The organism is Streptomyces sp. NPDC001922 (assembly GCF_042891165.1).
GTDB lineage: Bacteria > Actinomycetota > Actinomycetes > Streptomycetales > Streptomycetaceae > Streptomyces.
Window position 1 is genome coordinate 167,328 of the sequence record NZ_JBIASV010000004.1, and the last position, 56,898, is coordinate 224,225.

Consider the following 56,898-nt stretch of genomic DNA (forward strand, 5'->3'; position numbering starts at 1 on the left):
CCGCGGGCCGAAGGCCGCCGCGGCCGTGCCCTCGGCCGCGTACGGCCGGGGCAGGAGATCGGAGCGCCGGCCGAGCCCCTCGGCGGTGAAGCGCCGGGCCGCGGCCCGCATGCCGTCCGGGTCCGCCTTGGTGAACAACAGGCCGACGGTCGTCACGGTGCTGGTGGTCGCGTCGGTGTAGGTGGCGCGCAGCAGCCGGGTGCAGCCGACCGGGGAGAGCGCCTTGGCGAGCAGCCGGTCGAAGGCGTTCGCGCAGCCGCTGTCCGGGGCGACCGCGATCCGGATCCACTCGCGGTCGGCGCCGCCGGGGCCCGCCGCCTTGCCGTGCAGGGTGCGGGGGAAGAGCTCGTCGACGGGACGGTTGTGCCAGAGGCCGCGGGCCCGGTGAAAGGCCTCGCCGGTCGCGGCGGGGACCTCGGATTCGCCGGTGAGCCAGCTCCCGGCGGCGGCTCCGCCGAGGAGCCCGAGGCCGAGGACGAGACAGGCGGCGACGGCCGCCATGCGCACCGGCGGGGGTATCCGTCGGGGCTCGGGGGCCTCCGGGACGCCCCAGAGCTGCTGCCCCGGCTGCCCAGCGGCGTCCGGGCCGGGGCCGTGCCAGGTCCCGGACGGTGCGGCGGGCGGGGGGAAGTCCGGGGCCGGGGCGGAGGGTGCCGAGGTGGTGGGGGCCGACGTGGTGGGGGCCGACGAGGTCGCGCGGGCGGAGGCCGCCGGAGCAGTGGTGCCCGCTGTGGTGCGGGGAGCGGCGGCAGGACGGGCAGGGACGGGCCCGGCGGGGACTCCGGTGCGGGGCGCCGTGCTCGGCGGGGCGCCGGGGCCGGCGGTGGGTGTGCCCGGGGTTCCGGCGGCGGGCGCCTCCCCGGTGCGCGGGCGTGGGCCGGTTCCCCCGGCGCGGGGCTGCGGGGCAGGGGCAGGGGCGGGGGCGGGTCCCGGTACGTCCGCGGGAGCGGGTCCCGGCAGGCGGTCCCCCGGAGCCGGCGGGAGCAGCCCGCGCGCCTCCCGGTCCGGTGCGGGACGGGAGGCGGGACGGTTCTGCACGGGACGGTTCCGGGCGGGGCGGTGCTGGGAGGGCTGGTCCTGGGCGGACCCGTCCTGGGCAGGCCTTTGCGCGGGGCGGTCCTGGACGGGCCAGTCCTGAGCTGAGCCGTCCTGGGCAGGCCGCTGCGCGGGGCGGTCCTGGGCGGACCGGTCCTGAGCAGGCCTCTTCACCAGCCGGTCCTGGGCGAGTGGAGTTGCCGCGGCACCCGGGGTGCGCTGCGTCCCGGGAACCGCGGTACCCGCCGAGGGGCGGGGCGCGCCGTCCGCCGAAGGGCGCGACGCGGTTCCCGCCGAGGGGCGTGCGGCCTCCGGACGGCTGTCGGCCGCTCCTTCGCGCTGGGGCCTCGCGACGTCGCCCGAAGCCGTGCCGGCGCGGAGGGTGGTGTCGTTCGGCAGCGCCTCGTCGCCGGTCCGGGCGGGGCGTCGGTGCATGGTGTCGGTGGAGCCCGCTCCGCGGTCCGTTCCGCCCCCGGGGCCGGTGGCCGGCGGGGCCGCAGGACGGGGCGGGACCCGGTGAGCGGAGGGCCGGGGCGGGGCCGCCGCGTCGTTCCGTGGCTGCGGGGCGGCCGGTTCACGGACCGGACGGGGCGGATGCGGCGGCCGCGGTGGTACCGGCCGGGCCGGCGGCCCGCCCGCCGGCGGGTGCTGCGGGGCGGAACCGGACGGGGCGGTGGCGCCGCGCTGCTGGGGCACGTCGGAGGAGCGGGGCGAGGCCGCGCGCGGCGCTTCAGCGCTCATGGGCCCCCCTCATGTCGTGCTCTTTCACGGCCGACCGGCATGCGCGGCGGGCCAGTTCGCCGATGGGAACCGTCCGGCGACAGCCGACGGCCCACGGCGTGCGCGTCACTTTACGTGCTGCCGAGGGCGGAGCGGCAACTGGATCGGACACATGACCGGGTTTGCCCGAACCACCCCACTACCCAGCGGTAACGGCGTTCTGGCAAGGTGGATCCATGGCCGACCCCGCTGCCGACCGGGCCCGCTACGACCGGGCCACCGCGCACCTCGACGCGCCGCTCGCGGTCGTGGACCTCGACGCGTTCGACGCCAACGCCGACGACCTCGTCCGGCGGGCGCGGGGCAAGCCGGTCCGGGTGGCGAGCAAGTCGGTGCGCTGCCGGGCGCTGCTGGAGCGGGTGCTGGCGCGGGAGGGCTTCGCGGGCATCATGGCGTTCACCCTCGCGGAGTCGCTCTGGCTGGCGCGTTCCGGATTCGACGACGTCCTGCTCGCCTACCCCTCCGCCGACCGGGACCGCTTCGCCGAGCTGACAGGGGATCCGAAGCTCGCCGCCGCGGTGACGGTGATGGTGGACGATCCCGCGCAGCTCGAGCTGATCGACGCCTCGCGCGGCGGGACGGAGGAGGTCCGCGTCTGCCTCGAGCTGGACACCTCGCTGTGGCTGCTGGGCGGCCGGGTGCGGGTGGGCGCGCGGCGTTCGCCGCTGCGCTCGCCGGAGCAACTCGCGGAGCTGGCCCGGTCGGTGGCGCGCCGCCCCGGCTTCCGCCTGGTGGGTGTGATGGCCTACGAGGGGCACGTCGCGGGCGTCGGTGACGCGGTCGCCGGGCGCCCGCTGCGGTCGTACGCGATCCGGCTGATGCAGTCGGCGGCCAAGCGGGAGCTGGTGGTGCGGCGGGCGGAGGCGGTGCGCCGTGTCCGGGACGTGGCGCCGGACCTGGAGTTCGTCAACGGCGGCGGCACGGGCAGTGTGCAGCACACGGCGGCCGAGGACGCGGTCACCGAAATCGCGGCGGGGTCGGGGCTGTTCGTACCGCGGCTGTTCGACCACTACACGGCATTCCGGGGCCGGCCGGCCGCGCTGTTCGCGCAGCCCGTCGTGCGGCGCCCCGGCGTCGGTGTGGTCACCGTGCTCGGCGGCGGCTATCCCGCGTCGGGCGCACCGGGGGCGGACCGGCTGCCGCAGCCGTACCTCCCCGAGGGGCTGCGCTACGACCCGCAGGAGGGGCCCGGCGAGGTGCAGACGCCGCTGCTGGGCGGGCCGGCGGACGATCTGCTGATCGGCGACAAGGTCTGGTTCCGGCACGCCAAGGCCGGTGAGATGTGCGAACGCTTCGACACCCTGCACCTGGTCCGGGGCGACCGGGTGACCGGCGCGGTGCCGACGTACCGGGGCGAGGGCCGCACCTTTCTCTGATGCCGTGGCGCGTCTCCGATGCCGTGGCGCGAGGGGCCCGGAGCCCGTCTCTCCGCGACCGTGGCGCGAGGGGCACCCGGAGCCTGCCGGACGGGGCTGCCGGAAGGGACCGGTCCGGACGGCCCGCCCCGGACACCGAGTTCCGGACCGCGAGTTCCGGACCGCGAGTTCCGGACCGCGAGTTCCGGACCGGGCCCCTCCCGGGCGGCAGATCCCGTCCGTCCCCTCAGATGCTTCCGCCCGTGCCGCCGGCTCCCAGCGGGGCGATGCCCTCGGCGATGGCGTCCATGTCGGTGAGCGGCGGTGCCTCGCCTCCGGCGTCGAAGCCGAAGCGGACCAGGACCAGGGCCTTCCCGCCGTCGGGGGCGGGGAAGGCGAGGGACTGGACGACGCCGCCGTCGCCCTTCTTCGTCGTCACCTTCCAGCGCACCAGGTAGCCCTGCTGTCCGGCGACGGTCACGGCCTCGGCCCTGACCTGGCGGTGCGAGACCACCCCGCCGTACATCTGCTTGCCGGTGCGCGGGTCCTTGCCGTAGGAGCTCTCGGTGTTCTTGGCGATGTCCTCCTTGGCCACGCCCTCGGCGGTCGTCGCCTCGTAGCCGTTGGCCTCGCGGGTGAACACGCCGCCGCGCGCACAGGTGGTGTCCGGCTGGCCGGGACACGGGTACGGGCCGATGGTCAGCCCCGCGCCGCCGGTGCTGCTGCGGCTCTTGTCCCAGCCCTGGGGGACGGGCACGGAGATGCCGTTGGTGGCGTCCTGCACGGTGTCCGCCGGAGCGCTCGGAGCGCCGCTCGGCGCCCCGCCGTCGCCGGGCCCACCGGGCGTGGGCTGCTGCGGGCCGGTGCTCGGCCGCGCGTCGGCGGTGTCGGAGCTGTCCCCGCCACTGGTCAGCAGGACGACACCGCCGACGATGGCGGCGACGAGGACGACCGCGGCACCGGCGATCGCCATGGTCCTGCCGCGGGATTCGCTGTCGGCCGGCCGCAGCCCGTAGGACGGCGGCGGGGAGAGCGGGGTGTCCAGGAAGCCGGAGTGCTGCGGCGGGCCGAATCCCGCCTGTTGCGCCGGAATCTCCGATACGGCGGTGCCCTGCGGCTCGCGGGTGTAGTCGGTCCAGGTGGAGCCGTCCCACCAGCGTTCGAGGGCGGGGCCGTGGCCTGTCTGCCCGGGGTCTGGGTACCAGCCGGGCGGGGTCGTCATGCTCACGCGGGTCACCTTATGGCCTCGAGCCGTCATATGCCGACGCGAGACCGGATTCAGCGGTGGTCCCCCGGTGCCCTGGAACGGCACGGCGGCCGGACGCCGGGAGCGCCGGCCGCCGTGCCGTCACCGAGGGTCCGGTGGGGCCTACAGCGGGGTGACGTACGCGCCCGCGATGCCGCCGTCGACGAGGAAGTCCGCCGCGTTGACGAACGAGGAGTCGTCGCTGGCGAGGAAGGCGACCGCGGCGGCCATCTCCTCGGGCTCGGCGAAGCGGCCCGCCGGGACGTGGACGAGGCGGCGCGCGGCGCGCTCCGGGTCCTTGGCGAACAGCTCCTTGAGCAGCGGGGTGTTGACCGGCCCCGGGCACAGCGCGTTGACCCGGATGCCCTCGCGGGCGAACTGGACGCCCAGCTCGCGGGACATGGCGAGCACGCCGCCCTTGGACGCGGTGTAGCTGATCTGCGAGGTCGCCGCGCCCATCCGCGCCACGAACGAGGCGGTGTTGATGATGGAGCCCTTGCCCTGGCGCTGCATGTAGGGGATGGCGTGCTTGCAGCAGAGGTAGACGGAGGTGAGGTTGACCTCCTGGACCCGCTTCCAGGCCTCCAGCCCGGTCGTGAGGATCGAGTCGTCGTCGGGCGGGGAGATCCCGGCGTTGTTGAAGGCGATGTCGACCGAACCGTAGGTCTCGAAGGCCGTCCGGAAGAGGGCCTCGACCTGGTCGGAGTCGGTGACGTCGACCTGGACGAAGAGCCCGCCGACCTCGGCGGCGGCGGCCTTGCCGGCGGTGTCGTCGATGTCCGCGCACACGACGTTCGCACCTTCGGAGGCCAGGCGGCGGGCTGTCGCCAGCCCGATGCCGCTGCCCGCGCCGGTGATGACGGCGGTACGTCCGACGAGTCGGCGGCACACAGGGGTCTGCTCGGTCACTTGCTCTCCTCGGTGCTGATGAACACGTTCTTGGTCTCGGTGAAGGCGGTGAGGGCGCCGGGGCCCAGCTCCCGGCCGAGTCCGGACTCGCCGAAGCCCCCGAAGGGTGTCCAGTAGCGGACGGCGCTGTGCGAGTTGACGGACAGGTTCCCGGCGGCGACGGCGCGGGAGACGCGCAGCGCGCGGCCGACGTCGCGGGTCCAGAGGGATCCGGCCAGGCCGTAGCGGGTGGCGTTGGCCAGCCGGACGGCGTCGGCCTCGTCCTCGAAGGGGAGGACGACGGCGACCGGTCCGAAGATCTCGTCGACGGCCGCGGGGTCGTCGGGCGAGTCCGGGGTGAGGACGGTCGCCGGGTACCAGAAGCCCTTGCCCGCGGGGGCGTCGCCGCGGATCGCCGCGGGCGCGTCCTCGGGGACGAAGGACCGGACGCGCTCCCGCTGGGCGGCGGAGATGAGCGGTCCCATGTCGGTGGCGGGATCGGCCGGGTCGCCGACGGTGACGGCCCGGACGGCCGGTTCGAGCAGTTCCATGAACCGGTCGTAGACGCTGCGCTGGACCAGGATCCGGGTGCGGGCGCAGCAGTCCTGGCCGGTGTTGTCCAGGAACGCGCCGGGGGCCGCTGCCGCCGCCTGCTCGATGTCGGCGTCGGCGAAGACGATGTTGGGGCTCTTGCCGCCGAGTTCGAGGGTCACCCGCTTCACGTCCGCCGCGCACTTGGCCATGATCTGCTTGCCCACGGCCGTCGAGCCGGTGAAGACGACCTTGGCGACGCCGGGGTGCTCGACCAGGGCGTTGCCGGCGACCGGTCCGGCACCGGGCAGGACCTGGAAGAGCCCCTCGGGGAGCCCGGCCTCCAGGGCGAGTTCACCCAGCCGCAGCGCGGTCAGCGGGGTGGTCTCGGCGGGCTTGAGCAGGACGGCGTTGCCCGCGGCGAGGGCGGGCGCGGTGCCCCAGGCGGCGATCGGCATGGGGAAGTTCCACGGGGCGATCACGGCGACGACGCCGAGCGGTTCGTGGAAGGTGACGTCGAGGCCGCCGGGGACGGGGATCTGGCTGCCGTTGAGCCGCTCGGCTCCGCCGGCCGCGTAGTCGAGGAGGTCCCGGACGTTGCCCGCCTCCCAGCGGGCGTTGCCGATGGGGTGCCCGGCCTCGCGGACCTCCAGCCGGGCGAGTTCCTCGATGTGGTCGTCGACCGTGGCGGCGAAGCGGCGCAGCAGCCGGGCCCGCTCGCCGGGGGCGAGGGCGGACCAGCTCCGCTGTGCCGTGGCCGCCCGGCGGACGGCGGCGTCGACATCGGCCGGGGTGGCGTCGGGGACGGTGGCGATGACCTCTTCGGTCGCCGGGTTGAGGACCTGGTGCTCGTGCAACGTGCGTTCTCCTGGTGTTGACGGTGCGCCGGGGAGCGGAGGTCGGTCCGCTCGCGGAGCCCGGGGCGTCACATGCGCTCGAAGGACCGGAAGCGCTCCCAGTCCGTGACGGCGCTGTCGTAGGCGTCCTGCTCGATGCGGGCCATGTTGAGGTAGTGCTCGACCACCTCGTCGCCGAAGGCGGCCCGCGCGATGGGGCTGGCGGCCCACAGTTCGGCGGCGTCGCGGAGCGAGGTGGGGACGTGTTCGGCGTCGCCGTTGTAGGCGTTGCCGGTACACGCCTCCGGGAGTTCCAGCTCCTGCTCGATGCCGTGCAGGCCGGCCGCGATCAGGCCCGCCACAGCGAGGTAGGGGTTGACGTCGCCGCCGGGGAGGCGGTTCTCGAAGCGGTGGGACTGGCCGTGGCCGATGATGCGCAGCGCACAGGTCCGGTTGTCGGGGCCCCACGCGGCGGCGGTCGGGGCGAAGGAGCCGGGCCGGAACCGCTTGTAGGAGTTGATGTTGGGGGCGTAGAGCAGGGTGAAGTCGCGCAGGGCGGCGATCTGTCCGGCGAGGAAGTGCCGCATGATCTTGGACATGCCGTACTCGCCCTGTTCGTCGGCGAGGACCGGCTTGCCGAACTCGTCGCGCAGGGACAGGTGGATGTGGCACGAGTTGCCCTCGCGCTCGTCGTACTTCGCCATGAAGGTGAGCGCCATGCCCTCCTGCGCGGCGATCTCCTTGGCGCCGGTCTTGTAGACGGCGTGCTGGTCGCAGGTGGTGAGCGCGTCGTCGTAGCGGAAGGCGATCTCGTGCTGGCCGAGGTTGCACTCCCCCTTCGCCGACTCCACCGTCATGCCGGCCGCGCCCATCTCGTTGCGGATGCGGCGCAGCAGGGGTTCGACGCGGCTGGTGCCGAGGACGGAGTAGTCGACGTTGTACTGGTTGGCCGGGTTCATATCGCGGTAGCCGCGGGACCAGGCCTCCTCGTAGGTGTCCTTGAAGACCATGAACTCCAGCTCGGTGCCGACATAGGCACTCCAGCCGTACTCGGCCAGCCGGTCGAGCTGGCGGCGCAGGATCTGCCGCGGCGAGGCGACGACCGGGGAGCCGTCGTGCCAGGCCAGGTCGGCGGTGACCAGTGCGGTTCCGGGCTGCCAGGGGGTGCGGCGCAGGGTGCGGAGGTCGGCGTGCATGGCGAAGTCGCCGTAGCCGCGCTCCCAGGACGACATCGCGTACCCGTCGACCGTGTTGAGGTCGACGTCGACGGCGAGGAGGTAGTTGCACCCCTCGGTGCCGTGGTCCAGGACGTCGTCGAGGAAGAACCGGGCGGCGAACCGCTTGCCCTGGAGCCGCCCCTGCATATCGGTGAAGGCGAGCACTACGGTGTCGATCTCGCCTGCGTCGACGAGCCTGCGCAGTTCGTCGACGGAGAGCGGTGCTGTGCGGTCTGCCACGGGAAAAGCCTCCTGTCGGTGCAACCGGAGGCCTTAAGGTAATCGTGCAGACCATTGATTGGGAAGGGGTTCGATGGGCGACTTCCAGGACTCCGCTGACGCGGACCGACTCGCTCCCGTGCTGCGGCCGGTCCGGGCGGGGAACGGCTTCGAGGAGACGCTGGAGCAGATACTCCAGGTGGTCCGGCTCGGACTGGTGCCGCAGGGCGAGCGGCTCCCGGCCGAGCGGGAGCTGGCGGAGCGGCTGGGCGTGAGCCGGGTGACGCTGCGCGAGGTGCTGAAGGTGCTGACCGACCAGGGCCTGGTGGAGAGCCGGCGCGGCCGCTACGGCGGGACGTTCGTCCGGTACCGGCCCGACCCCGGCCACAGCGATTCCGGCGATGAGCTGCGGCGACGCATCGAGAAGGTGGACGTGGAGGACGTCCTGCGGTTCCGCGAGGTGCTGGAGGTGGGGGCGGCCGGGCTCTGCGCGGCCCACGGGCTGTCCGAGGAGCAGGCGGAGCGGCTGCGCGGCGCCCTGGCCGCGACGCACGAGGCCCCGCTGGCGGACTACCGGCGGCAGGACACGATGCTGCATCTGACGCTGGCGGAACTGTGCGGCTCCCCCTCGCTGGCCGCCCAGTACGCTGCCGTACGGGCGACCGTCAACGACCTGCTGGACTGCATTCCGCTGCTGGTCCGCAACCTGGAGCACTCCCAGCAGCAGCACAGCGCGCTGGTCGAGGCGGTGCTGGAGGGCGACGCCGACGCGGCGCGCGAGGTGATGCGGGAGCACTGCGGGGGGACGGCGGCACTGCTGCGGGGCTTCCTGTCCTGAGCGCGGGCCCGTCCGGTCCCGCGCCCCGGAAGGCCGGCCCCGACAGGCCGAGCCGTCCAAAACGGAGTGGGCCGACCCGGGCGCCCCGGGATACGGTCGGCCGCGCGGGACACGCACCGCCGCACGCAGGCCCCGCCGGGCGGCGCGGGATCCGGCCGCGGGCTCCGCGGAGCCGGTTCACAGCGGTGCCGGTTCGCGCGTCCGAGGCGTTTTCGTAACCTCGGATTAACGCAAGACCCTTGCGTTCGGGTGCACCGGGGGACAAAGGTATGGCCCCACACCATTGACCCCTCAGGTCAGGAGCGGCTCATGGCCGACGGCACCGGCGCCCCCATCGCACCCCCCGCCGCAAGCGGCGAAACCTCCCCCGAAGACGCCTATCTGGAGAAGCGCACCCTGCGCAGAGGCAGCGCGGGCTGGCTGCTGCTCACCGGACTCGGCGTCGCGTACGTCGTCTCCGGCGACTTCTCCGGCTGGAACTTCGGTCTCGCGGAGGGCGGGTTCGGCGGTCTCGCCATCGCCGCCGTCCTCATGGGGCTGATGTACACCTGTATGGTCTTCGCCCTCGCCGAGCTGGCGGCGGTGCTGCCGACGGCGGGCGGCGGATACGGCTTCGCGCGGCGTGCGCTGGGCACCTGGGGCGGCTTTCTCACCGGCACCGCCATCCTCATCGAGTACGTCCTGGCACCCGCCGCGATCTCGATCTTCATCGGGGACTACGTCGAGTCGCTGAAGCTGTTCGGCCTGGAGTCCGGCTGGCCCGTCTACCTCGCCTGCTTCGCCATCTTCATCGGCATCCACCTCTGGGGTGTGGGCGAGGCGCTGCGGTTCAGCTTCATCGTGACCGGCATCGCGGTCACCGCACTGCTGATCTTCGCGGTCGGGGCGTTCACGGAGTTCGACGCGAGCGGGCTCAACGACATCGCCGTCGACCACAGCGCCTTCGGCTCCAGCTCCTGGCTGCCGTTCGGAGTGCTGGGCATCTGGGCGGCGTTCCCGTTCGGGATGTGGTTCTTCCTGGGCGTGGAGGGCGTGCCGCTGGCCGCCGAGGAGACCAAGGACCCGGCCCGTTCACTGCCCAAGGCCATGTCGATCTCCATCGGCATCCTGCTGCTGCTCGCCCTGATCACCTTCCTCGCGGCAACCGGCGCCCATGGCTCGGCAGCCGTGCAGGACGCGGGGAATCCGCTGGTGGCGGCCCTGGAAGGGGACGGCAAGCCGACCCTGCTGAGCCGCTTCGTGAACTACGCCGGTCTGGCCGGGCTCGTCGCCTCCTTCTTCTCCCTGATCTACGCCGGGTCGCGCCAGCTGTTCGCCCTCTCCCGGGCCGGCTACCTGCCGCGCTTCCTCTCCCTGACCAGCCGCCGCAAGGCCCCCTACATGGGTCTGCTGGTCCCCGGCGCCATCGGCTTCGCGCTGGCGGCGGCCACCGGCGACGGCGCGCGGATGCTCAACGTCGCCGTCTTCGGCGCGACCATCTCCTACGCCCTGATGTCCCTGTCGCACATCGTGCTGCGGCGCCGGGAGCCCGAACTGCCGCGCCCCTACCGGACGCCCGGCGGGGTGGTGACGTCCTCCGTGGCGCTTCTGCTGGCATGCTCGGCGCTGGTGGCCACCTTCCTGGTGGACAAGGAGGCGGCGTTCATCGCGCTGGGCGTCTATGTCGTCGCCCTGGCCTACTTCGCCTTCTACTCCCGGCACCGCCTGGTGGCGTCCGCCCCCGAGGAGGAGTTCGCCGCGCTGGCGGCCGCCGAAGCCGAACTCGAACGCGACTGACCGCCCGAACGCAGCTCACCGGAGGAAAACCGTGCCCAAGCCGCTCATCGGCATCTCGACCTATCTGGACTCCTCGGTGCGCTGGGGCGTCTGGCACCTGCCCGCGGCCCTGCTGCCGGCCGGTTACCACCGGCTCGTCCAGCGGGCGGGCGGCCTCGCCGCGATGCTGCCGCCGGACGACCCGGCGGAGGCCGAGGCCACCGTCGCGCGGCTGGACGGGGTGGTCATCTCCGGTGGCCCGGATGTCGAACCGGCCCGGTACGGGGCGCAGCCGCACCCCCGCACCGGGCCCCCCGCCCGGGAACGGGACGCCTGGGAACTCGCGCTCATCGAGGCGGCGCTGGCCGCCGGCAAGCCGCTGCTCGGCATCTGCCGCGGCATGCAGCTGCTCAATGTCGCGCTCGGCGGCACCCTGGTGCAGCACCTCCCCGAAGAGGTCGGGCACGACGGCCACTGCACGGAGCCGGGCGTCTTCGCCCGGCACGACGTGAAGCCGGTCCCGGGGACGCTGCTGGACCGGGTGCTGCCGGAGACGGTGGCCGTGCCCACCTATCACCACCAGTCGGTGGACCGCCTCGGCCGCGGCCTGATCGCCTGCGGCTTCGCGGAGGACGGCACGCCGGAGGCGGTCGAACTGCCGGACGCCGACGGCTTCGTCCTCGCGGTCCAGTGGCACCCGGAGGCCGGGGAGGACCTCCGGGTGATGGAGGCGCTGGTGGCGGCGGCCCGGCAGGTCCCGACGGCGGAGGCGCCGTAGGGGACCCGGCCACCGCGCAAGGGCCGTGCCAGGCGCGGCCGCCGCCCGACGGACTGTCCGGGGGCCCGGCCCGGGCCGCGAGACGCACCGCGCGCCGGAGATACCGAGTGCGTCGCGGAACAGCGCATCGACGCCGGGAACCCACCGCAGAGAAAGTGGAACCGCGCCGCCCGGTCCTGGGACCGGGCGGCGCGGTTCCGCTGTGGGTGCCGGAGTCACGGACCCGCGTGGGCGACTACGCCCAGCGCTGGTGCTTCCCCCCGTTGCAGGCGAGGGTGTAGGCCTCGCCACGAGCGTTGCTGTCCAGGCAGCGGCCCGTCTTCTTGTTCTTGAGCTGCCAGCCGGTGGACGTCTTCGTCTCGTACCACTTCTGGTTGTTGTTCCCGCTCTGGCAGGGACGGGTGTAGACGTCACCGTCCCTGTTGCTGTCCAGACACCACGAGTCCATGGTCTTGCTCCGCTGCTGCCAGGTCCCGTCGCTCTGCTTCACATCGCGCCAGTCGGCGTTCGGGGCGTCGCACGACCCCGTGATGACGTTCATGCCCGTGCCCCGGAGGCCCAGCAGGCACCTGCCCGTGGCCTTGTTCTTCCAGCTCACGTTGCCGTCGGCGAACGCGTTCCCCGACCCGCCGATCACGAGCGCCGGAGCCACCGCCACGGCCATCAGGAACTGCGCCACACGCTTGGACTTCATCCGATCCCCCTTGCTGAGTTCGCGGCGCGTTCCGGCTCTGGTCCATGTCCGGATTCGCACCACACACAGCGGGCCTGGCCTGCCCGCCCAGCGAGGACCATACAGTTTTAATCGATCTCACGTCGCACCATTACCGACGTATGATCACTCATCATCAGACGCTGAGTGAGCAGGTGTTGACCAGAAACCGCTCCCGATCTGGCTTCCTTGCTTCTCACCGACCGAGAGGCCGTTGTGCTCCCTTCTTCCTGGACCCGAGTTGCCGTGGCGGTGGTCGCCGGAGGCCTGATCGCCGGCTCGACGGGGACCGCCTCGGCGGATCCCGCACCGGAACGCCCGGCCCCGGGAGCCGCCGGCTGGTCGAGCCGGACGGCGGAGCGGTTCTGGACGCCGGAGCGCATGGCGTCGGCGACCCCGCTGAACGCCCGGACGGGGAAGGCCGCCGCGACGGCCGGAGCGGACGGCACCCGCGGCCCGCGGTCCGGTGAGCTCCGCGCGGCCGGCCAGGCGCAGCACTTCGGGGGAATCCCGTCGGTGGGCGTGCTCTTCACCGTCACCAAGGACATGAAGACCCACTACTGCACGGCCGGCGTGGTGCACAGCGCCCAGCGCAACCTGATTCTCACCGCCGGCCACTGCAACCCCGGCCGGAAGGCCGCCTTCGTCCCGCAGTACAGGGCCGGCGCCGCCCGCCAGCCGCACGGCGTCTGGGCGATCGAGCGCGGCTTCACGGACCCCAGGCGGTCGTCCCGGGGACAGGGGTCCAACTACGACTTCGCCTTCGCCAGGGTCGCCCCCGACAGCCGGGGCCGCTCGCTGGAGCAGGTCACCGGCGGCAACACCCTGACGCGCGGCCCCGGCTACCGGAACCGGGTGACCGTCGTCGGCTACCCGTCGCGCCGGAACGACCCGGCGGACCGGGCCATCCGCTGCGCCGTCACGACCGGGCGGCTGACCGGTTACCGGCAGCTGCGCATGGAGTGCGGCGGCTTCCACGGCGGCACCTCGGGCAGCCCCTGGCTGGCCCACTACGACGCGGCCACACGGACGGGTCAGGTGATCGGCGTCCTCGGCGGCCTGAACGGCGGCGGACCGTCCGGCCCGCACAGCGACCGGGTCTCGTACAGCCCGGTGTTCGACGCCGAGGTGTTCCGGCTGTACGACGACGCGGTCCACAACCGCACCCCGCGCCGCTGACGTCCCCGCCGGCCGCGCCCCGTGGGCCCGGCCGCACCCCGTAGACCCCTTGCCCGTCAGGCGGTGGACCGTGCGTCCGCGCCCGGACGTCCCGTCAACGACAGCAGGTCGCGGGCCGGGCCGGCGGGGCGGCGGCCGGCCGGCCACACCGCGCGCAGCTCGCGGCTCAGACGGATGCCCGCCACGGGAATCTCCACCAGGCGCCGGGCGGTCAGCTCCTCCCCGACCGCGAGCTCGCTCAGCACGGACGGCCCGGCGTCGCTGAGCACCGCCGCCTTGACCGCCGTGGTGGAGGACAGCTCCAGCAGCGGTACGGCCGGGCCGCCGTGGCCGGCGAGCGCGGCGTCGAGCACCTGCCGGGTTCCGGAGCCGCGCTCGCGGAGGACCAGCGGAGTGCCGGCCAGCTCGTCCGCGGTCAGCGGCGCCCGGCGGCGCGCCCAGCGGTGGCCCGGGGCGGTGACCAGGACCAGCCGGTCGTGGCCGATGACGGTGCCGTCGAGGCCCGGCGGCACGGCCAGCCCCTCGACGAAGCCGAGGTCGGCCTCGCCGTCGAGCAGCCGCTCGGCGACGACCGCGGAGTTCCCGGCGTGCAGGGAGACCGCGGTGCCGGGGTGACTGACGCGGAACGCGATCAGCCACCCCGGCAGCAGATACTCCGCGATGGTCATGCTGGCGGCGACGCGCAGCCGGGAGTCCCGGCGGCCGCGCAGCGCCTGCGCCCCCGCGTCGAACGCCTCGGCCGCGTCCACGATCCGCCGGGCCCAGTCGGTGACCAGGGCCCCGGTGTCGGTGAGCCGGGAGCCGCGCGGTGAACGCTCCACCAGGCCGACCCCCAACTGCCGTTCCAGGGAACGGATCCGGCTGCTCGCGGCGGGCTGGGAGATACCGAGCTCGCGGGCCGCCCGGCCCAGGCTGCCGAGCCGGGCGACGGCCAGCAGCAGTTCCAGCGCTCCCAGGTCGGGGACGCGGTGCGCCAGGGGTATCGCGGCCCGTCCGCCGTCACCCGCGCCGCCCCCGAAACCGTCCCCGGCACCGCTTCCCGCGCCGGTCCCGGCCGCGCCGTCTCGCCGTCTGCTCATAAAGCCAGGTTATGCCCTCATAAGAATGTGGTCCCTGGTGGGGGCAGGTGCGCCCCGGCAGCCTGGGCAGCATGTCCAGCGTTGTACAACCGCCCGCCCCTCCCCTGCCCGCATCGTGCCCCGAGCCCCGGGCGCGCGTCTCGCTCCGTTGCCTCGGCCCCAACTGGTACGCCGCGGTGACGGGCACCGCGATCGTCGCCACCGCCGGAGCCGCCCTCCCGCTGCGGCTGCCCGGGTTCCGGGCGGCCCTCGTCGGCGTCTGGGCGCTGTCCGTGATCATGCTGGCGGTGCTGCTCGCGGCACGTGCCCTGCACTGGGCACGCCATCCGGACCGGGCCCGCGCCGACCTCCGCGACCCGTCCGTGGCCCCCTTCCAGGGCTGCCCGCCGATGGCGCTGCTCGCGGTCGGGGCCGCGACGCTCGTCGTGGGACGGGACGTCATCGGGGACGGCGCCGCGGTCGCCGCGGACCTCGTGCTGTTCACCGTGGGCACGGCCGCCGGGCTGGTGACGGCGGTCGCGATCCCGTACCTGATGGTGACCCGGCACCGGATCGAACCGGGCTCCGCCTCGCCCGTGTGGCTGCTGCCGCTGGTCCCGCCGATGGTGTCGGCGGCGGTCGGGCCGCTGCTCGTGCCGCACGTGCCCGCGGGCCAGTGGCGGGAGACGCTGCTGCTGGGCTGCTTCGCGCTCTTCGGAATCAGCCTGCTCGCCACCCTGATCGTGCTGCCGCTGGTATTCGGACGGCTGGTCCACCACGGTCCGCTGCCGCTCGCCGCCACCCCGGCACTGCTCCTCGTCCTGGGGCCGCTGGGCCAGTCGGTGACGGCGGTCGGGCAGCTCGGGGACGCCGCGCCCGGTGCGGTGCGGGCCCCGTACGCCCAGGCGCTGGGCGCGCTGTCGGTGCTGTACGGCGTGCCGGTGCTGGGGTTCGCGCTGCTCTGGCTCGCCCTGGCCGGGGCGATGGTGGTGCGGGCGGCCCGGCGCGGCATGCCGTTCGCGATGACCTGGTGGGCGTTCACCTTCCCGGTCGGCACCTGTGTCACCGGCGCTCAGGCCCTGGCCCGGCACACCGGTCTCGCGGTGTACGGCGCCGCGGCGGTGGGGCTCTACGTGCTGCTGGTCGCGGCCTGGCTGGTGACCGGGGTCCGCACCCTGCGCGGGCTGTTCAGCGGCCGGCTGCTCGCAGCGCCGCCCCGAGCACCGCGGGCGCTCGGGTCAACGACGGTCCGTACCACGTGAGGTGACGGCCGCTGACCAGGGCGGAGGGCAGCCCGGGGAAGGCCTCGGGCCCGTCGTCGGCCGTGAAGCGGTACGGCTCGTCGGGCAGCACGACGAGCTCCGCGCCACCGGCGTTGAGCTCGTCGAGGGGGATCCGCGGATAGCGTTCCGCATGCCCGGCGTAAGCGTTCCGCACCCCCAGCCGGTCCAGCAGATCGCCCGCGAAGGTGTCCCGGCCCAGCACCATCCAGGGCCGCCGCCAGACCGGCACGACCGCGCGCCGCGAATCGGCGGGGACCGGCAGTTCCCGCCAGGCGGCCTCGGCCGCGTCCAGCCAGTCCGGCCGGGTCAGTCCGCAGCCGCCGACGAGGACCCGGTCCAGCTCGCTGAACGCCTGGTCCAGCGTGCGCACTTCGGTGACCAGTACCTCCAGCCCGGCCGAGCGGAGCGCCGCGAGGTCGGGCTCGCGGTTCTCCTCCTCGTTGGCGATGACGAGATCGGGCGCGAGGGCGACGATCGCGGGCACGTCCGGGTTCTTGGTGCCCCGGACCCGTACGACGTCCAGGCCCGCCGGGTGGCTGCACCAGTCGGTGGCACCGGCCAGCAACCCCGGAGCGGTGGCCGCCACGGCCTCGGTCAGCGAGGGGACGAGCGACACCACGCGCGCCGGGGCGCCGTGTCCGGTCCTCAGGTGTGCACGGGAGCCCATGACGGCAGTCTCCCAGAGCACCGGCCGGTCCGTCCGGCTCCGGACCGGACCACGGAGCGGACCCCGGAACGGACCGGGACCGGCCTCCGAGATCCCGACCGCGGTCCCTGCCGGTGAACGCGAGACCCTACTTGTAGGTGTAGAACTTCGTGTGGTCGAGCATGTCCGCCGGCGTGACGTCGTTCCACGGCTTCATCGTGTCGCGCAGGGAGACGACGTTGGTGGTGCGGGTGGTGGGCACGTAGCCGGTGTTCGGGTGCAGCTTCTGCCAGTCGGCCCAGAGCTTGTCGATGAAACAGTGGTGCAGCCAGAAGACCGGGTCGTTCGGCGAGGCGCCGGTGGTCATCTGGCCGCCGATCCAGACGTGCACCCGGTTGTGCAGGTTCGGGCCGCGCCAGCCCTCGACGGCGTTCCGGAAGCCGTCCGAGCCGCTGTTCCAGGGTGCGGCGTCGTACGTGGTCATGGCGAGCACCCGGTCGACCTCGGCCCGGGTCGGCAGCTCCCGGACGCCGGCGCCGAGGGAGCGGCGCAGGAACGTCCGTCCGTCGACGCGTATGTTCATGGGCCAATTGCCGCCGCCGAAGGCGAACGGGCCGGAGGTGACCCGGCCGTCACCGCTGCGGCCGTCGCCGCCGAGGAAGTCGTCCGCCCACAGGGAGCTGCGCGGCGTGCGGTCCACGGTCCAGTCCCAGTAGGGCAGCATGACCGAGGAGTTGACGGACTGCAGCGCCTCCTCGAACTGGAGCAGGAACCTGCGGTGCCAGGGGAGGAACGAGGGCGACCGGTGACCGGTCCGCTCACCGTTGTCGGTGTCCGAGACGATGAAGGCGTTGTGGGTGCTGATGAACTCGTCGTACCGGCCGGAGCGCTTGAGCTCCAGCACCGCGTCGACGAAGTTGCGCTTCTCGGTGGCGGTGAGGTCCGCCTGGTTCTTGCGATCTGCCATGACGAGGTCTCCTGCGTGAGTGGTCGGGACGGGTCCGGAACGGGTCCGGTCAGCCGGTCACGACCGGGACGAGACTCGAACCGTTCAGCTCACGGACGGCGGCTCGCGCCACGGAGCGGGGGGTGGGGTGCGTCTCGTAGTGGTTGACGACGCTGATCCACGTGGTGTCCACGTTCCGCATCACGTGCAGGTCCTCGTTGTCGATGCGGACCACGAAGTCCATGCCCTCGTGGCCGCCCCCGTGGCCACCGTGCCCCCCGTGTCCCCCGCCCTGTGGAGCCGGCCAGCCCTCGATGTGGCGGCCCTCGTAGACCTCGTCGAACGCCTCGGGTATCTCCGGTGTCCCGGCCTTCGCGTGGCCGTGGTGCGGCGCCGCGGCACTGCTCCGTGTCGCCGCGATGGCGGCGGGCGCGGCCAGGGCGGCGCCGGCCAGAGCAACCGCGCTGCCGCGCAGCACATGACGTCGGGTGGGATGCGACATGGTCAAACCCCTCTGTAGCTGTCCAGATGCCTCTGCGGCGGTACCGCAGAAGTCACTGCTCCGTTTCCGCGGGGCGGATGATCCGCTCCGTCGGACGGCACATGCTGACAGGGGGCTGACGGATCAACAGAGCACGCCGACAGATCTTGGGCATGAACAAGACAAGTTTGCGACAGCAGTGCAGATTTCAACGGCGGCGATCTTGTGCGGGCCGCCAACGGGCCGTCCGCTGGAGCGAAATATTCCGCGCCCGAAGCGGGATGGAAGCAAAAATTCTCCCGTTTTGATCGCCTAACCATGACATCTCTCACGGCGCGAACTCGACGGAATCACACGGCCCGTGATCTTTTCGCTACCCGCGATGTGCAACAGCATCGTCGGCACCGGCCATACGCGCACCCGAAATGAGCGGCCGGCACCCCTGATCCGACAGGAACGGGCAGGCCGGAGGCCGACGTTCCGCGACACGGGGACGGACCGCCGCGGGGAGTCCGGCCACCCCACCCGGGTCACCCACCCGGCAGGGCCGGGCCCGGCCCGCCGGCAGGACAACCCCGCCCGGCCGGCACGGCGACAACCGCACGCACTGCATCCGGCATTGCGCAGTTCGCCCCATAAATCCGCGGCGCCGATGCGGCATCATCACGCAGGTGACCCGACGCCTGATGCTCCTCGACACCGCCTCCCTCTACTTCCGCGCCTACTTCGGGGTGCCCGATTCGGTCAGAGCGCCGGACGGCACCCCGGTCAACGCGGTCCGCGGGCTGCTGGACTTCATCGCCCGCCTCGTCCAGGACCACCGCCCCGACGACCTGGTCGCCTGCATGGATGCCGACTGGCGGCCGCACTGGCGGGTCGAGCTGATCCCCACCTACAAGGCCCACCGCGTCGCGGAGGAGATCCCCGAGGGCTCCGACGTGGAGGAGGTCCCCGACACCCTCTCCCCGCAGGTCCCCGTCATCGAGGCCGTCCTGGACGCCCTGGGCATCGCCCGGGTCGGCGTGGACGACTACGAGGCGGACGACGTGATCGGCACCCTCACCGGCCGGGCCACCGGGCCGGTGGACATCGTCACCGGGGACCGCGACCTCTTCCAGCTGGTCGACGACGCGCGCGGGGTGCGCGTGCTGTACCCGGTGAAGGGCGTGGGCACCCACCAGACCGTCGACGAGGCCTGGCTGCGGGGAAAGTACGGCGTGGACGGCCGGGGGTACGCCGACCTGGCGCTGCTCCGCGGGGACCCCAGCGACGGCCTGCCGGGTGTTCCCGGCATCGGCGAGAAGACCGCCGCCAAGCTCCTCGCCGACCACGGCGACCTGGACGGCATCATGGCCGCGGTCGGCAATCCGGCCGCGAAGCTCACACCGTCCCAGCGCAAGCGGCTCCACGAGGCGCGGGACTACATCGCGGTCGCGCCGAAGGTCGTCCGGGTGGCCTCGGACGTACCGCTGCCGGGCTTCACGCCGGAGCTGCCGCACACCCCCCGGGACCCGGCCGCCCTCGACGCGCTCGCCGAACGGTGGGGACTCGGCGGGTCGCTGCAGCGCCTGCTGTCCACGCTGGGCACGTGAGCCCCGACGGGACCTGTTAGGTTAGGTATACCTAACAAGTCGCAGTGAGGCAGGGGAGGCCCCCGTGGCAGACCGTCCGGCGCGCAAGAAGCCCGAAGTCCACCGGGCAGAGGTGGTGCGGACCGAACAGCTCACCCCGCACATGGTCCGCGTGGTGCTGGGCGGTGACGGCCTGTCCGGGTTCGGAGCGGGCGAGTACACCGACCACTACATCAAGCTGCTGTTCCCGCTGGAGGGGGTGGCGTACCCGGAGCCCTTCGACATGGAGGCGATCCGCCGGGACATGCCGCGCGACCAGTGGCCGACGACCCGCACCTACACGGTGCGCCGCTGGGACGCCGCCGCACGGGAGCTGACCGTCGACTTCGTCGTCCACGGCGACGAGGGCATCGCCGGCCCCTGGGCGGCGGCGGTGAAGCCCGGTGAGGAGATCCGGTTCCTGGGGCCGGGCGGTGCCTACGCCCCGGACCCGGCCGCGGGCCGGCACCTGCTCGCGGGGGACGAGAGCGCGCTGCCCGCGATCGCCGCGGCCCTGGAGCGCATCCCCGAGGGCAGCACCGTGCACGCCTTCCTGGAGGTGGCCGGCCCGCAGGAGCAGCAGGAGCTGACGGTGCCGGCGGGCGCGGAGATCGTCTGGCTGTTCCGCGGCGCCGCACTTCCCGGCGAGGCGCTGGTCGCCGCGGTACGGGAACTGCCGTTCCCGGCGGGCGAGGTCCAGGCGTTCGTCCACGGGGAGGCGGGCTTCGTCAAGGAGCTCCGCCGCTACCTGCGGATCGACCGGGAGGTACCGCGCGAGCGGCTCTCGATCTCCGGGTACTGGCGGCTCGGCCACAACGAGGACGGCTGGCAGGCCTCCAAGCGGGAGTGGAACCAGCAGGTGGAGGCGGAGCAGGAAGCTCCCGCCCCCACCGCGTAGCCCCTGCCGGGACCTCAACGGCTCCGCGCCGGCTGCCACGGGGCAGTCGGCGCGGAGCCGTTCGCATACCGGGCACCGGCCCGAGGCGTCAGCCCACCGAGGAGTACGCCACCACGCCCCGCAGCAGCCCGTCGACCGCGCGGCGGGCGGTCCTGCGGACCGGGCTGCCCTCCGGCGCCGCCTCGGCGATCTGCCCGAGCACATCGATGACCTGCTTGTTCCAGCGCACGAAGTCACCGGCGGGCATCTCCGCGTCGCGCAGCACGTCGTCCAGACCGTGCCCGGACGCCCAGCGGTACGCCGTCCACGCGAAGCCCAGGTCGGGCTCGCGCTGGCCGACGCCCTCCGCCTGGTTGATGCGGTGCTCCTCCTCCTTGGCGTCCAGCCGGCCCCAGATGCGGATCATCCGGCCGAGGGCCTCCTTGGCCTCGCCCGTCGGGAGCTTGGGCGGCAGCGCGTCGTCGGCGGACCGCGCCTCGTAGACCAACGCCGAGGCGCACGCCGCCAGTTCCGCGGGCTTCAGGGCGTCCCAGACGCCCTCGCGCAGGCACTCGGACGCCAGCAGGTCCAGCTCGCCGTAGAGCCGGGCCAGTCGCCGCCCGTGCTCGGTGACCTCGTCGCCGTGCAGGTAGCCGAGGTCGGACAGCAGGGCGTAGACCCGGTCGAAGGTGCGGGCGATGGTGTTCGTCCGGCCCTCGATGCGCCGCTCCAGCTGACGGGTGTCGCGCTGCAGCCGCTGGTGCCGCTCGGCCCAGCGGGCGTGATCCTCCCGGTCGGCGCAGCCGTGGCAGGGGTGCGCCCGGATCTCCGTGCGCAGCCGGGCGATCTCCCGGTCGTCGGCCGCCGCGGAGCGCTCCTTGCGGTGGCGCTCGGGAGCGATGTGACCGGCCTTGGTGCGCAGCGTCGAGGCGAGGTCGCGACGGGACTGCGGGCTGCGCGGGTTGAAGGACTTCGGGATCCGCATTCGCTCCAGCGGCTCGACCGGCACCGGGAAGTCCATCCCCGCCAGCCGTTTGACCTGCCGTTCGGCGGTGAGGACGAGCGGCCGCGGGCCGTCGTGGTGGTCGAAGCCGCGGTGCCCGTTGGCCCGGCCGGCCGGTAGCCCCGGGTCGAGCACCACCGCCAGTCCCGCGAACTTGCCCGTCGGGACATGAATGATGTCCCCCGGCTTCAGCTTCTCCAGCGCCACGGCCGCGGCGGCCCGCCGCTGCGCCGCGCCCTGCTTGGCGAGTTCGTTCTCCCGGTCCTTCAACTGGCGCCGCAGCGCCGCGTAGGCGTCGAAGTCGCCGAGGTGGCACTCCATGGAGACGCGGTAGCCCTCCAGCCCCTCCTCGTTCTTCTGGACCTGCCGGGAGATGCCGACCACCGAGCGGTCGGCCTGGAACTGCGCGAAGGACGTCTCCAGCAGCTCACGGGAGCGGTGCCGCCCGAACTGGTGGACCAGGTTGACCGCCATGTTGTACGACGGCTTGAAGGAGGAGCGCAGCGGATAGGTGCGGGTACCGGCGAGACCGGCGAGCGCCGCCGGGTCCATCGCGCGCTGCCACAGCACCACGGCATGGCCCTCGACGTCGATCCCGCGGCGCCCGGCCCGGCCGGTGAGCTGGGTGTACTCGCCGGGGGTGATGTCGGCGTGCTGCTCGCCGTTCCACTTGACCAGCTTCTCCAACACCACCGAGCGGGCGGGCATGTTGATGCCCAGGGCCAGCGTCTCGGTGGCGAAGACCGCCTTGACCAGCCCGCGGACGAAGAGCTCCTCGACGATCTCCTTGAAGGTGGGCAGCATCCCGGCGTGGTGCGCGGCGATGCCCCGCTCCAGCCCCTCCAGCCACTCGAAGTACCCCAGGACGTGCAGGTCTTCGTCGGGGATCCCGGCGGTGCGCTCCTCGACGAGGGCCCGCACCTCGGCGCGCGCGCCCTCCTCGTTCAGCCGGAGGCCCGCGTGCAGGCACTGCTGCACGGCGGCCTCGCAGCCCGCCCGGCTGAAGATGAAGGTGATGGCGGGCAGCAGCCCTTCGGCGTCGAGCCGGTCGATGACCTCGGCCCGGCTGGGCGTCCAGATGCGGTTGCGCTGGCGGCGCTCCCGCTCCCGGTCGGCCTCGCGCACCATCTTGCCGCGACGGCGGTCGCGCGGGTTGTACGTCCGGCTGTTCTCCATCCGGGCCAGCCGGACCAGGTCCGGGTTGACCTCGAGCCGGCCGCCGTCCTTCTCCTCGAAGAGGTCGTACATCCGCCGGCCGGCGAGCACGTGCTGCCAGAGCGGGACGGGCCGGTGCTCGGAGACGATCACCTCGGTGTCGCCACGAACGGTGTCCAGCCAGTCACCGAACTCCTCGGCGTTGGAGACCGTGGCCGAGAGCGAGACGAGGGTCACCGACTCGGGGAGGTGGATGATGACCTCCTCCCAGACGGCGCCGCGGAAGCGGTCGGAGAGGTAGTGCACCTCGTCCATGACCACGTATCCCAGGCCGTTCAGCGCCGTGGAGCCGGCGTAGAGCATGTTGCGCAACACCTCGGTGGTCATCACGATCACCGGGGCATCGGAGTTGACGCTGTTGTCGCCGGTCAGCAGCCCGACCTTCTCCGGGCCGTAGCGCCTGACGAGGTCGTTGTACTTCTGGTTCGACAGGGCCTTGATCGGCGTGGTGTAGAAGCACTTGCGGCCCCGGGTGAGGGCCAGGTGAACGGCGAACTCGCCGACGATGGTCTTTCCGGAGCCGGTGGGGGCGGCGACCAGCACGCCCTTCCCGGCCTCGAGGGCCTCGCAGGCCTCGATCTGGAACGGGTCCAGCTCGAAGTCGTACATTTCACGGAACGGGGCGAGCGCGGTGGTCTGCTCGGCGGCCCTGGTGCGGGCGGCGGCGTATCGCTCAGCAGGGGACATGTCGTCGGTCATCGTGTCTACGAGCCTACCGGCCGCCTCGGACAGTCACGCGATCTTTATTGCGCCGACGGACGGCCGCCGCGCTGCGCGGGCACCCGGCCGGACGGATGGCCCGGCGGGGACAGCAGCCGGACGGCTCCCGGCACCACCCGGGCGGTCAGCGGCAGCGGCCCGAGCGGCTCTCCGTCGGCGTAGCCGGTGACCCCGTCCGCCTCCAGCGTCACCCGGGCGACCCGGTGCACGGTGACGGCGGGGTGGGTCAGGTGGGTGCCCCGGTAGACCCGGGGGAAGACCTTCAGCAGCTCGGTGCGGCTGCACCCGCCGACCACGGTGATGTCGAAGAGCCCGTCGTCCAGCCGGGCGTCGGCACAGATCCGCATACCGCCGCCGTACGAGGGACCGTTGCCGACCGCGACCAGCGTGGCCTCGATCCGCTGCTCCGGGCCGTCGTCGAGCCGGATGCGGTACGGGATCGGACGCAGCGCCGCGAGTTCGGCGAGCATCGCCGCGTCGTACCGGAAGCGTCCGCGGGGCCAGCGCATCCGGTTGCCGCGGTCGTTGACCCGGGAGTCGAAGCCGGAGGCGAGCACCGTCCCGAACCAGCGGTCCCCCGCCCGGCCCAGGTCCAGGGAGCGGATCCCGCCCTCCTCGAGCGCCCGTGCGGCGAGGGCGCCCGCGGCGGCGGGGTCCCGCAGCGGCAGGCCCGCGGCGCGGGCGAAGTCGTTGCCGGTGCCGACGGCGACGACCCCGAGCGGGGTGTCCGTCCCGGCGACGGCCTGGAGCGCCAGGGAGACCATGCCGTCGCCGCCGACGGCTATCAGGGCGCCGGTTCCGCCGGCCACCGCGTCGCGCGCCCGGGCGAGGCCGTCGGCGGCGTCGGAACCGAGGACGGTGCGTACCGAGTACCCGGCCGCACGCAGCGCCCCGGCCGCGGGCCCGAGGGCCCGCGCACCCCGCCCGCGGCCCGCGGTGGGGTTGACGAAGAGAGTGATCTCGCTGGTCACGGGGGGACCCTACTGGCCGGGAGCCCCCGCAGAAAGGGGTGGAGGGCAACCGGTTCCCCGGCTGCCCTCCTCATGTGCGGCGCCGCGTCCGCGGCGTCGTCCGGTGCGGTCAGGTGGCGTCGTCGTAGCCGGCGTGCCGGGCGTCGTCACCGGACGCCTGCCCGGGGAGCATCGGGGACGCGGAGACCTGCTCGATGCCGCCCACCGCCTCGGGGACGTGGTCGAGGGCCGAGGCCTCGTCGTCGTCCAGCCCGGCGTCCGGGTTCGAGCGGATCCGGCGGCGGTCGTTGAGCAGCGCGATGCCCACGGCGCCGTAGTAGAGCAGCACGATCGGCGCGGCCAGGGCCAGCATCGTCATCGGGTCACCGGTCGGGGTGGCGATGGCCGAGAAGACGGTGATCCCCATGATCATCCAGCGCCACCAGCTGAGCATCCGGCGTCCGGAGATCACGCCGCCGAAGTTCAGCAGGACCAGCAGCAGCGGCAGCTCGAAGGCGAGGCCGAAGACGACGACGAGCCGGGTGACGATGTCCAGGTAGTCGTCGAGCTTGACGAGGTTGTTGATGCCGAGGCCGTCCGGGGTCAGCCCGATGAGCGCGGCAGCGCTGGTCGGCAGGATCAGATAGGCGACGTACGCGCCCCCGAGGAAGAGCGGCATGCCCGCGCCCACGAAGCTGCGGGCGTACTTCTTCTCGCTGCGGTGCAGGCCGGGGGCGAGGAACGCCCAGGTCTGGTACAGCCACACCGGGCAGGCCACGACCACGCCGGTCATCAGCGCGACCTTGATCATGATGGTGAACGGGCCGAGCAGCCCGTCGATGGTCAGCTGGGCGCAGTTGCCACCCTGCTGAGCGGCCTTCTGGATGCTCCCACTGCAGCCGACCGACTCCCGGATCGGCGCTGTGAGGAAATCGACGATCGCCTCGTAGTAGAAGGCGGCGACGACCGTGACGGCGACGATCGCCAGCACGGATTTCACCAGGCGGTTCCGCAGCTCGCGCAGGTGCTCGGCGAGCGGCATCCGCCCCTCGGGGTCCTTCTCCTGCTTGCGGGCAGACTTCAGCAACCCACGTTCCTCGTCTCGTGCGGCCGCCGGCTTGCGCGGCGGCCGGTCCTCAGGGCTGGGGCAGCCGGGGTCAGCTCTGCGGGGTCCGGTTCGGCTCGTTCACCGGACGCGAGCTCGTCACATCACCGGGAGAAGCCTGAATGGTGCGCTGGGCGGACTGCTGTGCGTTCGCGTCGGCAGGAGCGGTGCCCGCCTGGCCCTCGTCGTCCTTCTTCATCGCCTTCGCCTCGCTCTTCAGGATGCGAGCCGACTTGCCGAGCGAACGGGCCATGTCAGGAAGCTTCTTGGCGCCGAAGAGCAGAAAAATGACAGCGATGATCAGGACGATCTCGAGGGGCTTCAGATTGCCGATCATGTGTGACTACCTTCTCACCGAGGCGGCATGGGTGGGGCTGACCGAGCGGTGCGGCCGGACAGGTGTCCGACCGCGTACTGGCAGCGATCGTAACGCGCAGGGATGAACGCCGGGCAATCCCTCTGCGTACTCCCGGTAGCGGCCCACGCCTCGCTTCTGGGACCGCTGCATTGCAGCGTACCGTCCCGGGCCGGGGAAACCGGAGGCCGCATCAGGCCGCCCCCGGAGCGTGGCACCGCGCCCGGCGCGCCGCCGGCGGGCCTCAGTCGCCGGATGGGGTCCGCGCCTGTGCGGCGAGCGGGACGGCGGCCCGTTCGAGGTCCTCGGCGGCCCGGGAGATCCGCTCCGAACTGTCCGCCACCTGCCGTGCCAGCCGCCGCACTTCGACGCCGACCCGGATCGCGAGCACACCGAGGACGGCGGTTCCGCAGAAGGCGAGGGCGACAGCGATCATGGGCCAGAGCATGGGGTGAGCCTAGTGGAGCCGCCGAGGCGCGCGGGGCGCAGGCGTCGGCTGGGGTCAAGTGGAGTGGCTGGGGTCAGCTGGGGTGGCCGGCGTCAGGTGGAGTGGAGGCGGAGGGTCCGCACGCCGCCGCCGGTGAGCAGTTCCACGATCCGCTCCCCCGCCGGCTTGCGGACGGTGGCCCCGCAGTCGGGACAGGTGAAGGAGTAGAACGTGGTGCGCCGGCTGGCCCCGATGGCCAGCCGGAAGGCGTCCGAGGCCAGCTCGAACCTGCCCCGGCAGTCGGGACAGGCCGCCTTGAAGACCACCGCGCCGTGCCCTGCGAGAACCACGTCCGTCCGTCCCTTCACTCGCCGTAGGCCGCGAGGGCCTCCCGCGCGGCCCGCTGTGCGCTCTCCGCGAGGTCCTCCGGCGAGACGATGCGGCCGTCGCCGCCCAGGCGCAGCGCGAGGCGGCGCAGCGAGGCGGGGTCGGGCGTGCGCAGCGTGATCCGCAGACCGCCGTCCGGCAGCTCCTCGGCGCTGTCGTGCGGGTAGTACTCGGCGACCCAGCGGCCCGCGGGGCCGACCTCGACGACGACCTCGGGGTCGTCGGCGGAGGGCTGGACCAGGCCTTCGGACAGATCGCGCAGCTCGACCGGCGGTGGGTCGGAGGCCTCGTCGAGCAGCCGGATCTCGGCCACCCGGTCGAGCCGGAAGGTGCGCCGGGCCTCGGAGAGCCGGCACCATGCCTCGACGTAGGTGTGACCGACGGCGAACAGGCGGATCGGGTCGACCTCGCGGTCGGTGAGCTCGTCACGGGCGGGCGAGTAGTACCGCAGCCACAGCCGGCGGCGCTCGGAGATCGCCCGGTCGACCTCGGCGAAGACGCCGCCCTCGGACTCGAAGATGACCGAGAGCCGGGAACTGGCGCCCGCCGCCTCGCCGGCCGCCGTCTCCAGCTTGGCGGTGGCGCGCAGCAGCGCCTGCCGGTCGCCCTCGCGGAGCCCGGGGAGGGTGGCGACCGCCCGGGCGGCGACCAGCAGGGCGGTGGCCTCGTCGGCGGCGAGCCGCAGCGGTGCGGCGACGTCGTCGGGGTTGTGCCACCAGATGCGGTCGCCGTCGGTGTCGATGTCGAGGAGGTCGCCGCCGCGGAAGCTGGTGCCGCACATCGGCAGCACGTCGAGGTCGGCGATGAGCTCGTCCTCGGTGATGCCGAAGGCACGGGCGACGTCGCCCACGCGGGCGCCGGGCCGCTCGCGGAGGTAGGTGACCAGGGAGAGCATCCGGCGGGTCTGGTCGATCGCGTTGGTAGCCATGGTGGTCGGTTGCGTCCTTCTCGTCTCTCAGCCCTTGGCCACGGCGCGCAGCCGGTCCACGACATCGGCCCGCAGCTCGGCGGGTTCCAGGACGGTCACGTCCGGTCCGAACTCCACCAGCCAGGCGTCGAGTCCGTGTCCGTAGGGGATCTCCAGCTCGTCCCAGCCGTCGTCCCCGGCGGTGGTGGTGAGGGCGCGGGCGCGCAGCGGGTAGCCGGCCCCGGCGCGCAGCCGGATCCGGGCGGTCCCGGTCGCCGTCTCCCCGGCCCAGCTCTCCACGGTCTCGCGGACGGTGACGTGGTCGGGCACCTCGGCGGTGAACGCCGCGGCCCGGGACCGCACCCGGCCGGTGATCCGGGAGAGCCGGAAGACCCGCTCGGCCTGCCGGTCGCGGTCCCAGCCGGCGAGGTACCAGTGGCCGCGCCAGCACTCGAGGGTCCACGGCTCGACGTGCCGGGTCTCCGGGCGGGCGGCGCTGGCCTTGCGGTACTCGAAGACGACAGGGCGCCGGTCGCGGCAGGCGAGCATCAGCGGTTCGAAGGCGCTCTCGTGCGCCGGGATCCGCGGCTCCAGCGCGCTGTGGCTCTCGTACGGGTCCCCGGCGAGCGGCATCCCGGCGGCGCGCAGCTTCTGCAGGGCGCCGCTGGCGGCCCCGGCGAGCCGGGCCTGCTGCCAGACCTTGGCCGCGAGCCCGAGGGCGGCGGCCTCCTCGGCGTCGAGCGCGACGGGCGGGAGGCGGTTGCTGTCGCGGCGGGCCAGGTAGCCGGTGTCGCCCTCCAGGCCGTCGACGGTCTCGATCACGAGGCCGAGCTCGCGCAGATCGTCCTTGTCCCGCTCGAACATCCGATTGAAGGCATCGTCGCTGCCCGCGTCGATGTACGCCTCGATCGAGGCCCGCAGCTCCCGCTTGCTGAGGGGCCGTCTGGTCCCGAGCAGGCACAGCGCCAGATTCATCAGCCGCTCCGCCTTGGCAATGGCCATCGACGCCCTCTCTCGTTGTTCTTCCGCACCGATGACCGTACCGGTCCGGGGACTCCCGGCAAAAGCGAAGGGCCCTTCCGAGCCGGTCCGGTCAGCGGGCGTTCACCCCCTGACCGGACCGGGCGGAAGAGCCCGTGGGACCCCCGCGTGCGCGGGCCCCGTCGGTACGCCGCGTACCGGCGTGCCGTACCCGTGTCTCAGACCGAGACGAGGTCGCAGACGAAGATCAGCGTCTCGCCCGGCTTGATCCGGCCACCGGCACCCCGGTCGCCGTAGGCGAGGTGCGCCGGGATGGTCAGCTGGCGACGGCCGCCGACCTTCATGCCCTGCACGCCCTGGTCCCAGCCGGTGATGACCTGGCCGACGCCCAGCTGGAAGCGCAGCGGGGTGCCGCGGTTCCAGCTCGCGTCGAACTCCTCGCCGGTGCTGAAGGCCACACCCACGTAGTGGACGGCGACGGTGTCGCCGGCCTTGGCGACCGGGCCGTCACCCTCCCAGATGTCCTTGATCTCGAGGTCGGCCGGGGGCTCGCCGCCCGGGAAGTCGATCTCGGGCTTGTCGATGCTCACTGCTGTGCTCCTGTGAATGGATCCTGTCGGAATCGGGTCCAGTCTCGCAGACCGGTGATCAGACGGTGTCGATGATGTCCACCGAGAAGACCAGGGTGCTCTTCGCGAGCTCGTTCCCCGGCTGACCGCCGTAGCCCTGCTTCGGCGGGACGACGAGCAGCACCCGGTCGCCGACGTTCTTGCCGACGAGGCCCTTGTCCCAGCCCTGGACGACCGATCCGGTGCCGATCTGGAAAGCGGTGGCACCGCCGTGCTTCCAGGAGGAGTCGAACAGCTTGCCGTTCTCCCACTTCACACCCGTGTACTGGACGACGAGACCGTCACCGGCCTTGATCTTGGGCCCCTTGCCCTTGATCAGGACCTGCTCCTTGAGCTCCTTCGGGGGCTTCACGCCCTTCGGGATGGTGATCTCGGCCGGCTTCTGCGACTCGGACTTCACCGTGGGCATCCCCGCCTCCGGCTTCGCCTGCTCGCCCTTGACCTCGGCCTTCTTGTTGACCTTCTTGGCCGCGGCGATGTCGATGACCCAGACCAGGCCGTCGCTGGGCTTGATGCCCGCCTGCGGGTTCAGCTGCTCGCCGATGAGCGCCTTGGCGGTGCCCTCCACCTTGAAGCGGCTGCCGACCTTCTGACCGACGAGCGAGTCCACCACCTTCGCCGGCAGCGTCTGGCTCGGCTGGCCGACCTCCTGGACCACCTGGGTCCGCGGGCCCTTCGGGTCGGTGCCCGGGCGCCTGGCCCAGGTGTTGCCGAGGTCCTGCCCGCCCTTCATGGTCTCCCCGGCGAAGTCCAGGCGGACGAAGTCGCCCTTCTTCACCTCGGGGCCGGTGCCCTGCTTGACCGTCTCCACAACGGCCTTGTCGGAGGCCTTCGCGTCCTTGGGCGCGGAGATCTCGGGCTTCTCCCCCGGCTTGCCCTCCACCTTGACGACCCCGGAGTCCGACGACCCGTCGTCGGAGCCGCACGCGGCGGTGAACAGCAGGACGGGCACGGCGAGCGCCGCTGCGACGCGGCGGAATTTCTTCGTGTGGTTCATCAGTCCAACTCGGGCTAGTGGGGTCTGCGGGCAATGCCCGCCACTCTACGACCTGGACCCGGCCGGACAGCGGTGAGTGACACGACTGCGCGCCGGAGCCCGTCGGCTCCGGCGCGCAGGTCCCGCCCGCACGTGCTCACATGCCGGCGATCAGCTTCTCCACCCGGTCGTCCACCGACCGGAACGGGTCCTTGCACAGTACGGTGCGCTGCGCCTGGTCGTTGAGCTTGAGGTGCACCCAGTCGACGGTGAAGTCCCGGCGCTGCTCCTGGGCACGCCGGATGAAGTCGCCGCGCAGCCGGGCGCGGGTGGTCTGCGGCGGCACCGACTTGCCCTCGAAAATCTTCAAGTCGTTGCAGACCCGGGCCGCTTGGCCGCGCTTCTCCAGCAGGTAGTAGAGGCCACGACGCCGGTGGATGTCGTGGTAGGCGAGGTCTATCTGGGCGATCCGGGGGTGCGACATGGTGATGTTGTTCTTGGCCCGGTACCGCTCGATGAGCTTGTACTTCATCACCCAGTCGATCTCGGTGGCGATCCGGTCCAGCTCCTGGTCGCGGACGGCCTCGAGGGTGCGGCCCCAGAGCTCCAGGACCCGCTCGACCGTGCCGCTGACGATGCCCCGGCGCTCGCAGAAGTCGACGGCCTTCTCGTAGTACTCCTGCTGGACCTCCAGGGCGGAGGCCTCGCGGCCACTGGCCAGGCGCACCTTGCGCTGTCCGGTGATGTCGTGGCTGACCTCGCGGATGGCCCGGATCGGGTTCTCCAGGGTGAGGTCCCGCATCACCGTGCCCGCCTCGATCATGCGGAGCACCAGGTCGGTGGCCCCGACCTTGAGCAGCATGGTCGTCTCGGACATGTTGGAGTCGCCGACGATGACATGGAGCCTGCGGTAGCGCTCGGCGTCGGCGTGCGGTTCGTCACGGGTGTTGATGATCGGCCGGGACCGGGTGGTCGCCGAGCTGACGCCCTCCCAGATGTGCTCCGCCCGCTGGCTGACGCAGTAGACCGCGCCACGCGGGGTCTGCAGCACCTTGCCCGCGCCGCAGAGCAGCTGCCGGGTGACGAGGAAGGGGATGAGGATGTCCGCGAGCCGGGAGAACTCCCCGTGCCGCGCCACGAGGTAGTTCTCGTGGCAGCCGTAGGAGTTTCCCGCCGAATCGGTGTTGTTCTTGAAGAGATAGACGTCGCCTGCGATTCCCTCCTCGTGCAGGCGGCGTTCTGCGTCGACGAGCAGGCCCTCGAGAATGCGCTCGCCCGCTTTGTCGTGCGTGACCAGCTCGGTCACGTTGTCGCACTCGGGGGTTGCGTATTCCGGGTGCGAGCCCACGTCCAGGTAGAGGCGGGCGCCGTTGCGCAGGAAGACATTGCTGCTGCGGCCCCAGGAAACGACACGGCGGAAGAGGTACCGCGCCACTTCGTCAGGCGACAGTCGGCGCTGTCCCCTGAACGTGCACGTGACGCCGTACTCGTTCTCCAGCCCGAAAATGCGGCGGTCCATGACTGAACATTACGCCTGATGGCCTGCTCTGAAACCGGGTTCGACGGCACCGGTTCGATCATTTTCCGCAGGGGTTTCACTCTCCGTCACACCGGAGGGAACCGCGAGGGCCCGCCGGGTGGCCAGCAGGACGAGCAGCGCACAGACCCCGCCGGCTCCCGCGACGGCGAAACCCGCGGGGGTGCCGCTGTGCTCGACGGCGGGACCCGCGGCAGCCGTTCCGACCGCCGCACCGACCGTGAAGGTGGTGACCAGCCAGGAGAACGCCTCGGTCACGGTGCCGCGCGGAGCGTGCCGGTCGACGACGACGAAGGCGCAGGCGAGCGCCGGGGCCAGGAAGACCCCGGCGAGGGTGGCCAGCACCGTCATCGGGACGACGGCGGGCGTCAGGGTGAGCGGCAGATAGCCCAGCGCGAGCAGCCCCACCAGCACCTTCAGCCGCCGCTCGGGCTCGCCGGGCCACTGCCGGGCCCCGTAGACCACACCGCCGACGAGCGCGCCCCCGCCCACGGCCGCCATCAGCACGCCGTAGACGGTGTCCCCGCCGGTCGTGTCCGAGTAGGCGAGCGCGGCCACCGCTATGGAGCCGAGCGCCATGCCGACGAAGAAGAACGAGCCGAGCAGCGCGAGCAGGCCCGCCGACCGGAGGGCGCCGAGCCAGTGCGCCTCGCGGGGCGCCGAGCGCCAGGTGCGGGAGGGCTCGGAGACGACGACGGAGAGTGCGCCCAGGACCCCCAGGGCGTTGATGACCAGCAGCGCCGTCGCCTCGGACCAGAGCGCCACCGAGACCGTGACCAGCAGCGGGCCCACGGTGAACATGATCTCCTGGGCCACCGCGTCCAGGGCGTACGCGGCGTGCACCTGGTCCTCGCGGCCCAGCACGCCCGGCCACAGCGCCCGCAGGCCGCCCTCCAGCGGCGGGGTGAAGACACCGGCCACCAGCATCGCCGCGTAGGCGACCGGCAGCGGCTCGACGCCCACCACGGTGAACAGCGCCATGCCCAGCGCCGACAGCACCGCCGCGGGGAGCATCACCCGTGGCTGGCCCCAGAGGTCCACCGCGCGGCCCAGCAGGGGCTGCCCGACGGCCGTGGCGAGGCCGTAGACGGCCGACAGGACCCCGGCCAGGGTGTAGCTGCCGCCCTCCCCCCGGACGAAGAGCACGATGGCGATGGCGGCCACGGCGTTGGGCAGCCGGCCCACGAGAGTGCCCGCCAGCAGCCGGGCCGCGTGCCGCGTCCGGAGCAGTTGCGCATAGCCCGCCGCCATGAATCCGCCCTTTCTCTCCCCCGGGCGGACCCAGGTTTTACGTATAACGTCCGTCGTTATACGTACCATGTGGCCCGTCCGCGGGTCCACCCGGAGGGCCCACGCCCCGAGAACCCGGCCACGGGACGACGGACGACGTGACGAACCGAGAACGAACGGCGGAGGCACCGTGACGAGAGCCGACAGCGGCGGCGCGCCCGGAACCGGCGGGGCCGGGAACGGCGTTCCGGAGGCCCCCGGGCGCCCGCGGCCCGCGGCGCCCCGGCGCTCGGGCGCCCGCCGCGGCCAGGGGGCGGCACCGGCCGCCGCCCGGGTGACGAGCCGGGACGTGGCCCGGGCCGCGGGCGTCTCGCAGGCGACGGTCTCGCTGGTGCTCGGCGACAAATGGCGCGGCCGGGTCTCGGAGCGGACGGCCGGTGCGGTACGGGAGGCCGCGGCGGACCTCGGCTACCGGCCCAACCTTGCGGCGCGCGACCTCCGGCTGGGGCGCACCCGGACGGCGCTGCTGGTGGTCCCCGCCCTGACGAACGAGTTCTTCGCCCGGGTGCACACCGGCGCGGCCCGGGTCGCCGCCGAGCACGGCTTCGGGGTGGTGATCTACCCCTCCCCCGAGGGCGTGGGCCGGGCGCGCGACCCGTTCGACTCGTCCCGGACCGCGCTGGACGGCGTCATCGCCTCCTCGATGGCGGCGGACGCGCTCGTCGCGATGCGGGCGGGCGGGCTGCCGCTGGTGATGCTGGACAGCGACCCGGCCGGTCCGGAGGCCGCCGCCACCGTGAACATCGATGTGGCCGACGGCATGCGGCAGGTGACGGAGCATCTGCTGGCCCAGGGCCACCGCCGCTTCCTCCACCTCGCACCGGCGGTGGACTCCTGGACCTTCCACGTACGGGCGGACGCCCTGGCCGGCGCGCTCCGGGCGGTGCCGGACGCGGCCGTCCGCACCGAGACCTCCGCGCTCACGGTCGACGCGGCGCGGCAGGCGGCCGAACGGGCGCTGACCGGACCGGGGCCGCGGCCCACGGCCCTGGTGTGCGACGACGACATCCTGGCCGCCGGCGCCTGCAAGGCGGTGCGGCGGCTCGGGCTGCGCGTGCCCGAGGACGTGTCGGTGTCCGGCTTCGACGACCTCTCGCTGGCGACCGCGGTGGAGCCGGAGCTGACCACCGTGCGGCTGCCCGCCGAGGAGGTGGGAGCGCGGGGCATGGCGGCGCTGCTGGCGGTACTGGAGAACCGGCCGCCGGAGAGCGTGGCGCTGCCGGTGGAGCTGATCGTCCGGGGCTCCACGGCCCGGGCGGCGGACTGACCTGCGCCCACCTGGGACATGCCGGTGCCCCCGACCGCCGTGACGGTCGGGGGCACCGGCCTTTCCTCCGGCACGGGTGCGGGGTGGGGGCAGCCCGCGGCCCGGCCCTACTTGTCGTCGTCCGAGGAGTCCGTGTCGTCGGGGAGCTCCAGGTCCTCGACGGCCGGCGTGCCCGAGGAGGACTGCCCCTCCGGCTCCAGCAGCCGGGAGAGCTGACGCCCCAGGACCCGCTTGAACTTCCGCTTCTGCGGGCGCTTGCGGTCCAGGACCGCGACTTCCAGCTGCTCGGCGGTGAGGCTGCGCTCCCCGCCGTTGTTGTCCCGGGCGAGGGACTCCATGGCCAGCTTGAGCGCCTCGGCGAGGGTCATCCCGTCGCGGTGCCGCTGGTCGAGGTAGCTGCCGATCTGGTCGGAGTTGCCACCGACCGCGACCGAGCCGTGCTCGTCGACGATCGAGCCGTCGTGCGGCAGCCGGTAGATCTGGTCGTCCTCGGGGCCGTCGCCGACCTCCGCGACGATCAGCTCCACCTCGTACGGCTTCTCGCCGGCGCTGGAGAAGATGGTGCCCAGCGTCTGCGCGTAGACGTTGGCGAGGCCACGGGCCGTCACATCGTTGCGGTCGTAGGTGTAGCCGCGCAGGTCGGCGTAGCGGACGCCGCCGATGCGCAGATTCTCGAACTCGTTGTACTTGCCGACCGCGGCGAAGGCGATCCGGTCGTAGATCTCGCTGACCTTGTGCAGCGCCCGGGACGGGTTCTCGGCGACGAAGAGGATTCCGTCGTCGTACTGCAGGACGACCACGCTGCGGCCGCGCGCGATGCCCTTGCGGGCGTACTCGGCCCGGTCGGCCATGGCCTGCTGGGGTGAGACATAGAACGGCGTCGACACCGGCTATCCGTCCCTTTCTGTCAGTGACGTGGGCCCCCGGCGGTGACGGGGGGTGTTCCGCTCGGCCCGTCGCTCAGAGCAGCGCGGCCCGCGGGCCGTCCGGTTCCTGGAGCCGGTGCTCGTGAATGGCGCGGGCGATCTCGGAGGACTCGGCCTCCGAGAGCTTCCGGAAGCCCTCGTCGGTGATGACGGTGACGATCGGGTAGATACGGCGGGCCATGTCCGGGCCGCCGGTGGCCGAGTCGTCGTCGGCGGCGTCGTACAGGGCCTGCACGACCAGGGTGGTGGCCTGGTCCTCGGTCAGATCCTCGCGGTAGAGCTTCTTGAGGGCACCGCGGGCGAAGACCGATCCGGAGCCGGTGGCCGCGAAGCCGTGGTCCTCCGAACGCCCGCCGGTGACGTCGTAGGAGAAGATGCGGCCCTTCTCGCGGTCCACGTCCCAGCCGGCGAAGAGCGGGACGACGGCCAGGCCCTGGAGGGCCATGCCGAGGTTGCCCCGGATCATCGTGGAGAGCCGGTTCGCCTTGCCCTCGAGGGAGAGTTGGGTCCCCTCGACCTTCTCGAAGTGCTCCAGCTCCAGCTGGAAGAGCTTCACCATCTCCACGGCGAGGCCGGCCGTGCCGGCGATGCCCACCGCGGAGTACTCGTCGGCGGGGAAGACCTTCTCGATGTCGCGCTGCGCGATGACATTGCCCATCGTCGCCCGCCGGTCGCCGGCCAGCACCACACCGCCCGGGAACGTCGCCGCGACGATCGTCGTGCCGTGCGGGATCTCCACCGCGCCCTGCACCGGCGGCAAGGACCGCTTGCCGGGGAGCAGTTCCGGCGAGTGCTCCGCCAGGAAATCCATGAAGGAGGACGAGCCGGGCGTCAGGAAGGCAGCCGGCAGACGCCCTGTGCTACGAGTGTTGGCTTCCACACGATTCCTTCCACCAGATCTTGGAATTCTGCACGGACCTTACCCGGGGCCGTGAATATCACCCGTCCCGCGCCCCCTCGGAGAGGACGCGGGACGGATCGCGCCGGTGCTACTGGCCGCCCTTCTGTACGAAAGACCGCACGAAGTCCTCTGCGTTCTCCTCGAGGACGTCGTCGATCTCGTCGAGGACGGAGTCCACGTCGTCCGACAACTTCTCCTGGCGCTCCTTGAGGTCCTCGGAGGCCTGCGCGTCCTGCGCGGACTCCTCGACCTCCTCGGTGGAGCGTGTCGACTTCTGCTGTCCGCCGCCGGTGTCCTTGGTCGCCATATCCCTCACCCCGCTCGGTTGGACGTACAAGATCAGACCCTACTCGCAGGGCCCGACATCGGCTCTGCACTTACCTCAACGTCCGGGAACCACCTCGATGATTCCCTGATCGGCGCCCTTTCAGCCCCCCGAGAGCACCCTCACCAGCTCTTCCGCCGTACGGCAGCGGTCCAGGAGCTCCTTGACGTGGTTGCGGGTGCCGCGCAGCGGCTCCAGCGTCGGCACGCGCTGCAGGGAGTCCCGGCCGGGGAGGTCGAAGATGACCGAGTCCCAGGAGGCGGCGGCCACGTCGTCGGCGTACTGTTCCAGGCAGCGCCCCCGGAAGTAGGCACGCGTGTCCTCCGGCGGCTTCGCCAGGGCCCGCTGGACCGCGGACTCCTCCAGCAGGCGCTTCATCTTGCCGCGGGCCACCAGACGGTTGTAGAGGCCCTTGTCGGGGCGCACGTCGGCGTACTGCAGGTCCACCAGGTGCAGCCGGGCGGCGTCCCAGTCCAGGCCGTCGCGGCGCCGGTAGCCCTCCAGGAGCTCCCGCTTCGCGACCCAGTCCAGCTCGCCCGAGAGGCTCATGGGATCGCGCTCCAGCCGGTTCAGCACGTCCTCCCAGCGGCTCAGGACGTCCTTGGTCTGCTCGTCCGCGTCGGCCCCGTAGCGGTCCTCGACGTACTTCCTGGCGAGCTCGAAGTACTCCATCTGGAGCTGGACCGCGGTGAGCGACCGCCCGTTACGGAGTGTGATCAGGTGGCGCAGGGAGGTGTCGTGCGAGACCTGGTGCAGCGTGCGTACGGGCTGGTCGACGGCCAGGTCGACGGCGATGAAGCCGTCCTCGATCATGGACAGCACCAGGGAGGTGGTGCCCAGCTTGAGGAAGGTGGAGATCTCCGAGAGGTTGGCGTCCCCGATGATGACGTGCAGCCGGCGGTACTTCTCGGCGTCCGCGTGCGGCTCGTCGCGGGTGTTGATGATGGGCCGCTTCAGGGTGGTCTCCAGCCCCACCTCGACCTCGAAGTAGTCCGCGCGCTGACTGAGCTGGAAGCCGTGCTCGTGGCCGTCCTGCCCGATGCCGACGCGGCCGGCCCCCGTGACCACCTGGCGGGAGACGAAGAAGGGCGTCAGATGGCGCACGATGTCCGAGAACGGGGTCTCCCGCTTCATCAGGTAGTTCTCGTGCGTGCCGTAGGACGCGCCCTTGTTGTCGGTGTTGTTCTTGTACAGATGGATCGGCTGCGAGCCCGGGACCTGGGCGGCGCGCTCGGCGGCCTCCGCCATGATCCGCTCACCGGCCTTGTCCCAGAGCACCGCGTCGCGCGGATTGGTGACCTCCGGGGCGCTGTACTCCGGGTGGGCGTGGTCCACGTAGAGCCGGGCGCCATTGGTCAGGATGACGTTGGCCAGGCCGATGTCCTCGTCGGTGAGCTGGCTGGAATCCGCGGTCTCGCGAGCGAGGTCGAAGCCGCGGGCGTCCCGCAGCGGGTTCTCCTCCTCGAAGTCCCAGCGGGCGCGGCGCGCCCGGTGCATCGCCGCCGCGTAGGCATTGACGATCTGGGACGAGGTGAGCATGGCATTGGCGTTCGGGTGACCGGGGACGGAGATCCCGTACTCCGTCTCGATGCCCATTACTCGCCGTACGGTCATGCGGCCCTCCTTGCCCGGCGCCGCCCCGGGATGGGGTGGGCGCTCAAGTACCGCTGCTTCTCCGATGCGTATGCGGTGCCCGTCCCCGCGCTGTGCGACTCGGCGGTACCCCTGAGCCTAGAACGCCTCGGCGGTGGTGGGGAGATCATTTTCGTCATTGCTCGGATCCGGTGCGTAACCGACCGGGTCCTCCTGGGTGACGACCCCCGGGTGTGCGGGAACGCAACCGGCTGCGGACGCCCCGCGGGTCCCCCGCCGGAGCGGGGGCAGGGCATCCGCAGCCGGACCGCCGCTTACAGGTACTGACCGGTGTTCGCCACCGTGTCGATGGACCGGCCGGTGTCCGCGCCCTGCTTTCCGGTGACGAGGGTGCGGATGAAGACGATCCGCTCGCCCTTCTTGCCGGAGATCCGGGCCCAGTCGTCCGGGTTGGTGGTGTTCGGCAGGTCCTCGTTCTCCTTGAACTCGTCCACGCAGGCGGCGAGCAGGTGGGAGACGCGCAGACCCTTCTGGTCGTGGTCGAGGAAGGCCTTGATCGCCATCTTCTTGGCCCGGTCCACGATGTTCTGGATCATCGCGCCCGAGTTGAAGTCCTTGAAGTACAGGACTTCCTTGTCGCCGTTGGCGTACGTGACCTCCAGGAAACGGTTCTCCTCGGATTCCGCGTACATCTGCTCGACGACCGACTGGATCATGCCGTCGACCGCGGCCTCCGGCGATCCCCTGTGCTCGGTGAGGTCGTCCGCGTGCAGCGGCAGCGACGCCTTCAGGTACTTCGCGAAGATGTCCTTGGCCGCCTCGGCGTCCGGGCGCTCGATCTTGATCTTCACATCGAGCCGGCCGGGACGGAGGATCGCCGGGTCGATCATGTCCTCACGGTTGGAGGCACCGATGACGATGACGTTCTCCAGGCCCTCCACACCGTCGATCTCGGCGAGCAGCTGCGGGACGATGGTGTTCTCCACGTCCGAGCTGACACCGGACCCACGGGTCCGGAAGAGGGACTCCATCTCGTCGAAGAAGACGATGACGGGGGTGCCCTCGCTGGCCTTCTCCCGCGCCCGCTGGAAGACCAGGCGGATGTGCCGCTCGGTCTCGCCGACGTACTTGTTGAGCAGCTCCGGGCCCTTGATATTGAGGAAGTAGCTCTTCCCCGCGGGCTGCCCGGTCACCTCGGCGACCTTCTTGGCAAGGGAGTTGGCCACGGCCTTGGCGATGAGCGTCTTGCCGCAGCCGGGCGGGCCGTAGAGCAGCACACCCTTGGGCGGCCGCAGTTCGTGCTCCTTGAAGAGGTCGGGGTAGAGATAGGGGAGCTCGACGGCGTCCCGGATCAGTTCGATCTGGTTGCCCAGGCCGCCGATCCGGTCGTAGTCGATGTCCGGGACCTCTTCGAGGACGAGCTCCTCGACCTCGCTCTTCGGCACGACCTCGTAGACGTAGCCGGAGCGGGGCTCGAGCAGCAGGGCGTCACCGGAACGGATGGTGGCGTCCAGCAGCGGCTCGGCGAGCCGCACCACCTTCTCCTCGTCGGTGTGCCCCACCACCAGGGCCCGCTCGCCGTCCTCGAGGATCTCCTTGAGGGTGACGATCTCCCCGGCCCGCTCGAACTCCATGGCCTCGACCACGTTGAGCGCCTCGTTGAGCATGACCTCCTGGCCGCGCCGGAGGTCCTCGAGCTCGACGCTGGGGCTGACGTTCACCCGGAGCTTGCGGCCCCCGGTGAAGATGTCCGCCGTGCCGTCCTCGTTCGCCTGCAGGAAGACCCCGAAGCCGGCCGGCGGCTGAGCGAGCCGGTCGACCTCTTCCTTGAGGGCCACGATCTGGTCCCGGGCTTCACGCAGCGTGTTCGCGAGCCGTTCGTTCTGCGCCGAGACGCCGGCCAGGTTGGTCTGCAACTCGACGATCCGCTCTTCGAGAATCCTCGTGTGTCGCGGAGAGTCGGCGAGCTTGCGGCGCAGGACGGCGATTTCCTGCTCGAGATAGGCAACCTGACCGGCAGGGTCTTCAGACCCCCGCCCCGGCCGGATGCCGCGGTTGATGTCGTCGTCGTGGGCTGCCACGGTCCTCACCTCCTCCAAGGGGAGCTGGACGCTTCCTGACCCTACCTGGGCAGGTGCGGGTTGAAACCCCTAGATCACAAAGACGGTCGGGGTGTGTCCGATCTTCACCCTTGCGTACGTCCTCACGCCAGGGGGATACCCACCCACAAACATCGGAAAGCGACCGGTTGTATCGTCGGGACGGTCAACACCCGTCAGGGCTGGCTCCAATTGGTTCGTGTATCCAGAGAACGGCAGGCGATATGAGCGCACAGAACGACGCCCTCGAGGTCTGGATCGACCAGGACCTCTGCACCGGCGACGGCATCTGCGCCCAGTACGCCCCCGAGGTGTTCGAGCTGGACATCGACGGTCTGGCCTATGTCAAGGGCACCGATGACGAGCTGCTCGCCGACCCGGGCGCCACAACGCCGGTGCCGCTCCCCCTGCTCAACGAGGTGGTCGACTCGGCCAAGGAGTGCCCGGGCGACTGCATCCACGTGCGTCGGGTTTCGGACAAGGTTGAGGTGTACGGCCCCGACGCCGAGTGACGGCTCACACACTCCCCGCGACGGGCAGCGCGACGAGCTCGAACTTGCCGTCGTTCCAGTGCCATTCGACCTTTCGCTGCCGGTCCGGGCAGCAGCGCGGCACGTCATTCGAGGAGTAGCCGGCCAGGGTCGCCGAGACCGTGCGTCCGCGCACCGCGAAATCGGTGACGCTCATCCCCTCCCGGGGGTCGAGGAAGGTCTCCACGATCCTCGGCCGCCCGGCGCCGTGGGCGAGCACGTAGATGCCGCTCGGCGGGGTGCCCATACCGGCGCTGCAGCGCACCACGGCCACGGTCTCGGTCCGGCCGTCGCCGTCGAGGTCCGCCGCCCCCTTCCGGATCACCTGGATCTTCTCCGGTCCGCAGTCGACCGGGTACCGGGCCTTCCCCGCGTCCGGTCCGGCCGCGGCCGGGAGCGGGGCCTGCGGGGACGCCGGGGCGTCGGCCACCGCGACCGGCGGCCGGGCGGTGGCGGTGGAGGGCTGGAGCAGCGACGAGGCGGCCAGCAGGGCGGCGAGCGCGGTCCCGGTGACGATCCAGTGGAGCGGCCGGGAGCGGGTGTGCGGGAGATCCGGGCGGGGCGGCGGGAAGGACTCGGGGCCGGCCGAGGGCTGCACGCGGGGTGTCTCCTGTGGAAGCGGAGCCGATGGGGTGGCCAGCATCGTGCCACATGTCACACCGGGTGAGGAACGGCCGGGGCCGTGCTTCCTGCCGCGGATCCGAAACGGCGCCGCCGCCGGACTCCCCGCGGGGAAGTCGGCGGCGGCGCCGGGAGGTTGTCCGGACGGGCCGGGCGGTCGGGGCCTCAGCCGCGCTCGGCGGAGCCTCCGGTGCCCTTGCCCGGTCCGGAGTAGTCCTCGCCGTAGGCGCCCTTGGCCGGGCGGCGGCGGCGCAGCGGCGGCTCGACGCCGTCGGCGAGGCGGCGGGCGGTGAGCAGGAAGCCGGTGTGGCCGATCATCCGGTGGTCCGGGCGGACGGCCAGACCCTCGACGTGCCAGGTGCGGACCATGGTCTCCCAGGCCGACGGCTCGTTGAAGGTGCCGTGCTCGCGGATGGCCTCCACGGTGCGCGCCATCTGCGTGGTGGTGGCGACGTACGCGCAGAGGATGCCGCCGGGGACGAGGGCCTTGGACACGGCGTCCAGGCACTCCCAGGGCGCCAGCATGTCCAGGATGACCCGGTCGACCTCGGTGTCGGAGAGGTTGTCCTGGAGGTCGCCGACGGTGAGCTGCCACGCCGGGTGGTCGTCACCGAAGTAGCGGCGGACGTTCTGCGCGGCGATCTCGGCGAAGTCGGCGCGGCGCTCGTAGGAGTGCAGCATGCCCTGGTCTCCGACGGCCCGCAGCAGGAAGGTGCTCAGCGAGCCGGAGCCCACACCCGCCTCGACGACCCGCGCCCCGGGGAAGATGTCGGCCATCGCCAGGATCTGGCCCGCATCCTTCGGGTACACCACGGCTGCGCCGCGCGGCATGGACAGGACATAGTCGGGGAGCAGGGGGCGCAGCGCGAGGTAGGCGACGTTCCCCGTGGTACGGACAACACTGCCCTCGGGAGCACCGATCAGCTCGTCGTGCGGGAAGGCACCCTTGTGGGTGTGGAAGCTCTTCCCGGCCTCGAGCGTGAAGGTGTAGTGGCGTCCCTTGGGGTCGGTGAGCTGGACCTGGTCCCCGACCTGGAAGGGCCCGCGACGGCGGGCGGCACCGGTCGGTTCGGACATGTGAACAGCCTACCTGGGCCGCTCGCCCCGAAAGGCCACGGGACCTCGGGCCGCGGGGCCCGTGCCCCAGGAACTCGGGTGCCTCAGGAGCTCGGAGGTCTCAGGAGCTCGTGGGTCCAGGACGCTCGGGCCTCAGGCGCTCGGGCGGGCCATGGCGGCGACGAAGGCCCGTTCGACGTCGGCGGTGGACAGCACGCCGTAGATCTCCCCGGTCTCCTCGACGACCAGGTACTCGGTGGCCGGTGTGGCGCGCAGGGCATCCAGCAGTTCCTCGCCGGACAGCTCGGCGGAGACCCGCATGCCCGGCTTGAGGTCCTGGGCCAGGCCGCTGACCGCGACCCAGGGGCGCCGGTGCTCGGGCACGCCGACGATGGCCGCCTCCCGGACCACCGCCACCGGGGTGCCGTCGCCGTCGACCACGACCAGGGCGCGGGCCCCGGCCTCGTTGGCCCGCCGCAGCGCCTCGGAGAGCGGGGTGTCGGACGCGACGGGGACGGCGCGCCGGGTCAGGTTGCGGGCCCGGAGCTCCGGGAGGTGTTCGCGCAGCCGGGCCATCCGCAGGCTGTTCCCGGCGCCGGTCCAGATGATGGCGGCGAGGATGGCGGCCAGCAGGGCGTCGGTGATGGTGTCGACGCCGCCGAGGTCCTGGGTGGAGGTGCCGAGCGCCCCGGTGTGGGTGAGCAGCGGCAGACCGATCAGGACCGCGACGGCCAGCGCCCGGCCCGTCCAGGCGGCGGCCACGGTGCCGGTCATCGGCTTGCCGCTGAGCTTCCAGACGACGGCCCGCAGCATCCGGCCGCCGTCCAGCGGCAGGCCGGGGAGCAGGTTGAAGGCCGCCACGATCAGGTTGGAGATCATCAGGCCGGCCAGCAGCACGCCGGGGACGGTGCCGGGCTCGACGGCGGCCATGCCGAGGTAGAAGACGCCCGCGAGGACCAGCGAGAGCAGCGGGCCGACGGCGGCGAGCACGAATTCCCGCCCCGGTGACTCGGACTCCTTCTCGATCTCCGAGACGCCGCCGAAGAACTGCAGCTGGATGCGGCGGACCGGCAGCTTGAAGCGCAGGGCGGCCACCGTGTGCGCGAGTTCGTGGACCAGCACCGAGGCGTAGAAGGCGACGGCGAAGAACAGGGACACCAGGTAGCGCAGGTTCCCCAGCTCCGGCAGGACCCGCTCCAGCTGGCCCCCGAAGACCCAGGTGATGAGCGCGGCGACCAGGAACCAGCTGGGAGCGACATAGACAGGGACCCCGAAGAGCCGGCCCATGAGGAGCCCGCCGCCCGTCTCGCGGGGCCTCTGCGGCTTCCCGCTCTCGCCGCTCTCGTCCACGATGTCCTCTCGTCCGTGTCGGCCCCCGCTCCCGTCCGGTGCGATCACGCGGTCCGGGGTGCGAGGGGGTCTGACGTCGATGGTATGCGTCCGGATGTCGGTGACGGGCCGTAGGGTCGTGCGCCATGGGAACCAGCACCGACCACCCCGCCGCCGAGCGACCGCGGACGCTGTCGCCGTCGCGCGCCGGGGACTTCATGACCTGCCCGCTGCTGTACCGCTTCCGGGTGATCGACCGGTTGCCGGAGCGGCCCAGCGAGGCGGCTACCCGGGGCACGCTGGTGCATGCGGTGCTGGAGCGGCTCTTCGACGACCCGGCGGCGGAGCGCACGGCCGGGCGGGCCCGGTCCATGGTCGCGGGCGAGTGGGAGCGGCTGCTGGCCGCCCGGCCGGAGCTGGTGGAGCTGTTCGCCGAGGAGGGCGCGGACGGCCCGGAAGCCGCCGAGGGGGCGGCCGCGGCGCCGGCCCCGGAGCGGCTGGCGCGCTGGCTGGCGGACGCGGAGCGGCTGGTGGAGCGGTGGTTCACGCTGGAGGACCCGACGCGGCTGGAGCCCTCGGAGCGCGAGCTGTTCGTGGAGACGGAGCTGGACTCGGGGCTGACCCTGCGCGGCGTCATCGACCGGGTCGACGTGGCGCCGACGGGTGAGGTGCGGATCGTCGACTACAAGACCGGGAAGGCGCCCCGGCCCGAGTACGCGGCCGGCGCGCTGTTCCAGATGAAGTTCTACGGGCTGGTGCTCTGGCGGCTGCGCGGAGTCCTGCCCCGCCGGCTCCAGCTGGTCTACCTGGGCAGCGGCGAGGTCCTCAGCCACGACCCGACCGAGGCGGATCTGCGGGCGGTGGAGCGCAAGCTGCTGGCGCTGTGGGAGGCGATCCGGCGGGCGACCGAGACCGGCGACTGGCGCCCGCGCCGCAGCAAGCTGTGCGGCTGGTGCGACCACCAGGCGTTCTGCCCGGAGTTCGGGGGGACTCCCCCGCCCTATCCGCTGCCGCTGGTCCCCGCGCCCGCCCGTCCGGTGGACGCGGTCCCGGAGGAGTCCGCGGACGGCCGTCAGGGCAGAATGGGGCCGGTCTAGCGAAGGAGTTCCTGTGGCGATCCGCGTCCTACTGGTCGACGACCAGCCGCTGCTGCGCACCGGTTTCCGGATGATCCTCGAGGCCGAGCAGGATCTCGCCGTGGTGGGCGAAGCGGGCGACGGGCTGCAGGCGCTCGACCAGGTGCGCGCGCTCCAGCCCGATGTGGTGCTGATGGACATCCGGATGCCCAGGATGGACGGTGTCGAGGCGACCCGGCAGATCACCGGCCCGGGCCGGGACGGGCCCGCCAAGGTGCTGGTGCTGACCACCTTCGACCTGGACGAGTACGTGGTGGAGGCGCTGCGGGCGGGGGCCAGCGGCTTCCTGCTGAAGGACGCGCCCGCGCACGAGCTCGTCCAGGCGATCCGGGTGGTCGCGGCGGGTGAGGCGATGCTGGCTCCGAGCATCACCCGGCGGCTGCTCGACAAGTACGCGGGGAAGCTGCCCTCCGGGGAGGACCCGGTTCCGGACACCCTGCACACGCTGACCGACCGTGAGGTCGAGGTGCTCAAGCTGGTCGCCCGCGGGCTGTCGAACGCGGAGATCGCCGCGGACCTGTTCGTGAGCGAGACGACGGTCAAGACGCACGTCGGGCATGTGCTGACCAAGCTGGGCCTGCGGGACCGGGTGCAGGCCGCGGTCTACGCCTACGAGAGCGGACTGGTGCGGCCCGGCGCGCAGTGAGGGCGCGCCGGGCCGGTGCCGGCGGGGCTCCGGGCGGTGCCCGTGTCCCGTGCGGGTCCCCGGCGCGGCCGGGGACCCGGGGGCGGACTACTCGTCGGTGCCCTTGCTGATCTCCCAGAAGCGGAACACCGTCGAGGGGTCGAGGGTCCACTCCAGGCCGGAGACGTTGGTCCGGGCCACCGCGTACTGCTTGCCCTGCCACAGCGGCAGCACCGGCAGCTCGTCGGCCACGATGTCCTGCATCTCCTTGAAGCTGCTCTCGGTCGCCGCCCGGTTGGCCTCGGCCGCGGTCGTCGGTATCAGCTGGTCGGCGATGCGCTCGGAGTTGTAGTTGTTCGCCAGCACGTTACCCTCGCCGAAGAACGGGGCGGTGAAGTTGTCCGGGTCCGGGTAGTCCGGGACCCAGCCCTTGACGTAGGCGCCGTACTTCCCGCTCTCCACGCCCTTCTCGAACGTGTCGATCGGGACGCTCTTGACCCGGGCCTCGAAGAGCCCGCTGGCGTTGAGCTGCCGGGCGAGCTGCTGGAACCCGGGCACCGTGCCGGGGCCGTACCGCGACGGAGTGGCCCAGAGCGTCATCTTCACCTTGCCGTCGATGCCGGCGGAGCGGAGCGCGGCGGCGGCCTTGGCGGTCTGCGGCCGGTCCCCGTAGTTGTCGAAGAACGCGGTGTTGTGGCCGGTGATCCCGGCCGGGACGATCGAGTACAGCGGCTTGGCGGTGCGCATGTAGACGTCCCGCACGAGCGCGCCGCGGTCCACCAGGTACGCGATGGCCTTGCGCACCTGGGGCTTGCCGAGCACCGGGTCGTCGACGTTGAAGACCAGGTGCTGGACCTCGGCGCTGGTGCCCTCGACGACCTCGACGCCCCCGGAGCCGCCGTTCGTGGAGGTGGCCAGTCCGGCGATGTCCTTCATGGCGAGGCCGCGGTAGGCGAGGTCGACGTCACCCTTCTGGACGGCGTTCTTCAGGGCCTTCTGGTCGTCCTGGAAGAACTTCATCGTCATGCCGGAGTTCTTCACCTCGGCCGGCCCCTTGTAGCCGGGGTTGACCGAGAACTTCGCCTCCTTCTTCCGGTCGAAGGAGTTCATCCGGTAGACGCCGGAGCCCACGGCCCGGCCGTCGGTGCGCAGCGCGTCCGGCTCGTACTCGCGGTGGTCCACGATCGAGCCCGCGCCCGAGGCGATCTTCATGGGGAAGGTCGCGTCCGAGCGCTTGAGGTCGAACACCACCGTCTTGTCGTCCGGCGTCTTGATGTTCTTGATCGAGGACAGCATGACGGCGGGGCCGTCCTTGTCCTTGATCCGCAGGGTGCGCCGGAAGGAGAACGCCACGTCCTCGGAGGTGAGGCTGTTGCCGTTGCTGAACTTCAGGCCGTCCTTGAGGACGCACCGGTAGACCTTGCTGTGGCTGTCGTCGAAGCCGCAGCGCTCGGCCGCCTCGGGCTCCGGCTCGGTGCCGCCCCGGGGGAAGCTCATCAACGACTGGAAGACGTTGTTGAACATGACCCAGGACGCGGGGTCGTAGCCGGAGGCCGGGTCGGTGGAGACGACCTCGTCCGTCATTCCCATGACGATCGGCTCCCCCGTACCGGCCGTCTCCGCGTCATCCGATCCGCATCCGGAGAGCAGACCGGCAGCGAGCCCAGCCCCGAGCGGGGCGGCGAGCCACTGATGACGTTTCCTCACGCGCACGTTCCTCACACTTGTCTCTGATGTCGTTGTGCGAATTCCGCCGGGGCCGACGGAGGTCAGCCGGCGGTTTCCCGGCCCAGCTCCCAGAGCTGCAGTACGGAGGAGGAGCTGAGCGCCCACTCCGCACCGGTCACGTCGTCGCGGGTCGCGACGTACTGCTTGCCCTGCCACAGCGGCAGCACCGGTACCTCGTCCGCGACGATGTCCTGGGCCTGCTCGAACCCCGCGGCGGCGGCGCTGCGCTCGGTCTGCCGCCGGGTCTGCGGGATCAGCCGGTCGCGGATGGTGTCGTTGCGGTAGGGCGTGTTGAGGAAGTTGTTCTTGGCGAAGAACGGGTCCAGGAAGTTGTCGGCGTCCGGGAAGTCCGGGAACCAGCCCATGCCGTAGACCTGGTACTCGCCGTCGGACTGGGCCGGGCGGAAGGTCTTCCACGGCACACCCTCGACCGTCACGTCGAACAGGCCGCTCGCCTCGAGCTGCCGGCGGAGCGTGCGGAACTCCTTGTCGGTGGCCGCCCCGTAGTGATCGGTGGTGTACGTGAGCCGGAGCTTCACCGGAGTGTCGATGCCGGCCGCCCGCAACGTGCTGCGGGCCTTCTCCGGGCTCGGGTCGCCGTACTTGTTGAAGAACGAGTTGACGTGGGAGCCGACGCTGGACGGGACGATCGAGTACAGCGGCTGGGCGGTGCGGTCGTAGACGTCACGCACCAGCGCCTGCCGGTCCACGACCTCGGCCATGGCCTGCCGTACCGCCTTGCGGCCCGCCGTGCCGTCGTCGGTGTCGAAGCCGAGGTAGCGGATCTCCTGGCCCGGGGCCTCGACGAGGTCGACGCCCTTGGTGTCGCCGCGCTCCAGCCGGCCGATCTGGTCGGGCGACATGGAGCGGGTCATCAGGTCGATGTCGCCCTTCTTCAGGGCGTCCTCCATGGCGTCCGCGTTCTTCAGGAAGCGCATCTCGACCTGGTCGTTCTTCAGCTTGAGCCCGCCCTTGTAGTGCGGGTTCCGGCTGAAGACGGCGGAGACGACCTGGCCGCCCCGCTCCTCGGTCCGCAGGGTGTACGGGCCGGAGCCGTCGACCGCGAAGCCGTTCCGGAGCTTCGAGCCGTGGTACACCTGCGCGTCGACGATGGCCGCGGCCGGGGTCGCGAGCTTGTACGGGAAGGTCGCGTCGGGGGACTTGAGGTGGAAGACGATCTGCCGGTCGTTCGGCGCCTCGACCGCGTCGACGCCTGAGAGCAGCGACACGGGACCGTTGGGGTCCTTGATCTTCAGCGTCCGGTCGACGGAGAACTTCACGTCGTCGGCGGTGAGCGCGTGGCCGTTGGCGAACTTCATCCCGCTGCGCAGCGTGCAGCGGTACTGCTCGTTGTTCTGGTCCGAGAAGCCGCACCGGGAGGCCGCCTCCGGCACCGGCTCGCCACCGGAGCGGGGCAGCGCCATCAGCGTCTGGAAGGTGTTCCGCAGGATGTTCCAGGACGCGGCCTCGTACGCCAGCGCGGGGTCGAACGGGGCCGGGAAGGCCTTGGTGGTGACGAAGGTGTCGGTGGTGCCGACGACGATCGGCTCGCCCCCGTCGCCGGCCTCGTCCGAAGCGCCGCAGCCGGCGAGAACAGGAGCCAGCAGACCCACTACGGCCGGTAGCACCAAGGTCTTGCGATTCATCGTCGGCGGTCTCCTGATGGGCGGTCGAACCCGGGGACCATACCGATGACGGGTGAACAGGTCGCGGGGTTGCGGCAAAAACGTCTCGCGTCGAGATTAGTAGCCGCGGCCAGGCGGGCCGGAACGGGCCGAAGTTGAGGCAATATCACGCCCCGGCAGCACCTGACTACTGTCCAGCATCCGGACGTTGGAACGATAGCCACGCTGAAGCATCAATACGGACAGAAGGGTGCCGCTCCATCCCCGCGAACCCCCCTTCCAGCAGGCCCTCGTGAACCTGTCGAGACCCCGGTGGGTGAGAAACGTCACTGCTTCAACTGTCCCCGGAGGGCAAGTGAATTCGGCCGACGCGCGGGCCGGGGGCCGGATCCGGGTGCACCGGAGACGGGCGCACGGACACGGCCCGGCCGCCGGGCCGGAGCCCCGCCGGAGAAGCCGGGAGCGCCCGCTGTGTCCGCCTCACGGCGTCCCGGTGACGATGCTCCGCAGAAACGGAAGATCCACTTCTTCCAGCGAGCGGACGACCGTACGGCCCGCGGCGGGCTCGATGGGCACCACCGAGGGGACGGCCACCACCCGGCAGCCCGCGGCCTCGGCCGCGGCCACGCCGGTCGCGGTGTCCTCCACGACCGCGCAGCGGGCCGGCTCGGCGCCCAGTCCGGCGGCGGCCAGCAGGTACGGGTCGGGGTGCGGCTTGGTGCGCTCCACCTCGTCCCCGGCGATCGTCAGGGCGAAGTGCTCCTGGCCGACCGACTTCAGCACCCGGTCGATGATGCGCCGGTGCGAGGCGGAGACCAGGGCGGTCGGGACCCGGTGGGCGGCGAGCTCCAGGAGCAGCCGGGAGGCGCCGGGCATCAGCGGGACGTGGCCGTCCACCAGCTCCTCGAACCGGTTGTTCAGCCGCAGGGACAGCTCGGGGAGCGCGATGTCGGCCCCGGTGGCCTGGATCAGATAGGAGGCACTGCGGGTCATGGGCCCGCCGATCACCACTTCGCGGTGCTCCTCACCGAGCACGTGGCCCAGCTCGGCGAAGACCCCGACCTCCGCCTGCCACCAGAAGCCCTCGGTGTCCACGAGCGTGCCGTCCATGTCGAGGAGCACGGCTTGCAGGGCGGAGCCCTCGGCCGTACGGGTGTCGAGTGCGGGGACGATGCTGGTCATCCGTGCTCCTCTCGTCTGGCCGTCCCAGAGGGACAAAGGGGCCGGCCGCAGCCCCGGGCGGGGCGGCGACCGGCCTTCACCGGACCGACCATTGTACGACGATCCCGGTTACCGAGCGTTGTTCCGCACGACCCGGGCCGGCCGGAGCGGCCGGCCCGGGGGTGCGGTGCGGAGCGTCGGCCCTGATCAGCGGGCGTTGAAGTACTTCGCCTCGGGGTGGTGGATCACGATGGCGTCGGTGGACTGCTCCGGGTGGAGCTGGAACTCCTCGGAGAGCTGGACGCCGATCCGCTCCGGCTGGAGCAGGTCGGCGATCTTCGCCCGGTCCTCCAGGTCGGGGCAGGCCCCGTACCCGAGCGAGAAGCGCGCGCCCCGGTACTTCAGGGCGAACATGTCCTCCACGTCCGCCGGGTCCTCGCCCGCGAAGCCCAGCTCGGCGCGGACCCGCGCGTGCCAGTACTCGGCGAGGGCCTCGGCGAGCTGCACGGACAGCCCGTGCAGTTCCAGGTAGTCGCGGTAGGCGTCGTTGGCGAACAGCTCGGCGGTGGCCTCACCGATCCGGGAGCCCACCGTCACCACCTGCAGGCCCACGACGTCGGTCTCGCCGGACTCCTCCGGGCGGAAGAAGTCCGCCAGGCAGAGCCGGCGGCCGCGGCGCTGGCGGGGGAAGGAGAAGCGGGTGCGCTCGCTGCCGTCGTCGTTGAGCAGGATCAGGTCGTCGCCCTTGGACACGCACGGGAAGTAGCCGTGGACCACCGCGGCCTCCAGCAGGTTCTCCGTGTGCAGCTTGTCCAGCCAGCCGCGCAGCCGCGGGCGGCCCTCGCTCTCCACGAGCTCCTGGTAGCTGGGACCGTCGCCCTTCCGGGCCTCCTTGAGGCCCCACTGGCCCTTGAACAGCGCGCCCTCGTCCAGCCACGAGGCGTAGTCGCCGAGCTGGATGCCCTTGACCACCCGGGTGCCCCAGAAGGGCGGGGTGGGGACGGGGTTGTCGGTGGCGACGTCGGAGCGCACCGTGCCCTCGTCCTCGGGCAGCTCCGCGGCCGCCGCGGGACGAGCGGGGACACGGCGCTGCTTGAGCTCGGGCAGAGTCGCGCCGGGCACGCCCCGCTTGACCGCGATGAGGGCGTCCATCAGGCGCAGCCCCTCGAAGGCGTCCCGGGCGTACCGGACCTCGCCCTCGTAGATCTCGTGGAGGTCCTGCTCGACGTACGCCCTGGTCAGGGCCGCGCCGCCCAGGATGACCGGGAAGTCCGCGGCCAGCTTGCGCTGGTTGAGCTCCTCCAGGTTCTCCTTCATGATCACCGTGGACTTCACCAGCAGGCCGGACATGCCGATCACATCGGCCTTGTGCTCCTCGGCCGCCTCCAGGATCGCGGAGACCGGCTGCTTGATGCCGAGGTTCACGACGTTGTAGCCGTTGTTGGACAGGATGATGTCCACCAGGTTCTTGCCGATGTCGTGGACGTCGCCGCGGACGGTGGCGAGGACGATGGTGCCCTTGCCCTCGGCGTCGGTCTTCTCCATGTGCGGCTCGAGGTAGGCCACCGCGCTCTTCATCACCTCGGCGGACTGGAGGACGAACGGCAGCTGCATCTGCCCGGAGCCGAAGAGCTCGCCGACGACCTTCATGCCCTCCAGCAGGGTGTCGTTGACGATCTCCAGGGCGGGCCGCTCGGCGAGCGCCTCGTCGAGGTCGGTCTCCAGGCCGTTGCGCTCGCCGTCGATGATGCGGCGGCGCAGCCGCTCCTCCAGCGGCAGGGCGAGCAGCTCCTCGGCCTTGCCCGCCTTCATCGACTTGGTGTCGACGCCCTCGAACAGCTCCAGGAAGCGCTGCAGCGGGTCGTAGCCCTCCCGCCGGCGGTCGTACACCAGGTCGAGGGCGACCTCGCGCTGCTCCTCCTCGATCCGGGCGATGGGGAGGATCTTCGAGGCGTGGACGATGGCCGAGTCCAGGCCGGCCTCGACGCACTCGTTGAGGAAGACGGAGTTCAGCACCATCCGGGCGGCCGGGTTGAGGCCGAAGGAGATGTTGGACAGGCCGAGCGTGGTCTGCACGTCCGGGTGCCGCCGCTTGAGTTCGCGGATCGCCTCGATGGTGGCGATGCCGTCCTTGCGGGACTCCTCCTGGCCGGTGGCGATGGTGAAGGTCAGACAGTCGACGATGATGTCCGACTCGAGGACCCCCCAGTTGGTGGTGAGGTCCTCGATGAGGCGCTCGGCGACGGCCACCTTGTGTTCGGGGGTGCGGGCCTGGCCGTCCTCGTCGATGGTCAGCGCGATCAGCGCGGCGCCGTGCTCCACGGCCAGCCGGGTGATCCGGGCGAACCGGGAGTCCGGGCCGTCCCCGTCCTCGTAGTTGACGGAGTTGATCACGGCGCGGCCGCCGAGCTTCTCCAGGCCGGCCTGGATGACGGCGGGCTCGGTGGAGTCCAGCACGATCGGCAGCGTGGAGGCGGTGGCGAACCGTCCGGCGATCTCGGCCATGTCGGCGACGCCGTCCCGGCCCACGTAGTCGACGCACAGGTCGAGCAGGTGGGCGCCCTCGCGGATCTGGTCGCGGGCCATCTCCACACAGTCGTCCCAGCGGGCCTCCAGCATGGCCTCGCGGAACTTCTTCGAGCCGTTGGCGTTGGTCCGCTCACCGATGGCGAGGTAGGAGGTGTCCTGCCGGAACGGCACGGTCTGGTAGAGCGAGGCGGCGCCGGGCTCGGGCCGCGGCCGGCGCTCGGTGGGCGTCATGTCGCGCACCCGCTCCACGACCTGGCGCAGGTGCTCCGGGGTGGTGCCGCAGCAGCCGCCGACGAGGGAGAGGCCGTACTCGCGGACGAAGACCTCGTGCGCGTCGGCCAGCTCCTCGGGGGTGAGCGGGTAGTGGGCGCCGTTCTTGCCCAGGACCGGCAGACCGGCGTTGGGCATGGCGGAGACCCGGGTCCGGGCGTGCCGGGCCAGGTAGCGCAGGTGCTCGCTCATCTCGGCCGGGCCGGTGGCGCAGTTCAGGCCGATCATGTCGATGCCGAGCGGCTCCAGCGCGGTGAGCGCGGCGCCGATCTCGGAGCCCAGCAGCATGGTGCCGGTGGTTTCGACGGTCACCTGGACCAGCAGCGGCAGGTCGGCCCCGGTCGCCTCCAGCGCCCGCCGGGCGCCGATCACCGAGGACTTGGTCTGCAGCAGGTCCTGGGTGGTCTCCACCAGCAGCGCGTCCGCGCCGCCCGCGATCAGGCCCTCGGCGTTCTGCTGGTAGGCGTCGCGCAGTGCGGTGTACGGGGCGTGGCCCAGCGTGGGGAGCTTGGTCCCCGGGCCGATCGAGCCGAGCACCCAGCGGTGCCGGCCGTCGGGGGCGGAGAACTCGTCCGCGACCTCGCGGGCGATCCGGGCACCGGCCTCGGACAGCTCGAAGATCCGGTCGGCGATGTCGTACTCCCCCAGTGCGGCGAAGTTCGCACCGAAGGTGTTGGTCTCCACGCAGTCCACGCCGACCGCGAAGTACTCCTGGTGAACGGAGCGGACGATGTCCGGGCGGGTGACGTTGAGGATCTCGTTGCAGCCCTCGAGCTGCTCGAAGTCCTCCATCGTCGGTTCCTGAGCCTGGAGCATGGTGCCCATGGCCCCGTCGGCCACCACCACTCGGGTGGCGAGTGCCTCGCGCAGTGCGGAGGCTCGGTCGGCTGCGGCGGACGATGGCGCTTTCGAGGCCATGGATCAGCTCCCTGGGATGCGACGGCTGTCGGCTTTGCGCCCGTCCGGGGACGGCGCACGCGGCAAGCCTAACCGTCAGGGCCGTCGGCGACTCGGGCGTATCAGCGGGCGGACAGCCGGTGCGTACCGGGGGCTGGGCGCGGGACCGGTTTCGGAGGCAGACTCTGTGTCGCTACCACGGGGTCGACATCAGCCGATAGTGTTCGGCATTGTCGAATCCGTAGTTGGAGGAGGTTGCCCGATGGCGCGGACGATCCAGTCGCTCGAGCGAGCGGCTGCGATGCTGCGGCTGCTGGCCGGTGGCGAACGGCGGCTCGGCCTGTCGGAGGTGTCCGAAGCGCTGGGGCTCGCCAAGGGCACGGCCCACGGAATTCTGCGCACCCTCCAGCAGGAGGGCTTCGTCGAGCAGGACCCCGCGTCCGGGCGCTACCAGCTGGGCGCGGAGCTGCTCCGGCTGGGCAACAGCTATCTGGACGTGCACGAGCTGCGGGCCAGGGCCCTGGTCTGGACGGACGACCTGGCGCGGTCCAGCGGCGAGAGCGTCTATCTCGGCGTCCTGCACCAGCAGGGCGTCCTCATCGTCCACCACGTCTTCCGGCCGGACGACAGCCGGCAGGTGCTCGAGGTGGGGGCGATGCATCCGCTGCACAGCACGGCCCTGGGCAAGGTGCTGGCGGCGTACGACCCGGTGGCGCACAGCGAGGCGGCGGAGGGCGACCGGAAGGCGTTCACCGGCCGGACCGTGACCGACCTGACCGCCTTCGAGGGAGTGCTCGACCTGACCCGGGCCCGCGGCTGGGCCGCCGATGTGGAGGAGACCTGGGACGGCGTCGCCTCGGTGGCCGCCCCCATCCACAACCGCCGCCGGATGCCGGTGGGCGCGGTCGGGATCACCGGCGCCGTGGAGCGGGTGTGCCAGGACGGCGAGCTCCGCTCGCAGGTGGTGGCGGCGGTGCGGGACTGCGCCCGCGCGGTCTCCCGGGACCTGGGGGCCGGGCGCTTTTGACAGCGCCGCGGCGCCCGCGCCACGGGCCGGCCGCACTCTCCGCGTCACGCTTGGACAACGGAACGAGTTCGAGGTCCCGGCCCTATTGACGCGGTCCGACCCGTGGAGAAAACTGCCGTTCGCCGGTCGGCATTGTCGAACACCTGACGACAATATTCGCTATGGTGGGGCTCGCTGCGGACCGGCCACCGCCCTCACCGAGGGCGCGGGCCAACGGGAGGGACCCCGTGGCCCGCCTTCCCCTGGACGAAGGACAAGGAGTCGCGGGTGTCCAGCTCCGACATCTTCATCGGCGAGACCATAGGTACCGCCGTACTCATCCTGCTCGGCGGCGGTGTATGCGCCGCCGTCACGCTGAAGCGCTCGAAGGCCCAGAACGCCGGCTGGCTGGCCATCACCTTCGGGTGGGGTTTCGCCGTGCTCGCCGGCGCCTATATATCCACCAGCCTGTCGAAGGCCCACCTCAACCCGGCGGTCACCGTCGGCCTGGCCGTCAACAGCGGCGAGTGGGGCGATGTGCCGTTCTACCTCGCCGGTCAGATGCTCGGCGCAATGATCGGTGCCGCATTGGTCTGGTTGGCGTACTACGGCCAGTTCCAGGCCCACCTCACCGACCCGGAGATCGTCTCGAAGACCTCCGGCGAGGAGGGCATGGTCGACCAGGGCTCCGCCCCCGCGGCCGGCCCGGTGCTCGGCATCTTCTCCACCGGCCCGGAGGTCCGGAACCCGGCGCAGAACCTCATGACGGAGATCATCGGCACCGCGGTGCTGGTCCTGGCGATCCTCGCCCTGGGTCTCCAGAAGGGCCTCGGCGAGAGCGGAACGGGGACCCTGATGGTCGCCCTGGTCGTCGTCGGCATCGGCCTCTCGCTCGGTGGCCCGACGGGGTACGCCATCAACCCGGCCCGTGACCTCGGACCGCGTATCGTGCACGCTCTGCTGCCCCTGCCGAACAAGGGCGGCTCGGACTGGGGCTACGCATGGGTCCCGGTCGTCGGCCCGCTGATCGGCGGCGCTCTCGGCGCTGTCATCTTCCAGCTCGCCTTCTGAGCCCCTCCCCGACTCTTCAGACCACAGGAGCAACCGTGACCGACGCACACACCGCCGGCCCCTTCATCGCGGCGATCGACCAGGGGACGACCTCCAGCCGCTGCATCGTGTTCGACAAGGACGGCCGGATCGTCTCCGTCGACCAGAAGGAGCACGAGCAGATCTTCCCGAAGCCGGGCTGGGTCGAGCACAACGCCGCCGAGATCTGGACCAACGTCCAGGAGGTCGTCGCCGGTGCCCTCGACAAGGCGGGCATCACCCGCGAGGACATCAAGGCGATCGGCATCACCAACCAGCGTGAGACCACGCTGCTCTGGGACAAGAACACCGGCGAGCCGGTGCACAACGCCATCGTCTGGCAGGACACCCGCACCGACGGCCTGTGCAAGGAGCTCGGCCGCAACGTCGGCCAGGACCGCTTCCGCCGGGAGACCGGCCTCCCGCTGGCCTCGTACTTCGCCGGCCCGAAGATCCGCTGGCTGCTCGACAACGTCGAGGGACTGCGCGAGCGCGCGGAGGCCGGCGACATCCTCTTCGGCACGATGGACTCCTGGGTCATCTGGAACCTCACCGGTGGCACCGAGGGCGGCGTGCACGTGACGGACGTCACCAACGCCTCCCGCACCATGCTGATGAACCTGCACACCATGCAGTGGGACGAGAAGATCCTGACCTCGATGGAGGTCCCGGCCGCGGTGCTGCCGGAGATCCGCTCCTCCGCCGAGGTGTACGGCACCGCCAAGGGCGTCCTGGAGGGCGTGCCGGTCGCCTCCGCGCTCGGCGACCAGCAGGCCGCGCTGTTCGGCCAGACCTGTTTCGCCGAGGGCGAGGCGAAGTCGACCTACGGCACCGGCACCTTCCTGCTGATGAACACCGGCGACAAGGCCATCAACTCCTACAGCGGTCTGCTGACCACCGTCGGATACCGGATCGGCGACGAGCCCGTGGTGTACGCGCTCGAGGGCTCCATCGCCGTCACCGGCTCCCTGGTGCAGTGGATGCGCGACCAGATGGGCCTGATCAACAGCGCCGCGGAGATCGAGACCCTGGCGAGCTCGGTCGAGGACAACGGCGGCGCGTACTTCGTGCCGGCCTTCTCCGGCCTGTTCGCCCCGTACTGGCGCTCCGACGCCCGCGGTGTCATGGCGGGCCTCACCCGGTACGTCACCAAGGCGCACATCGCGCGCGCCGTGCTCGAGGCCACCGCCTGGCAGACCCGCGAGATCGTCGACGCGATGAGCAAGGACTCCGAGGTCGAGCTCACCGCGCTCAAGGTCGACGGCGGCATGACCTCCAACAACCTGCTGATGCAGACGCTCTCGGACTTCCTCGACGCACCCGTGGTGCGCCCGATGGTCGCCGAGACCACCTGCCTCGGCGCGGCCTACGCCGCCGGTCTGGCCGTCGGCTTCTGGCCCGACACCGACGCCCTGCGCGCCAACTGGCGGCGG

The 56,898-nt window shown here is 71.9% G+C and carries 49 protein-coding genes (2 of these 49 running past the window's edge); 15 read left to right on the forward strand and 34 right to left on the reverse strand.

Annotated elements, in window-relative coordinates:
* Positions 1 to 501 carry the 5' portion of a hypothetical protein gene (locus tag ACFYYR_RS08570; protein ID WP_388849269.1) on the reverse strand. 240 nt of this gene lie to the left of the window's left edge, so only the first 501 of its 741 coding nucleotides appear in the window; the start codon lies at positions 499 to 501; the stop codon falls past the left edge of the window.
* A 1,490-nt stretch (positions 502 to 1,991) separates the two neighbouring features.
* Between ACFYYR_RS08570 and ACFYYR_RS08575 the strand changes: the two genes are divergently transcribed.
* The gene (locus ACFYYR_RS08575) at positions 1,992 to 3,191 is read left to right on the forward strand and encodes an amino acid deaminase/aldolase (RefSeq protein ID WP_388848558.1); all 1,200 of its coding nucleotides are present in this window, start codon (positions 1,992 to 1,994) and stop codon (positions 3,189 to 3,191) included.
* A gap of 226 nt (positions 3,192 to 3,417) precedes the next feature.
* On the opposite strand, the gene ACFYYR_RS08580 is transcribed toward ACFYYR_RS08575, so the two are convergent.
* The 4 genes from ACFYYR_RS08580 to ACFYYR_RS08595 form a co-directional block, all read right to left on the reverse strand.
* A complete protein-coding gene (locus tag ACFYYR_RS08580; protein ID WP_388849272.1) occupies positions 3,418 to 4,392 on the reverse strand; it encodes a DUF2510 domain-containing protein in 975 nt (324 codons plus the stop codon).
* Between the two features lie 147 nt (positions 4,393 to 4,539).
* A complete protein-coding gene (locus tag ACFYYR_RS08585) occupies positions 4,540 to 5,325 on the reverse strand; it encodes a 3-oxoacyl-ACP reductase (protein ID WP_388848560.1) in 786 nt (261 codons plus the stop codon).
* On the reverse strand, positions 5,322 to 6,692 hold the full coding sequence (locus tag ACFYYR_RS08590) for an aldehyde dehydrogenase family protein (protein WP_388848563.1): 1,371 nt from the start codon (positions 6,690 to 6,692) through the stop codon (positions 5,322 to 5,324). The genes ACFYYR_RS08585 and ACFYYR_RS08590 overlap by 4 nt, the downstream gene beginning before the upstream one ends.
* Before the next feature lie 68 nt (positions 6,693 to 6,760).
* Complete coding sequence (locus ACFYYR_RS08595; RefSeq protein ID WP_388848566.1) at positions 6,761 to 8,128, reverse strand: glutamine synthetase family protein; 1,368 nt, start codon at positions 8,126 to 8,128, stop codon at positions 6,761 to 6,763.
* A 73-nt stretch (positions 8,129 to 8,201) separates the two neighbouring features.
* Between ACFYYR_RS08595 and ACFYYR_RS08600 the strand changes: the two genes are divergently transcribed.
* From ACFYYR_RS08600 to ACFYYR_RS08610, 3 genes are all read left to right on the forward strand, one after another.
* A complete protein-coding gene (locus ACFYYR_RS08600; RefSeq protein WP_388848569.1) occupies positions 8,202 to 8,945 on the forward strand; it encodes a FadR/GntR family transcriptional regulator in 744 nt (247 codons plus the stop codon).
* 309 nt (positions 8,946 to 9,254) lie between these two features.
* Positions 9,255 to 10,721 (forward strand): ethanolamine permease, encoded by a 1,467-nt coding sequence (gene eat / locus ACFYYR_RS08605; protein WP_388848572.1) that lies wholly within the window; start codon positions 9,255 to 9,257, stop codon positions 10,719 to 10,721.
* 31 nt (positions 10,722 to 10,752) lie between these two features.
* Positions 10,753 to 11,478: a gamma-glutamyl-gamma-aminobutyrate hydrolase family protein gene (locus ACFYYR_RS08610; RefSeq protein ID WP_388848575.1), complete on the forward strand. Its 726-nt coding sequence runs from the start codon at positions 10,753 to 10,755 to the stop codon at positions 11,476 to 11,478.
* Between the two features lie 235 nt (positions 11,479 to 11,713).
* Here the strand turns inward: ACFYYR_RS08610 and ACFYYR_RS08615 are convergent, their stop codons facing one another.
* Positions 11,714 to 12,172, reverse strand: a complete 459-nt coding sequence (locus ACFYYR_RS08615) for a ricin-type beta-trefoil lectin domain protein (RefSeq protein WP_388848578.1) — start codon at positions 12,170 to 12,172, stop codon at positions 11,714 to 11,716.
* Between the two features lie 264 nt (positions 12,173 to 12,436).
* On the opposite strand from ACFYYR_RS08615, the gene ACFYYR_RS08620 reads away from it, so the two are divergent.
* A complete protein-coding gene (locus tag ACFYYR_RS08620) occupies positions 12,437 to 13,369 on the forward strand; it encodes a trypsin-like serine peptidase (protein WP_388848581.1) in 933 nt (310 codons plus the stop codon).
* A gap of 56 nt (positions 13,370 to 13,425) precedes the next feature.
* On the opposite strand, the gene ACFYYR_RS08625 is transcribed toward ACFYYR_RS08620, so the two are convergent.
* A complete protein-coding gene (locus tag ACFYYR_RS08625) occupies positions 13,426 to 14,448 on the reverse strand; it encodes a LysR family transcriptional regulator (RefSeq protein WP_388848584.1) in 1,023 nt (340 codons plus the stop codon).
* Between the two features lie 71 nt (positions 14,449 to 14,519).
* On the opposite strand from ACFYYR_RS08625, the gene ACFYYR_RS08630 reads away from it, so the two are divergent.
* Positions 14,520 to 15,689 (forward strand): TDT family transporter, encoded by a 1,170-nt coding sequence (locus tag ACFYYR_RS08630; RefSeq protein ID WP_388848587.1) that lies wholly within the window; start codon positions 14,520 to 14,522, stop codon positions 15,687 to 15,689.
* Here the strand turns inward: ACFYYR_RS08630 and ACFYYR_RS08635 are convergent.
* The 3 genes from ACFYYR_RS08635 to ACFYYR_RS08645 form a co-directional block, all read right to left on the reverse strand.
* Entirely contained in the window at positions 15,616 to 16,377 is a 762-nt protein-coding gene (locus ACFYYR_RS08635; RefSeq protein WP_388848590.1) for a helical backbone metal receptor, read from the reverse strand. The two genes, ACFYYR_RS08630 and ACFYYR_RS08635, sit on opposite strands and share 74 nt — an antisense overlap.
* A gap of 127 nt (positions 16,378 to 16,504) precedes the next feature.
* Positions 16,505 to 17,323 (reverse strand): tyrosinase family protein, encoded by an 819-nt coding sequence (locus tag ACFYYR_RS08640; protein ID WP_388848593.1) that lies wholly within the window; start codon positions 17,321 to 17,323, stop codon positions 16,505 to 16,507.
* A 49-nt stretch (positions 17,324 to 17,372) separates the two neighbouring features.
* On the reverse strand, positions 17,373 to 17,804 hold the full coding sequence (locus tag ACFYYR_RS08645; protein WP_388848596.1) for a tyrosinase family oxidase copper chaperone: 432 nt from the start codon (positions 17,802 to 17,804) through the stop codon (positions 17,373 to 17,375).
* 665 nt (positions 17,805 to 18,469) lie between these two features.
* Between ACFYYR_RS08645 and ACFYYR_RS08650 the strand changes: the two genes are divergently transcribed.
* A complete protein-coding gene (locus tag ACFYYR_RS08650) occupies positions 18,470 to 19,375 on the forward strand; it encodes a 5'-3' exonuclease H3TH domain-containing protein (RefSeq protein WP_388849275.1) in 906 nt (301 codons plus the stop codon).
* Positions 19,376 to 19,439: 64 nt separating this feature from the next.
* On the forward strand, positions 19,440 to 20,291 hold the full coding sequence (locus ACFYYR_RS08655; RefSeq protein WP_388848599.1) for a siderophore-interacting protein: 852 nt from the start codon (positions 19,440 to 19,442) through the stop codon (positions 20,289 to 20,291).
* Between the two features lie 88 nt (positions 20,292 to 20,379).
* Here ACFYYR_RS08655 and ACFYYR_RS08660 read toward each other — a convergent pair whose 3' ends face one another.
* The 12 genes from ACFYYR_RS08660 to ACFYYR_RS08715 all read right to left on the reverse strand — a co-directional run bounded on the left by ACFYYR_RS08660 (position 20,380) and on the right by ACFYYR_RS08715 (position 32,713).
* Positions 20,380 to 23,187, reverse strand: coding sequence for a DEAD/DEAH box helicase (locus ACFYYR_RS08660; RefSeq protein WP_388848602.1), 2,808 nt, complete (start codon positions 23,185 to 23,187; stop codon positions 20,380 to 20,382).
* A gap of 44 nt (positions 23,188 to 23,231) precedes the next feature.
* On the reverse strand, positions 23,232 to 24,179 hold the full coding sequence (locus ACFYYR_RS08665; protein ID WP_388848605.1) for a diacylglycerol kinase: 948 nt from the start codon (positions 24,177 to 24,179) through the stop codon (positions 23,232 to 23,234).
* A gap of 109 nt (positions 24,180 to 24,288) precedes the next feature.
* Positions 24,289 to 25,245, reverse strand: coding sequence for a twin-arginine translocase subunit TatC (gene tatC / locus ACFYYR_RS08670; protein WP_388848608.1), 957 nt, complete (start codon positions 25,243 to 25,245; stop codon positions 24,289 to 24,291).
* Positions 25,246 to 25,315: 70 nt separating this feature from the next.
* On the reverse strand, positions 25,316 to 25,600 hold the full coding sequence (gene tatA, locus ACFYYR_RS08675; RefSeq protein ID WP_388848611.1) for a Sec-independent protein translocase subunit TatA: 285 nt from the start codon (positions 25,598 to 25,600) through the stop codon (positions 25,316 to 25,318).
* A 262-nt stretch (positions 25,601 to 25,862) separates the two neighbouring features.
* Positions 25,863 to 26,066 (reverse strand): hypothetical protein, encoded by a 204-nt coding sequence (locus tag ACFYYR_RS08680; protein ID WP_388848614.1) that lies wholly within the window; start codon positions 26,064 to 26,066, stop codon positions 25,863 to 25,865.
* A gap of 92 nt (positions 26,067 to 26,158) precedes the next feature.
* Positions 26,159 to 26,395 (reverse strand): hypothetical protein, encoded by a 237-nt coding sequence (locus tag ACFYYR_RS08685; protein WP_388848617.1) that lies wholly within the window; start codon positions 26,393 to 26,395, stop codon positions 26,159 to 26,161.
* A 14-nt stretch (positions 26,396 to 26,409) separates the two neighbouring features.
* A complete protein-coding gene (locus ACFYYR_RS08690; RefSeq protein WP_351515103.1) occupies positions 26,410 to 27,360 on the reverse strand; it encodes a WYL domain-containing protein in 951 nt (316 codons plus the stop codon).
* Positions 27,361 to 27,387: 27 nt separating this feature from the next.
* The gene (locus ACFYYR_RS08695; protein WP_388848620.1) at positions 27,388 to 28,341 is read right to left on the reverse strand and encodes a helix-turn-helix transcriptional regulator; all 954 of its coding nucleotides are present in this window, start codon (positions 28,339 to 28,341) and stop codon (positions 27,388 to 27,390) included.
* A 197-nt stretch (positions 28,342 to 28,538) separates the two neighbouring features.
* A complete protein-coding gene (locus ACFYYR_RS08700) occupies positions 28,539 to 28,910 on the reverse strand; it encodes an FKBP-type peptidyl-prolyl cis-trans isomerase (protein WP_388848623.1) in 372 nt (123 codons plus the stop codon).
* A 58-nt stretch (positions 28,911 to 28,968) separates the two neighbouring features.
* Positions 28,969 to 29,946, reverse strand: a complete 978-nt coding sequence (locus ACFYYR_RS08705) for an FKBP-type peptidyl-prolyl cis-trans isomerase (protein WP_388848626.1) — start codon at positions 29,944 to 29,946, stop codon at positions 28,969 to 28,971.
* A gap of 136 nt (positions 29,947 to 30,082) precedes the next feature.
* Entirely contained in the window at positions 30,083 to 31,444 is a 1,362-nt protein-coding gene (pafA, locus tag ACFYYR_RS08710; protein ID WP_351515107.1) for a Pup--protein ligase, read from the reverse strand.
* Between the two features lie 9 nt (positions 31,445 to 31,453).
* On the reverse strand, positions 31,454 to 32,713 hold the full coding sequence (locus tag ACFYYR_RS08715) for an MFS transporter (RefSeq protein WP_388848629.1): 1,260 nt from the start codon (positions 32,711 to 32,713) through the stop codon (positions 31,454 to 31,456).
* A gap of 313 nt (positions 32,714 to 33,026) precedes the next feature.
* Between ACFYYR_RS08715 and ACFYYR_RS08720 the strand changes: the two genes are divergently transcribed.
* Positions 33,027 to 34,019, forward strand: a complete 993-nt coding sequence (locus ACFYYR_RS08720; protein ID WP_388849278.1) for a LacI family DNA-binding transcriptional regulator — start codon at positions 33,027 to 33,029, stop codon at positions 34,017 to 34,019.
* 107 nt (positions 34,020 to 34,126) lie between these two features.
* On the opposite strand, the gene prcA is transcribed toward ACFYYR_RS08720, so the two are convergent.
* From prcA to arc, 5 genes are all read right to left on the reverse strand, one after another.
* Positions 34,127 to 34,906 carry a proteasome subunit alpha gene (gene prcA, locus ACFYYR_RS08725; protein ID WP_388848632.1) on the reverse strand — a complete coding sequence of 260 codons (780 nt, stop codon included), beginning with the start codon at positions 34,904 to 34,906 and terminating at the stop codon, positions 34,127 to 34,129.
* A 73-nt stretch (positions 34,907 to 34,979) separates the two neighbouring features.
* On the reverse strand, positions 34,980 to 35,825 hold the full coding sequence (gene prcB / locus ACFYYR_RS08730; RefSeq protein WP_388848635.1) for a proteasome subunit beta: 846 nt from the start codon (positions 35,823 to 35,825) through the stop codon (positions 34,980 to 34,982).
* A gap of 109 nt (positions 35,826 to 35,934) precedes the next feature.
* Positions 35,935 to 36,153, reverse strand: a complete 219-nt coding sequence (locus ACFYYR_RS08735; protein WP_388848638.1) for a ubiquitin-like protein Pup — start codon at positions 36,151 to 36,153, stop codon at positions 35,935 to 35,937.
* A 120-nt stretch (positions 36,154 to 36,273) separates the two neighbouring features.
* Positions 36,274 to 37,785 (reverse strand): depupylase/deamidase Dop, encoded by a 1,512-nt coding sequence (gene dop / locus ACFYYR_RS08740; RefSeq protein WP_388848641.1) that lies wholly within the window; start codon positions 37,783 to 37,785, stop codon positions 36,274 to 36,276.
* 293 nt (positions 37,786 to 38,078) lie between these two features.
* On the reverse strand, positions 38,079 to 39,845 hold the full coding sequence (gene arc, locus ACFYYR_RS08745) for a proteasome ATPase (RefSeq protein WP_388848643.1): 1,767 nt from the start codon (positions 39,843 to 39,845) through the stop codon (positions 38,079 to 38,081).
* Between the two features lie 242 nt (positions 39,846 to 40,087).
* On the opposite strand from arc, the gene ACFYYR_RS08750 reads away from it, so the two are divergent.
* Entirely contained in the window at positions 40,088 to 40,375 is a 288-nt protein-coding gene (locus ACFYYR_RS08750) for a ferredoxin (protein ID WP_388848646.1), read from the forward strand.
* A 4-nt stretch (positions 40,376 to 40,379) separates the two neighbouring features.
* Here the strand turns inward: ACFYYR_RS08750 and ACFYYR_RS08755 are convergent, their stop codons facing one another.
* From ACFYYR_RS08755 to ACFYYR_RS08765, 3 genes are all read right to left on the reverse strand, one after another.
* Positions 40,380 to 40,991, reverse strand: coding sequence for a hypothetical protein (locus ACFYYR_RS08755; RefSeq protein ID WP_388848649.1), 612 nt, complete (start codon positions 40,989 to 40,991; stop codon positions 40,380 to 40,382).
* A gap of 188 nt (positions 40,992 to 41,179) precedes the next feature.
* Entirely contained in the window at positions 41,180 to 42,091 is a 912-nt protein-coding gene (locus ACFYYR_RS08760; protein ID WP_351515116.1) for a tRNA (adenine-N1)-methyltransferase, read from the reverse strand.
* Positions 42,092 to 42,223: 132 nt separating this feature from the next.
* Positions 42,224 to 43,420 (reverse strand): site-2 protease family protein, encoded by a 1,197-nt coding sequence (locus ACFYYR_RS08765; protein WP_388848652.1) that lies wholly within the window; start codon positions 43,418 to 43,420, stop codon positions 42,224 to 42,226.
* A 125-nt stretch (positions 43,421 to 43,545) separates the two neighbouring features.
* Here ACFYYR_RS08765 and ACFYYR_RS08770 point away from each other — a divergent pair, with 125 nt between their 5' ends.
* Together ACFYYR_RS08770 and ACFYYR_RS08775 are read left to right on the forward strand one after the other, a co-directional pair.
* Positions 43,546 to 44,496 carry a RecB family exonuclease gene (locus tag ACFYYR_RS08770; protein WP_388848654.1) on the forward strand — a complete coding sequence of 317 codons (951 nt, stop codon included), beginning with the start codon at positions 43,546 to 43,548 and terminating at the stop codon, positions 44,494 to 44,496.
* 13 nt (positions 44,497 to 44,509) lie between these two features.
* Positions 44,510 to 45,181 carry a response regulator gene (locus tag ACFYYR_RS08775; RefSeq protein ID WP_388848657.1) on the forward strand — a complete coding sequence of 224 codons (672 nt, stop codon included), beginning with the start codon at positions 44,510 to 44,512 and terminating at the stop codon, positions 45,179 to 45,181.
* Positions 45,182 to 45,268: 87 nt separating this feature from the next.
* On the opposite strand, the gene ACFYYR_RS08780 is transcribed toward ACFYYR_RS08775, so the two are convergent.
* From ACFYYR_RS08780 to metH, 4 genes are all read right to left on the reverse strand, one after another.
* Positions 45,269 to 46,867, reverse strand: a complete 1,599-nt coding sequence (locus ACFYYR_RS08780; RefSeq protein WP_388848660.1) for an ABC transporter substrate-binding protein — start codon at positions 46,865 to 46,867, stop codon at positions 45,269 to 45,271.
* Between the two features lie 62 nt (positions 46,868 to 46,929).
* On the reverse strand, positions 46,930 to 48,534 hold the full coding sequence (locus ACFYYR_RS08785; protein WP_388848663.1) for an ABC transporter substrate-binding protein: 1,605 nt from the start codon (positions 48,532 to 48,534) through the stop codon (positions 46,930 to 46,932).
* A 459-nt stretch (positions 48,535 to 48,993) separates the two neighbouring features.
* Positions 48,994 to 49,695: an HAD family hydrolase gene (locus ACFYYR_RS08790; RefSeq protein ID WP_388848666.1), complete on the reverse strand. Its 702-nt coding sequence runs from the start codon at positions 49,693 to 49,695 to the stop codon at positions 48,994 to 48,996.
* Positions 49,696 to 49,881: 186 nt separating this feature from the next.
* Positions 49,882 to 53,391 (reverse strand): methionine synthase, encoded by a 3,510-nt coding sequence (gene metH / locus ACFYYR_RS08795; RefSeq protein ID WP_388848669.1) that lies wholly within the window; start codon positions 53,389 to 53,391, stop codon positions 49,882 to 49,884.
* Positions 53,392 to 53,632: 241 nt separating this feature from the next.
* Between metH and ACFYYR_RS08800 the strand changes: the two genes are divergently transcribed.
* The 3 genes from ACFYYR_RS08800 to glpK form a co-directional block, all read left to right on the forward strand.
* Entirely contained in the window at positions 53,633 to 54,397 is a 765-nt protein-coding gene (locus tag ACFYYR_RS08800) for an IclR family transcriptional regulator (RefSeq protein ID WP_388848672.1), read from the forward strand.
* A 267-nt stretch (positions 54,398 to 54,664) separates the two neighbouring features.
* Entirely contained in the window at positions 54,665 to 55,447 is a 783-nt protein-coding gene (locus tag ACFYYR_RS08805) for an MIP/aquaporin family protein (RefSeq protein WP_388848676.1), read from the forward strand.
* Between the two features lie 35 nt (positions 55,448 to 55,482).
* Positions 55,483 to 56,898 carry the 5' portion of a glycerol kinase GlpK gene (glpK, locus tag ACFYYR_RS08810; protein ID WP_388848679.1) on the forward strand. 108 nt of this gene lie beyond the right edge of the window, so only the first 1,416 of its 1,524 coding nucleotides appear in the window; it begins with the start codon at positions 55,483 to 55,485; its stop codon lies off the right edge, out of view.

Excerpts from the sequence above, each read along its gene's own strand:
- ACFYYR_RS08575 (WP_388848558.1), top strand. The coding sequence starts at position 1,992 with ATGGCCGACCCCGCTGCCGACCGGGCCCGCTACGACCGGGCCACCGCG.
- ACFYYR_RS08580 (WP_388849272.1), bottom strand. The coding sequence starts at position 4,392 with ATGACGACCCCGCCCGGCTGGTACCCAGACCCCGGGCAGACAGGCCAC.
- ACFYYR_RS08600 (WP_388848569.1), top strand. The coding sequence starts at position 8,202 with ATGGGCGACTTCCAGGACTCCGCTGACGCGGACCGACTCGCTCCCGTG.
- eat (WP_388848572.1), top strand. The coding sequence starts at position 9,255 with ATGGCCGACGGCACCGGCGCCCCCATCGCACCCCCCGCCGCAAGCGGC.
- ACFYYR_RS08615 (WP_388848578.1), bottom strand. The coding sequence starts at position 12,172 with ATGAAGTCCAAGCGTGTGGCGCAGTTCCTGATGGCCGTGGCGGTGGCT.
- ACFYYR_RS08625 (WP_388848584.1), bottom strand. The coding sequence starts at position 14,448 with ATGAGCAGACGGCGAGACGGCGCGGCCGGGACCGGCGCGGGAAGCGGT.
- ACFYYR_RS08630 (WP_388848587.1), top strand. The coding sequence starts at position 14,520 with ATGTCCAGCGTTGTACAACCGCCCGCCCCTCCCCTGCCCGCATCGTGC.
- ACFYYR_RS08635 (WP_388848590.1), bottom strand. The coding sequence starts at position 16,377 with ATGGGCTCCCGTGCACACCTGAGGACCGGACACGGCGCCCCGGCGCGC.
- ACFYYR_RS08640 (WP_388848593.1), bottom strand. The coding sequence starts at position 17,323 with ATGGCAGATCGCAAGAACCAGGCGGACCTCACCGCCACCGAGAAGCGC.
- ACFYYR_RS08645 (WP_388848596.1), bottom strand. The coding sequence starts at position 17,804 with ATGTCGCATCCCACCCGACGTCATGTGCTGCGCGGCAGCGCGGTTGCT.
- ACFYYR_RS08650 (WP_388849275.1), top strand. The coding sequence starts at position 18,470 with ATGCTCCTCGACACCGCCTCCCTCTACTTCCGCGCCTACTTCGGGGTG.
- ACFYYR_RS08660 (WP_388848602.1), bottom strand. The coding sequence starts at position 23,187 with ATGACCGACGACATGTCCCCTGCTGAGCGATACGCCGCCGCCCGCACC.
- tatA (WP_388848611.1), bottom strand. The coding sequence starts at position 25,600 with ATGATCGGCAATCTGAAGCCCCTCGAGATCGTCCTGATCATCGCTGTC.
- ACFYYR_RS08680 (WP_388848614.1), bottom strand. The coding sequence starts at position 26,066 with ATGCTCTGGCCCATGATCGCTGTCGCCCTCGCCTTCTGCGGAACCGCC.
- ACFYYR_RS08690 (WP_351515103.1), bottom strand. The coding sequence starts at position 27,360 with ATGGCTACCAACGCGATCGACCAGACCCGCCGGATGCTCTCCCTGGTC.
- ACFYYR_RS08695 (WP_388848620.1), bottom strand. The coding sequence starts at position 28,341 with ATGGCCATTGCCAAGGCGGAGCGGCTGATGAATCTGGCGCTGTGCCTG.
- ACFYYR_RS08705 (WP_388848626.1), bottom strand. The coding sequence starts at position 29,946 with ATGAACCACACGAAGAAATTCCGCCGCGTCGCAGCGGCGCTCGCCGTG.
- pafA (WP_351515107.1), bottom strand. The coding sequence starts at position 31,444 with ATGGACCGCCGCATTTTCGGGCTGGAGAACGAGTACGGCGTCACGTGC.
- ACFYYR_RS08715 (WP_388848629.1), bottom strand. The coding sequence starts at position 32,713 with ATGGCGGCGGGCTATGCGCAACTGCTCCGGACGCGGCACGCGGCCCGG.
- ACFYYR_RS08735 (WP_388848638.1), bottom strand. The coding sequence starts at position 36,153 with ATGGCGACCAAGGACACCGGCGGCGGACAGCAGAAGTCGACACGCTCC.
- dop (WP_388848641.1), bottom strand. The coding sequence starts at position 37,785 with ATGACCGTACGGCGAGTAATGGGCATCGAGACGGAGTACGGGATCTCC.
- ACFYYR_RS08750 (WP_388848646.1), top strand. The coding sequence starts at position 40,088 with ATGAGCGCACAGAACGACGCCCTCGAGGTCTGGATCGACCAGGACCTC.
- ACFYYR_RS08760 (WP_351515116.1), bottom strand. The coding sequence starts at position 42,091 with ATGTCCGAACCGACCGGTGCCGCCCGCCGTCGCGGGCCCTTCCAGGTC.
- ACFYYR_RS08770 (WP_388848654.1), top strand. The coding sequence starts at position 43,546 with ATGGGAACCAGCACCGACCACCCCGCCGCCGAGCGACCGCGGACGCTG.
- ACFYYR_RS08785 (WP_388848663.1), bottom strand. The coding sequence starts at position 48,534 with ATGAATCGCAAGACCTTGGTGCTACCGGCCGTAGTGGGTCTGCTGGCT.
- ACFYYR_RS08790 (WP_388848666.1), bottom strand. The coding sequence starts at position 49,695 with ATGACCAGCATCGTCCCCGCACTCGACACCCGTACGGCCGAGGGCTCC.
- metH (WP_388848669.1), bottom strand. The coding sequence starts at position 53,391 with ATGGCCTCGAAAGCGCCATCGTCCGCCGCAGCCGACCGAGCCTCCGCA.
- ACFYYR_RS08800 (WP_388848672.1), top strand. The coding sequence starts at position 53,633 with ATGGCGCGGACGATCCAGTCGCTCGAGCGAGCGGCTGCGATGCTGCGG.